The sequence below is a fragment of the Bacillota bacterium genome (genome assembly GCA_033549065.1).
Classification (GTDB): domain Bacteria; phylum Bacillota; class Dethiobacteria; order DTU022; family DTU022; genus JAWSUE01.
Map to the genome: position 1 here is coordinate 57,672 of JAWSUE010000011.1, position 46,163 is coordinate 103,834.

General features: G+C 44.4%; 50 protein-coding genes (1 of these 50 only partly in view). 9 read left to right on the forward strand and 41 right to left on the reverse strand.

Annotation, left to right across the window (positions count from 1 at the left end):
- The 40 genes from SCJ97_08875 to aroE all read right to left on the reverse strand — a co-directional run.
- Window positions 1-1,877 carry the 5' portion of a bifunctional 4-hydroxy-3-methylbut-2-enyl diphosphate reductase/30S ribosomal protein S1 gene (locus tag SCJ97_08875; protein MDW7740150.1) on the reverse strand. It extends 178 nt beyond the left edge of the window, so 1,877 of the gene's 2,055 nt are visible here — the first part of the coding sequence; the start codon lies at window positions 1,875-1,877; its stop codon lies off the left edge, out of view.
- Window positions 1,878-1,924: 47 nt separating this feature from the next.
- A complete protein-coding gene (locus tag SCJ97_08880; GenBank protein ID MDW7740151.1) occupies window positions 1,925-2,524 on the reverse strand; it encodes a lysophospholipid acyltransferase family protein in 600 nt (199 codons plus the stop codon).
- Between the two features lie 12 nt (window positions 2,525-2,536).
- Window positions 2,537-3,226, reverse strand: coding sequence for a (d)CMP kinase (gene cmk, locus SCJ97_08885; GenBank protein ID MDW7740152.1), 690 nt, complete (start codon window positions 3,224-3,226; stop codon window positions 2,537-2,539).
- 42 nt (window positions 3,227-3,268) lie between these two features.
- Entirely contained in the window at window positions 3,269-3,643 is a 375-nt protein-coding gene (gene aroH / locus SCJ97_08890) for a chorismate mutase (GenBank protein MDW7740153.1), read from the reverse strand.
- 64 nt (window positions 3,644-3,707) lie between these two features.
- The gene (locus SCJ97_08895; GenBank protein MDW7740154.1) at window positions 3,708-4,427 is read right to left on the reverse strand and encodes a pseudouridine synthase; all 720 of its coding nucleotides are present in this window, start codon (window positions 4,425-4,427) and stop codon (window positions 3,708-3,710) included.
- A gap of 10 nt (window positions 4,428-4,437) precedes the next feature.
- Entirely contained in the window at window positions 4,438-5,019 is a 582-nt protein-coding gene (scpB, locus tag SCJ97_08900; protein ID MDW7740155.1) for an SMC-Scp complex subunit ScpB, read from the reverse strand.
- Window positions 4,988-5,797, reverse strand: a complete 810-nt coding sequence (locus tag SCJ97_08905) for a segregation/condensation protein A (protein ID MDW7740156.1) — start codon at window positions 5,795-5,797, stop codon at window positions 4,988-4,990. The genes scpB and SCJ97_08905 overlap by 32 nt, the downstream gene beginning before the upstream one ends.
- 27 nt (window positions 5,798-5,824) lie before the next feature.
- A complete protein-coding gene (gene trpS, locus SCJ97_08910; protein ID MDW7740157.1) occupies window positions 5,825-6,811 on the reverse strand; it encodes a tryptophan--tRNA ligase in 987 nt (328 codons plus the stop codon).
- Window positions 6,812-6,872: 61 nt separating this feature from the next.
- Window positions 6,873-7,502 (reverse strand): site-2 protease family protein, encoded by a 630-nt coding sequence (locus tag SCJ97_08915; GenBank protein ID MDW7740158.1) that lies wholly within the window; start codon window positions 7,500-7,502, stop codon window positions 6,873-6,875.
- Window positions 7,503-7,592: 90 nt separating this feature from the next.
- Window positions 7,593-8,336: a hypothetical protein gene (locus SCJ97_08920; GenBank protein MDW7740159.1), complete on the reverse strand. Its 744-nt coding sequence runs from the start codon at window positions 8,334-8,336 to the stop codon at window positions 7,593-7,595.
- Window positions 8,337-8,387: 51 nt separating this feature from the next.
- Window positions 8,388-9,581, reverse strand: coding sequence for a phosphopentomutase (locus SCJ97_08925; GenBank protein ID MDW7740160.1), 1,194 nt, complete (start codon window positions 9,579-9,581; stop codon window positions 8,388-8,390).
- Window positions 9,556-10,443, reverse strand: a complete 888-nt coding sequence (gene xerD / locus SCJ97_08930; protein MDW7740161.1) for a site-specific tyrosine recombinase XerD — start codon at window positions 10,441-10,443, stop codon at window positions 9,556-9,558. Before xerD ends, SCJ97_08925 begins: the two co-directional genes overlap by 26 nt.
- 106 nt (window positions 10,444-10,549) lie before the next feature.
- Window positions 10,550-11,101: an NUDIX hydrolase gene (locus tag SCJ97_08935; protein MDW7740162.1), complete on the reverse strand. Its 552-nt coding sequence runs from the start codon at window positions 11,099-11,101 to the stop codon at window positions 10,550-10,552.
- A 20-nt stretch (window positions 11,102-11,121) separates the two neighbouring features.
- Window positions 11,122-12,267 (reverse strand): acyl-CoA dehydrogenase family protein, encoded by a 1,146-nt coding sequence (locus tag SCJ97_08940; protein ID MDW7740163.1) that lies wholly within the window; start codon window positions 12,265-12,267, stop codon window positions 11,122-11,124.
- Window positions 12,268-12,314: 47 nt separating this feature from the next.
- Window positions 12,315-14,426 (reverse strand): sigma 54-interacting transcriptional regulator, encoded by a 2,112-nt coding sequence (locus tag SCJ97_08945; protein MDW7740164.1) that lies wholly within the window; start codon window positions 14,424-14,426, stop codon window positions 12,315-12,317.
- Between the two features lie 18 nt (window positions 14,427-14,444).
- Window positions 14,445-16,157 (reverse strand): DNA repair protein RecN, encoded by a 1,713-nt coding sequence (gene recN / locus SCJ97_08950; protein ID MDW7740165.1) that lies wholly within the window; start codon window positions 16,155-16,157, stop codon window positions 14,445-14,447.
- A gap of 46 nt (window positions 16,158-16,203) precedes the next feature.
- Complete coding sequence (locus SCJ97_08955) at window positions 16,204-17,055, reverse strand: NAD(+)/NADH kinase (protein ID MDW7740166.1); 852 nt, start codon at window positions 17,053-17,055, stop codon at window positions 16,204-16,206.
- A 68-nt stretch (window positions 17,056-17,123) separates the two neighbouring features.
- A complete protein-coding gene (locus tag SCJ97_08960; protein ID MDW7740167.1) occupies window positions 17,124-17,954 on the reverse strand; it encodes a TlyA family RNA methyltransferase in 831 nt (276 codons plus the stop codon).
- Window positions 17,951-19,840 carry a 1-deoxy-D-xylulose-5-phosphate synthase gene (gene dxs / locus SCJ97_08965; protein ID MDW7740168.1) on the reverse strand — a complete coding sequence of 630 codons (1,890 nt, stop codon included), beginning with the start codon at window positions 19,838-19,840 and terminating at the stop codon, window positions 17,951-17,953. The genes SCJ97_08960 and dxs overlap by 4 nt, the downstream gene beginning before the upstream one ends.
- 10 nt (window positions 19,841-19,850) lie before the next feature.
- Window positions 19,851-20,435 (reverse strand): hypothetical protein, encoded by a 585-nt coding sequence (locus SCJ97_08970; protein ID MDW7740169.1) that lies wholly within the window; start codon window positions 20,433-20,435, stop codon window positions 19,851-19,853.
- A gap of 322 nt (window positions 20,436-20,757) precedes the next feature.
- Entirely contained in the window at window positions 20,758-20,895 is a 138-nt protein-coding gene (locus SCJ97_08975) for a hypothetical protein (protein ID MDW7740170.1), read from the reverse strand.
- Between the two features lie 188 nt (window positions 20,896-21,083).
- Window positions 21,084-22,022 (reverse strand): tetrahydrofolate dehydrogenase/cyclohydrolase catalytic domain-containing protein, encoded by a 939-nt coding sequence (locus tag SCJ97_08980; protein ID MDW7740171.1) that lies wholly within the window; start codon window positions 22,020-22,022, stop codon window positions 21,084-21,086.
- A 69-nt stretch (window positions 22,023-22,091) separates the two neighbouring features.
- Complete coding sequence (locus SCJ97_08985) at window positions 22,092-22,721, reverse strand: cyclodeaminase/cyclohydrolase family protein (GenBank protein MDW7740172.1); 630 nt, start codon at window positions 22,719-22,721, stop codon at window positions 22,092-22,094.
- A gap of 73 nt (window positions 22,722-22,794) precedes the next feature.
- Window positions 22,795-23,679 carry a polyprenyl synthetase family protein gene (locus tag SCJ97_08990; GenBank protein MDW7740173.1) on the reverse strand — a complete coding sequence of 295 codons (885 nt, stop codon included), beginning with the start codon at window positions 23,677-23,679 and terminating at the stop codon, window positions 22,795-22,797.
- A gap of 2 nt (window positions 23,680-23,681) precedes the next feature.
- On the reverse strand, window positions 23,682-23,939 hold the full coding sequence (gene xseB, locus SCJ97_08995; protein MDW7740174.1) for an exodeoxyribonuclease VII small subunit: 258 nt from the start codon (window positions 23,937-23,939) through the stop codon (window positions 23,682-23,684).
- Window positions 23,929-25,170, reverse strand: coding sequence for an exodeoxyribonuclease VII large subunit (gene xseA, locus SCJ97_09000; GenBank protein MDW7740175.1), 1,242 nt, complete (start codon window positions 25,168-25,170; stop codon window positions 23,929-23,931). Before xseA ends, xseB begins: the two co-directional genes overlap by 11 nt.
- 19 nt (window positions 25,171-25,189) lie before the next feature.
- A complete protein-coding gene (locus tag SCJ97_09005) occupies window positions 25,190-27,220 on the reverse strand; it encodes a molybdopterin-dependent oxidoreductase (protein ID MDW7740176.1) in 2,031 nt (676 codons plus the stop codon).
- Complete coding sequence (locus SCJ97_09010; protein MDW7740177.1) at window positions 27,220-29,199, reverse strand: FAD-dependent oxidoreductase; 1,980 nt, start codon at window positions 29,197-29,199, stop codon at window positions 27,220-27,222. The genes SCJ97_09005 and SCJ97_09010 overlap by 1 nt, the downstream gene beginning before the upstream one ends.
- Window positions 29,200-29,284: 85 nt before the next feature.
- On the reverse strand, window positions 29,285-30,259 hold the full coding sequence (locus SCJ97_09015) for an O-sialoglycoprotein endopeptidase (protein MDW7740178.1): 975 nt from the start codon (window positions 30,257-30,259) through the stop codon (window positions 29,285-29,287).
- Window positions 30,243-30,659 (reverse strand): transcription antitermination factor NusB, encoded by a 417-nt coding sequence (gene nusB, locus SCJ97_09020; protein MDW7740179.1) that lies wholly within the window; start codon window positions 30,657-30,659, stop codon window positions 30,243-30,245. The genes SCJ97_09015 and nusB overlap by 17 nt, the downstream gene beginning before the upstream one ends.
- A gap of 33 nt (window positions 30,660-30,692) precedes the next feature.
- Complete coding sequence (locus SCJ97_09025) at window positions 30,693-30,911, reverse strand: DUF2273 domain-containing protein (protein MDW7740180.1); 219 nt, start codon at window positions 30,909-30,911, stop codon at window positions 30,693-30,695.
- A gap of 32 nt (window positions 30,912-30,943) precedes the next feature.
- Window positions 30,944-31,474 (reverse strand): alkaline shock response membrane anchor protein AmaP, encoded by a 531-nt coding sequence (gene amaP, locus SCJ97_09030; protein ID MDW7740181.1) that lies wholly within the window; start codon window positions 31,472-31,474, stop codon window positions 30,944-30,946.
- A 43-nt stretch (window positions 31,475-31,517) separates the two neighbouring features.
- Window positions 31,518-31,931, reverse strand: coding sequence for an Asp23/Gls24 family envelope stress response protein (locus SCJ97_09035; GenBank protein MDW7740182.1), 414 nt, complete (start codon window positions 31,929-31,931; stop codon window positions 31,518-31,520).
- A gap of 111 nt (window positions 31,932-32,042) precedes the next feature.
- The gene (locus SCJ97_09040; GenBank protein MDW7740183.1) at window positions 32,043-32,492 is read right to left on the reverse strand and encodes an AraC family transcriptional regulator; all 450 of its coding nucleotides are present in this window, start codon (window positions 32,490-32,492) and stop codon (window positions 32,043-32,045) included.
- A gap of 27 nt (window positions 32,493-32,519) precedes the next feature.
- On the reverse strand, window positions 32,520-33,077 hold the full coding sequence (efp, locus tag SCJ97_09045; GenBank protein MDW7740184.1) for an elongation factor P: 558 nt from the start codon (window positions 33,075-33,077) through the stop codon (window positions 32,520-32,522).
- Window positions 33,074-34,171, reverse strand: coding sequence for a Xaa-Pro peptidase family protein (locus SCJ97_09050; protein MDW7740185.1), 1,098 nt, complete (start codon window positions 34,169-34,171; stop codon window positions 33,074-33,076). The genes efp and SCJ97_09050 overlap by 4 nt, the downstream gene beginning before the upstream one ends.
- Window positions 34,171-34,626, reverse strand: a complete 456-nt coding sequence (aroQ, locus tag SCJ97_09055; GenBank protein MDW7740186.1) for a type II 3-dehydroquinate dehydratase — start codon at window positions 34,624-34,626, stop codon at window positions 34,171-34,173. Before aroQ ends, SCJ97_09050 begins: the two co-directional genes overlap by 1 nt.
- Before the next feature lie 143 nt (window positions 34,627-34,769).
- Window positions 34,770-35,195: a prepilin-type cleavage/methylation domain-containing protein gene (locus SCJ97_09060; GenBank protein MDW7740187.1), complete on the reverse strand. Its 426-nt coding sequence runs from the start codon at window positions 35,193-35,195 to the stop codon at window positions 34,770-34,772.
- Window positions 35,196-35,280: 85 nt separating this feature from the next.
- Window positions 35,281-37,011: a GspE/PulE family protein gene (locus SCJ97_09065; GenBank protein ID MDW7740188.1), complete on the reverse strand. Its 1,731-nt coding sequence runs from the start codon at window positions 37,009-37,011 to the stop codon at window positions 35,281-35,283.
- Window positions 37,012-37,013: 2 nt separating this feature from the next.
- On the reverse strand, window positions 37,014-37,907 hold the full coding sequence (gene aroE / locus SCJ97_09070) for a shikimate dehydrogenase (GenBank protein ID MDW7740189.1): 894 nt from the start codon (window positions 37,905-37,907) through the stop codon (window positions 37,014-37,016).
- A gap of 136 nt (window positions 37,908-38,043) precedes the next feature.
- Between aroE and SCJ97_09075 the strand changes: the two genes are divergently transcribed.
- The 8 genes from SCJ97_09075 (at window position 38,044) to SCJ97_09110 (ending at window position 43,716) form a co-directional block, all read left to right on the forward strand.
- Window positions 38,044-38,847 (forward strand): prepilin peptidase, encoded by an 804-nt coding sequence (locus SCJ97_09075; GenBank protein MDW7740190.1) that lies wholly within the window; start codon window positions 38,044-38,046, stop codon window positions 38,845-38,847.
- A gap of 61 nt (window positions 38,848-38,908) precedes the next feature.
- Window positions 38,909-39,334, forward strand: a complete 426-nt coding sequence (locus SCJ97_09080; protein ID MDW7740191.1) for a type II secretion system protein — start codon at window positions 38,909-38,911, stop codon at window positions 39,332-39,334.
- A gap of 69 nt (window positions 39,335-39,403) precedes the next feature.
- A complete protein-coding gene (locus SCJ97_09085; GenBank protein MDW7740192.1) occupies window positions 39,404-39,862 on the forward strand; it encodes a prepilin-type N-terminal cleavage/methylation domain-containing protein in 459 nt (152 codons plus the stop codon).
- A 14-nt stretch (window positions 39,863-39,876) separates the two neighbouring features.
- Window positions 39,877-40,281, forward strand: a complete 405-nt coding sequence (locus SCJ97_09090; protein MDW7740193.1) for a hypothetical protein — start codon at window positions 39,877-39,879, stop codon at window positions 40,279-40,281.
- Window positions 40,282-40,296: 15 nt separating this feature from the next.
- The gene (gene pilM, locus SCJ97_09095; protein MDW7740194.1) at window positions 40,297-41,352 is read left to right on the forward strand and encodes a pilus assembly protein PilM; all 1,056 of its coding nucleotides are present in this window, start codon (window positions 40,297-40,299) and stop codon (window positions 41,350-41,352) included.
- Window positions 41,349-41,879, forward strand: coding sequence for a PilN domain-containing protein (locus SCJ97_09100; protein ID MDW7740195.1), 531 nt, complete (start codon window positions 41,349-41,351; stop codon window positions 41,877-41,879). The genes pilM and SCJ97_09100 overlap by 4 nt, the downstream gene beginning before the upstream one ends.
- 20 nt (window positions 41,880-41,899) lie before the next feature.
- Window positions 41,900-42,484, forward strand: a complete 585-nt coding sequence (locus SCJ97_09105; protein MDW7740196.1) for a hypothetical protein — start codon at window positions 41,900-41,902, stop codon at window positions 42,482-42,484.
- Window positions 42,484-43,716: a type II secretion system F family protein gene (locus SCJ97_09110; GenBank protein ID MDW7740197.1), complete on the forward strand. Its 1,233-nt coding sequence runs from the start codon at window positions 42,484-42,486 to the stop codon at window positions 43,714-43,716. The genes SCJ97_09105 and SCJ97_09110 overlap by 1 nt, the downstream gene beginning before the upstream one ends.
- On the opposite strand, the gene SCJ97_09115 is transcribed toward SCJ97_09110, so the two are convergent.
- Window positions 43,713-44,660 (reverse strand): hypothetical protein, encoded by a 948-nt coding sequence (locus SCJ97_09115; GenBank protein MDW7740198.1) that lies wholly within the window; start codon window positions 44,658-44,660, stop codon window positions 43,713-43,715. The two genes, SCJ97_09110 and SCJ97_09115, sit on opposite strands and share 4 nt — an antisense overlap.
- 221 nt (window positions 44,661-44,881) lie before the next feature.
- Here SCJ97_09115 and SCJ97_09120 point away from each other — a divergent pair, with 221 nt between their 5' ends.
- Window positions 44,882-45,901, forward strand: a complete 1,020-nt coding sequence (locus SCJ97_09120) for an HD domain-containing phosphohydrolase (protein ID MDW7740199.1) — start codon at window positions 44,882-44,884, stop codon at window positions 45,899-45,901.
- Window positions 45,902-46,163: the final 262 nt, after the last annotated feature.

Sequence of the window (46,163 nt, forward strand, 5' to 3'; positions counted from 1 at the left end):
ATGCTGAGACTTATCCGTTTAGATTTCGGTTTTATTTCAAGTATTTTAACCTCAACATTTTCACCTTCAGCCAATACTTCAGCCGGATTGTTTACATGGAAATCAGCAAGCTGCGATATGTGAGCCAAACCTTCCACCCCGGGCATTATTTCTATAAAAGCGCCAAAATTAACAAGTCGGGTTACTTTTCCGGTAACTATCTGACCGTTTTCGAGTTCCTCTACCGCTTTTGTCCACGGATCGGTCTGGGTATGCCTCAGTGAAAGGCTTATGCGATCTTTTTCAGGAATTATTTCAATCACTTTAACTTCTACTTCCTCACCAACCTTCAGAACTTCAGAAGGATGACCGACACGTTCCCAGGATAATTCCGAAATGTGAATCAGTCCGTCAATCCCTCCGATATCGACAAAAGCACCGAAATTGGTCAACCTCTTAATTACCCCTGATATGGTTGAACCGGCTTCCAAAGTATTGAAGATTTCTTCTTTTTTCCTGTTATTCTCTTCCTCAACAACTTTCTTCCTGCTCAGTATCAACTTGCCCTTTTCTTTATCATATTCCTGAACTTTAAACTCAATTTCCCTGTTTTGAAATTCGTTAAAATCGGGAATATAGCGTACATCAACCAGCGAGCCGGGCATAAATCCATCTATCCCGTGACCCAGGTCAATAATCAATCCGGCAGGAATAACCTGCTTAACCCTTCCGGTTATAATTTTTTCATCTGTCATTGCTGCTTCAAGCTCATTCAATCTGGAATCCCGGGCTAATCTCTTGTGCGATACCGTTATCTTCCCTTCCTGGTCATCAACATCAAGGACAGTTACTTCAATACTTTCTTCAGGCACGAACAGATCAGTAAGTGATTTATTATCTTCAAGATATACTTCCTCAGCAGGAAGTATGGCCTCAGTTTTCGATCCAATATCAACAAAAACCTCATCAGCAGTAACCCTGGCAATTTTACCGGTAACCTGTTCACCAACCTGGGCTACCCTTAGTTCACCTTCAAATTCAAAACCCTCTTCGTTGTTAACTTCCAGACTCTCGTTCTCCATTTTCTCCACGACCTCCTTAATCGTCCAGGAAGGAGTTGAAGCTCCCGCTACAACTCCAAATCTGTTGTATCCTTTCAAAAAAGAATTTTTCAACTCCCCTGCATTTGCTATTCGACATGCCGGTTTTAATTGCCGGCATTTATCATAAAGGGCTTTCGTATTCGCGCTCATTTTACTGCCAACAACTATCAGCGCCTCTACCCTTCTTGCCAGTTCTGTTACTTCTTCCTGCCTGAGCCCCGTCTCGGGACATAAAGTATTATAGACAGCCCCTTCAGGAAACTTATTCATAAAACTTTCAATTACTTTTTCAAAGAGTTCCTTGTTTCCCGTAGTCTGTGAGATTAATACTATTCCATTCTGCTTTTCAATGTTTTCGAGATCATCCGGGTGAGTTATCACCTCGGCTGTACCTCCCGACCATCCAACTATTCCAATAACTTCAGGGTGATTTCTGTTACCAAATACTATTATTTTATAGCCTTTCTTATGATAATCTTCCGCCAGCTTTTGAACTTTGCGCACACGTGGACAGGTCAGATCAATCATTCGCGGCGTGGACATCGTTTCGAGTTTTTTTAGGATTTCCGGGGTAACTCCGTGAGTTCTGATAGCGATGAAGGCGCCGTGAGCTTCTTCAGGCAGTTCAACAACATCTACTCCGTGATCGCTTAAATAACTTATAACCTCTTCGTTATGGACCAGAGGCCCCAGTGTCACACCTGCTCCATACTTTTCAGCATTATCTAACAGGAAACTAACAGCCCTGTTAACCCCGGAGCAAAAACCGGCTTTACCGGCTACAATGATTTCCAATATCAAGCCTGCCTTTCTTAAGGACCTGAAAATAATTTATTATTTATTCAGGATTTAAGGTTTTCTATATACTGCATAATTGTATTACTCATTTCTTCAAGCCTGGCTTTCTTTTCTTCCTTATTTTCATAAACCAAAGGCGGAAGGACAAATGGTTTGCCTATATGAATATGCAGCGGTTTAAATAACCTGTAAGGCCCGGGTATTGCAACTGGTAAAACAGGAACACCACTGCGCACGGCAATTAAAGCAGCTCCATTGTAGGCTTTTTGCAGTTGACCATCTTTGCTTCTGGAACCTTCCGGAAAAAGGCCGAGCACTTCACCCTCCTGTAATAATCTATAGGCTGTTTTAATTGCCGAATAGTCAGCTTCCTGGCGATTAACCGGAAAAGCGCCTACTTTTCTTAAAAGATATGCAAATATTGGGTTGCTGAAAACCTCTTTTTTGGCCATAAAGTTAACCCTGATTCTGGAAGGGATTGCCGCTCCGACTGTCATCGGATCCAACCATTTTATATGATTCGAACAGACTATATAAGGTTTACGGGTCGGTAAATTCTCTCTGCCGTGAATTCGCAGACAGTAAAATATTTTGAGATAAAGATAAAATATATTTCTCCCAAATTTGTAAAACAATATACTCACCCGTTCGCCTTATCAGGATGGATCACTGGTAATAATTCCGGTTATTTTTTCAACCACTTCTTCAAAGGAGAGGTTTGTAGTGTCAATAATTATGGCGTCATTTACAATTGTCAGCGGTGAATCTTCCCGGCTGGAATCTATTTTATCACGATTTGTAATTTCTGCGGCAACTTCCTTTTCATTCAGGTTTATACCCTTTGCCTGCTGCTCCTTCATCCGCCGCCTTGCTCGCTCTTCCACCGATGCGTCCAAATAAAACTTGTAATCGGCATCGGGCATCACTATTGAAGCAATATCTCTCCCTTCCATAATTATCCCCACCGATTCCGCAGCAATCTGCTGCTGCATTTTAACCAGCCGCCTGCGTACTTCTGATATGCAGGATACCGGGGAAACCATTTTATTAACGTTAGTATTACGAATTTCTTCCGTTACATCTTCTCCATCCAGGAATACCCTGTTATCATTATTAATCTGAACCAAAGTAGAGGCCAGCATTCGGGCAAGGGCATCAGAATCTGATATATCAACATCCTTACGGATTACTTTTAAAGTTATTGCCCTGTACATTGCCCCGGTATCCAAATACTTTATTTTAAGCCGTTTCGATATTTCTCTGGCCACCGTGCTTTTTCCGGCACCGGCCGGACCATCAATCGCTATTTTCGGTTTTCTATTTTTGGGGGGGTTCTTTATTTCCATGTTATTTCTTTACCCTTTTCTTATAATTCAATGGTTACTGTTCTATGTGTCCCGTAGATTGACTGCTTTTTTAAGATAGACATGTTTAACCTGGGCTTGGGTCAGATCAGTGTTGACCATCAGCATTACCCTGATACATGCGGGTAAGGCTCCGGGCACATTTATCTCAGAAGCACAGAAAAGGGGAACTTCACTCCAACCCATATTTCTGGCTGCTTTAGCTGGAAAGGCAGCATTAAGATCCGGGGTAGCGGAGAAAAAAACTGCAGCAATTGACTTCGAATCCAGTTTATTCTCTTCCACCATTGCCGCTAATAATTCAGCTGTAGCTTCATAAATAGCCGAAGGTTCATTAGCTTCAACGGTTGTAGCGCCTCTTATTCCACGTACATGATAAAATTCAGTCAAAACAACCATCCTTCTTTTTGCAGCATTCCTATTCTCTCATTAATTGCGGCTTTTTGCAAGCAATAGTGCCTGACTAAAGTCCTGTGAGATGTTTTAACACATTGATTTCCTGTTCAGTCAGGTGACGGTATGACCCTTCCAAAAGATTTTCAGTATTAAGACCGGCAAAACTGATCCTGGTCAACTCTATCACAGGGTGATTTATTTCCAAACACATTTTTTTTACCTGTCTCTTTCTGCCTTCGGTTAGTGCTATTTCAAGCAGTGATGTTTTAGAATCCGCGCCTACCTTGACTATATTTACTTTGGCAGGCGCCGTTTTTTCCCCTTCCAGGATTAAACCTTTCTTCATTCTACTCAGTTCTTTCGGCCGTGGCACTCCCTTGACCCAGACCCTGTATATTTTCGGTATGTTGTATTTCGGGTGAGTCAGCCTGTATGCCAGTTCACCATCATTAGTCAGCAGTAGGACACCGGTTGTATCAGCATCCAGCCTGCCAATGGGGAAAATACGCTCGTTAATATCCTCTAAAAGGGCCATTATAGTCGGCCGGCCATGTGTATCTTTAACAGTGCTGATAAATCCCGAAGGTTTATTTAAGATAATATATATTTTCTTCTCAACCAGGCTGATCTGTTTTCCGTCAACGGTAACCAGATCTTCGGGATTAACCTGCTGCTGTGGTAACCCGGCTATTACATTGTTAACCTGCACTTTTCCCTGTCTGATTAACTCTTCAGCTTTTCTGCGGGAAGTTACTCCCGCTTTGGCCAGGTATTTTGCAAGGCGCATCCTGGTTACCTCATTCTGCTTCTATTTGAGCTTCGCTCTGGATTACCGTTTCAGTTTTATGATCATTATCATCGCAGGGTTTATCTATTTCCAGCGGGGGTAGTTCATTTAGTTCTTTCAGGCCAAAATATTTCAGAAAATCTATAGTTGTACAGTATAACAAGGGTCTGCCTGGCCCTTCTTTTCGACCGCTGATCCGGATCAACCTTCTTTTCAAGAGATTTTCCAGGACATGCTCGCTTCTGACACCCCTGATCGATTCAATTTCTATTCGTGTAACCGGCTGCTTGTAAGCAATAATTGCAAGAGCTTCCAGTGCAGCATTTGAAAGGTTACTAGATACATCTTCGCTAAAAGCCTTCTCCATGTAGGGAGCCAGTTCCGGTATAGTACCTAATTGAAATCCTCCGGCTGTCTCGAATATCTGCAGTCCCCGGTTACTTGTTTTTAAATCATTTTTCAGCTCAATTATCAACTGCTCGGCTTCTTCAGCAGATACTGTTAAAATTAATGCAACCTTATCCGTTTTGATCGGTTCCTCGCTCAGAAAAAGGTATGCTTCAATTACTTTTTTCTGCTCTGATTTCTCCACCGTCTTCCTCCTCTTCGGGTTCCCCCGCTTTAAGGGTTACCAGAATTGCACCAAAAGGTTTCTCCTGTAATAGAATTACTCTTCCCTGACGGGCCATCTCCAGCAGCGATATAAAGGTTATTATAACTTCCCATAAACCATCTGTCGTGATAAATTCTTTCATCGGCAGGGGACGGTTTCTGCTTTTAAGCATATTCTGGATATAGCCTGCTTTTTCTGCGAGAATAAAATCCTCAACAGCACTGAAAGTCGGCACGTAATTATCTGTTAAGGTTCCCTGTGCAAAGCGGTGCATAATATCACTCAAATGGTATGCACCTTCCCAGATCGTATAGACAGACTCCTGCGAAGTGAAAACCATAATTTTCTGCCCACCGGTGGAACGAAGAAAAATCTTCTGCTGTTCATCTTCTTTTCTCTGAAGAATACGGGCAGCATCTTTAAAGAATTTATACTCTTCAAGTCGCTGAAACAGTTCTTCTGCGCTGTTAATCTCAAAGAGGGCTTCGTCGTCATCTTCTTCTTCAGGTCTGGTTGGACGGGGCAGCAATAATTTTGATTTAAGACGCAGTAATGTTGCCGCCATAACTAAAAATTCGCTGGCTATATCAAGATTTAACTCTTTCATCGACTGAAGGTAGGCAAGGTATTGTTCAGTGATTTCGGCAATTGAAATTGACCATATATCTACTTCTGCTTTTTTTATTAAATGAAAAAGCAGATCGAATGGCCCCTCAAATGTGGGCAGCTTAATTTTGTATTCAGCCTGCTGTAACATCCCTGGATGCCTTTCATGCCTGAATTTTTAACGCAGACCCATGCTGTTCAGCACTTCCTGATATTTATTACCTGCATGAACACGAGCACGCTCGGCGCCCCTGGCCAACATTTCGTCCAGGTAATTCTCTTCACCGGTAAGTTCTTTATACTTTTCCTGCAGCGGGCGCAACTTTTCAGCTATTACTTCAGCCAGTTCATCTTTCAGGTCTTTATAAGACTTTCCGGCAAAATAGTCTTCAATGTCCAATCTTTCCTTACCTGTCATCAATTGATATATAGTCAGCAGGTTATTAATTCCCGGTCGCTTCTCATCAAATTTAATTTCTCTCAGGGAATCGGTTGTTGCCCGTCGTATCTTTGCTCTTATCTCATCAGGAGAATCGAGAAGAAATATCGCATCCTCTTTTCTCTCTTCACTCTTACTCATTTTTTTCTCAGGATTGAAGAGACCCATTACCCTGCCTCCGACCGGAGGGATATAAACATCCGGCAGCACGAATATATCACCATAGCGATAGTTAAATCTCTGGGCGATATCCCTGCAGAGTTCAACATGCTGTTTTTGATCTTCTCCGACAGGGACGAGATGTGTATCGTACAACAATATATCGGCTGCCTGTAATATAGGGTAATCAAAGAGTCCAACGCTGACCTCTTCTTTCTGTTTTTCCGACTTCTCCTTGAATTGGGTCATTCTCTGAAGCCAGCCCATTGGAGTAATACAGTTCAACAACCAGGCCAGTTCAGCATGTTCGCTTACGTGGGATTGAATAAAGACAACCGAGTGTTCTTCATCAATTCCTGCCGCAAAAAGCAACCCGGCAACTTCCCGGATATTAGCGCGTAAAACTTCCGGATCCTGAGGAACAGTAATCGTATGCAGGTCGACAACACAGTAAAAATTATCATACTCTTCCTGCAGGCTGACCCAGTTTCTGATAGCGCCGAGATAATTACCAAGATGCAGGCTTCCTGTAGCCTGTATCCCGGAGAATATTCTTTTTTTTGCCATAAGATTAACCTAAGCCTCCCGTTATTATCTTCACTATCCTCTCCCGATCACCTTAAACATTTCAAATTCCCGGAATCAAGCGGATAATTGCAGAGAATATATTAAATACCAGGTTGTAGGCGGGCTCAATTATCAACCAAAGAACCCGGAACAGGATCAGTCCAATTAAAATTAATGGTGCATATCTCTCCAACTGGTAGTAATAATTCAGATATGAATCCGGAAGAACCGACATCAGTATTTTTGATCCGTCAAGCGGTGGGATCGGTATAAGGTTGAAAATTCCGAGTAAAATATTAAGCTGCATTAAAACTACAATGAACTGTAAAAATAAACCGCCGGTCAAACCGGCATTAATCAGGATATGCAATATAAGCATGCTGATAAACCCGAGCGTGAAATTCACCATGGGACCGGCAAAAGATACCCAGCGAAGCCCTTTTCTGTAATGATTAAAATTGTACGGATTAATCGGTACCGGCTTTGCCCATCCAAACCCAACCAAGAGAATCATTATCGTTCCCACCGGGTCGAGATGGTTAATGGGATTAAGGTTCATTCTGCCCTGCCTGGCTGCAGTCCTGTCGCCAAAATGATAAGCCATCCTGGCGTGGGCAAATTCATGGAATGTGATCGCTATGAGTAAAGCCGGAATACGCAGTGCTATGACTATGGGGTCCAGTCCTAACAATTCCCCTACCCCCTTTCTATATATCAACAACTTTTTTATTATAGCAGACCGCGGGGTATAATCCAAACTCTGACTGGCTGATAATATCTCTCAGGTCAACTGATCCGGGCTAAATACGCCCAGCGCAACCAGCCGCTCCTTAACTACGGCCGGATCAGGTTCATTATTTATCAAGTGCAGTTCTTTTTTCAGACGTTTGAGGCTAACATTATTAATCAAGCGATTTTGAACAGCAGCAGTCAGCAGTTCATAAGTCTCGCTTTCCATTTTAAATGAATATCGCTGTTCAAAACGGACAGCCCTGATGATTCTGAGCGGGTCATCGGTAAAGCTATTCCTGTGCAAAACTCGAATTCTCTTTTTTGTTAAATCCTGCTGACCCTTATAGTAATCAATGACATGTCCGTAATTTTCCGGATCCAGCGAACAGGCCAGAGCGTTTATCGAAAAATCGCGCCTGCCCAGGTCTTCTTTCAAATTTGAAGGTTCGATTTGCGGAAGTGAACCTGAATAAGGATAATACTCTTTACGGGCGGTCACCAGGTCAATTTTATGTCCTCCTCCGAAATCGATAGTCACCGTTTTAAATTTTTTGTACCGGACCACTTTCCCTCCAAGAATGCCGGTTATTAAATCAGCCAGGACCAGGGCATTTCCGGTAGTTACAAGATCAATATCCTGATCAACAGGAAATCCGAGCAATAAATCTCTGACTACACCCCCTACTAAAAATAAATCAGCATCATAGTCTGCGGCTATCTCGGATATATTTCCAAGCAGTTTCAGAATGTCCGGAGAAAGCTTTTCAATTATCTTTTCCCTAAGATTCGTCATGGTATCCTTTTCCGGCAAGATCAGGATTAGATTTATTAATTGATCGTAATATCAGGGAATAAAAGAAACTCCAGGTCCCGGGTTTGTCAGATCAAGCCAGTCAGCAGCTGATGCGGCAAGATCTGCGTACGTTTTTCGTATTCCCAGATTTTTATTTAGCTGAATTTCTCTATTCCAGGCCAAAAGAGGAACATATTCGCGGGTATGATCTGTAGTCGGAAAGGTGGGATCACACCCGTGATCAGCCGTAATAAATAATAAGTCATCCTTTCCCAGCATTTTCAAGATTATTTCAAGGTGCCGGTCAAACTTTTCCAGGGCAAGGGCAAATCCTTTGCTGTCATTACGGTGGCCATACAAGGTATCGAAATCGCCAAATGTAGTCCAGATAAGTCCACTTTCCACATTTTCAAGGAGGTAGATCAGCTCTTCAGCCAGGGCATCGTTATCCCCTCCGGGTCTTGTGATCGTCATGCCGCGGTGGGCAAATATATCGGCAACTTTTCCGACCACAGCTACAGGATACCCTCTCTCCATGGCTGTATCAAGCAGTGTTTTACCCGGAGGTGAAAGTGAGTAATCATGCCTGCCGGCAGTCCTCTTAAATGAACCGGGTTCTCCGACAAATGGACGGGCAATAACCCTGCCGACCGCATTTTTTCCGGTCAGGAGAGACCTGGCAATTTCTGACCAGTGATATAGAGTTTCCAAGGGAACTATTTTCTCATGCGCCGCGATCTGGAAAACACTATCGGCTGAAGTATATATTATCGGGAAACCGGTTTTAATATGCTTTTCACCCAGTCGCTCAATTATCTCGGTTCCTGAAGCAGCGATATTCCCGAGCACACCCCGGCCGATCTCTTTTGAAAAGCGATCAATTAGTTCCCGAGGGAAACCGTCGGGAAAAACAGGAAAGCTGCTTTCCATGACAATACCGGAGATCTCCCAGTGGCCGCTTGTAGTATCTTTTCCTGGTGAAAGAGGCGCCATCAGACCGTAAAAGACGGGAGAAAATTTTGATATCCTCTTTACAGAAGATAATTTCAGGGCTTCCCCCAAACCGAGGCTATAAAGATTTTTCAGGTCCAGCGGTCCATGTTTTCTGATCACATTACGCAGAGTATCTGAACCTAGATCACCATAGTCATCTGCATCAGGTAAGGCACCCGCACCTGCGCCATCCAGGACAATAATAATTGCTCTCTTCCGGAGTTGGTCAGGCTCGGGGGTGGGTTTTGTCATATACTTCCCGTATCTTCTTTCTGGTTATCTGGGTATATATCTGGGTAGTGGAAATGTCAGAGTGGCCCAACATTTCCTGGACAGATCTGAGGTCTGCGCCATTTTCCAAAAGGTGTGTGGCAAAAGAATGGCGCAGTGTGTGGGGTGTAATTTCACCGTTAATGTTCGATTTCCGTGCATATTTCTTAAGAATTTTCCAAAAACCCTGCCTCGTCATCCTCTTGCCGTGCTGGTTTACAAAGAGGGAAATTTCTCCATTATTTTTCAGCAGTTTTGACCTGGCTCCCTTAATATATTCATTGACAGAATTAATAGCTACAGATCCTATAGGCACAATTCGTTCTTTCATGCCTTTACCACGGCATCGCAGGTAACCGACTTTTGGATCAAAGTCAGTTAGATTCAACGAGACTAATTCAGAAACACGAATACCGGAAGCATAAAGCAGTTCCAACATAGCCTTATCCCGTAAGCCGTTATTTTTTCCGGCAATCGGTTGGCTCAGCAGATCATCAACTTCTTTTGTAGTAAGTACGCGGGGTAGTTTTTTTTCTATACGCGGTGTTTCCAGCTCCAATGCCGGATTACTTTCGATCATTCCCTCGTTAAGTAAAAAAGTGAAAAATGAACGAATAGAAGCAATACAGCGCGAAATTGAAGAAGTAGCGTGGCCATTTTTCTTCAATTCGATGATAAACATGTTTAAATCTGACCGGCTTATATCTACCGGTTTAGTCTTTTCATGTTTATGCATGAAAGTAATAAATTTCTTGAGATCACGCCGGTACGACTCCAGGGTATTTTGTGAAAGTCCTTTTTCGACTGCCAAGTAGTTACTGTAATGTCCTAACTGCGTTTGCATACCTTAAATTTCCTCACTAAACTAAGTTTTAATTATTTCAACGGCAGGTAAATAAATACCTGCATAAAAATATCAATATACTCAATTAATTTAAAATATTTTCAAATCATAATTTGTCTAACAGGGCAAATTGTATAGCAATGATTGTTTTTCCATCCCTGATCCTGCCGTCTGCTATCATTTCTGCAGCATCATTCAGAGAAATTTTCTCAACTGTTATAAATTCTTCGGGATCAGTATTCTGATTTGCTGTTTCGCTTAATTTTCCGGCCTGGAAGAGGTAAATCATTTCATCACAAAAACCTGGCGAGGGATAAAACCTGATCAGCTCCATCCAATCTTCTGCCTCCAGCCCTGTTTCTTCGAGCAGCTCGCGACGGGCGCACTTAAGTGGTTCTTCGCCAATTTCCAGCTTACCGGCCGGTATTTCAAGCAATATTTCCCCGGCCGGCTGACGGTGCTGCCTGACAAAAAATACTTTATTTGATTCATTCACAGCCAATACCGCTACTGCTCCGGGGTGTTCCACAACCTCGCGAAAAGCAACTTTACCGCTCTGAACCTTTACCCTGTCCTGTCGAACATTGATAATCCTGCCGCGATAAAGATAACTCGTTGAAAGGGTTACTTCTCTCATATGATCGCTGATTATTCTCATCCTTTCTGGTAAATTTCGGATTATAATTTGCCGCCGATTATACTGTTTGCAATTACCAATCGTTGGATCTGGTTGGTTCCCTCATAAATCTGCATTATTTTCGCATCACGCATATATTTCTCCATGGGGTATTCCCGGCAATAACCGTAACCCCCCATTACCTGCAGGGCATCAACGGTAACTTTCATAGCCGTATCACCGGCAAACGCTTTTGCCATAGCAGAATAAGGCGACAGGCGTTTCTCGGTCTTCCCGATCATGCCGGCTACCCTCAGTACCAGGGAGCGGGCAGCCTCAATCTCCATCGCCATATCAGCCAGCATAAACTGGATTGCCTGCTGCTGAATGATCGGTTTTCCAAACTGGATTCTTTCCCGGGCATAATCGGCTGCAGCTTCATATGCTGCTCTGGCCACTCCTACAGCCAGTGAAGCAATCATCGGCCTCGATATATCAAATGTCTCCATGGCAACTCTGAAACCACTGCCTTCCTTGCCCAACATATTTACTTCAGGAATACGGACATCTTCGAAGATAACATGCGCCGTATTACTGGCCCTGATGCCCATTTTTTTCTCTTTTCGGGTAGCGTCAATCCCCGGTGTTCCTCTTTCCACAACAAAAGGGGTAAGTGTCCGGGCTCCTCGCTTAGGATCTACGATGGCAAAAACAACATAATAATCGGCATAGGTGCCGTTTGTGATAAAACATTTACAGCCGTTAATTACATAATCTGAGCCATCCTTTATTGCAGTTGTCGAAATCGAACCTACATCCGACCCGGCATTCGGTTCGGTAAGGCAAAATGAGGCAAGCTTTCCGCTGCAGATATCTGTAAGGTATTTTTCTTTCTGTTCTTCATTTCCGGCCAGTTGAATCGGCAGAGAGGCGAGTGAGTTTGCACCTACACCGGTTGCAATACCGGCACAGCCACGTCCCAGCTCTTCGGTAACGATACAGACAGTAACTTCATCCATCCCTGCTCCGCCATACTCTTCAGGTATACTAATTGAAGCAAAACCCTCAGCAACCATCTTGCGAACCAGATCCACAGGCATCTCTTCTTTTTCATCATATTCGGCCGCTATGGGGATAACTTCTTTCTCAACATATTCATGAGCCATTTTCTGCATGGCCAGCTGCTCGGTTGATAATTCAAAATCCATTTTCCTTCCTCCTCTTGATATAATGATTTCCTTTTTATAATTACTTCCTATTTAATTCCAAGTTTATCCATTTTTTCGTAGAGCCACGACCTGCTCATGCCAAGAGTCCTTGCAGCCCTGCTTTTATTACCTCCGGACTGTTGAAGCGCTCTGCTGATCATGTCCCGTTCCTGTTCGTCTCTTTTCCACCGATAATCTGGAATAGGTGGATCTTCCTTGTTATTTAAAGGCTCACTCCTCTGGATTTCAGACCCCGCTCGTATCTGGGGTGGAAGATGCTCAACCCTGATTGTATCCTCTCCTGTAAAGTTCATCGCCCGCTCCACAACGTTTTCAAGTTCACGTATGTTACCCGGCCAACTATATGCACGGAGCACACTTAAAGCATCTTCAGTTATATCACTAACTTGCATACCGAATATGAGGTTATACTTTCTTAAAAAAGCATGGACCAAAGGCAGTATATCTTCAACCCGTTCTCGTAGTGGCGGTATTGGAAGCGGTATCACATTAAGCCTGAAATATAGATCTTTTCTAAAGGTGCCGGCATTGACTTTTTCCTCAAGCCGCTGGTTTGTTGCGGCAATGAATCTGATATCGACCCGGATGGTTGAAGTTCCACCAATTCTTTCGAAAGCCTGATCCTGCAAAACTCTTAAGAGCTTGCCCTGCAAGGTTAGGGGCATATCACCGATTTCGTCGAGAAAAAGTGTTCCGCCATCTGCCAGATCCAATCGGCCTTTTTTACCATTTTTATGAGCCCCGGTAAAAGCTCCGGGAGCATAGCCAAAAAATTCTGTTTCGAGAAGATTCTCAGGTATTGCGGCACAATTAACTTTTATGAATGGAGCGTTCTGGCGTAACCCAGCCTGATGGATAGCCTGTGCTAAAAGTTCTTTTCCTACGCCGCTTTCACCGCTGATCAGCACCGTTGATAAACCCTGTGCCGCCTGTTGTGCTTCTCTTAGCAACCTCTGCATGGCCGGATTAATCGTTATTATATCATCGAATGTATATGGATGTTTCTGAAATCTTTCTTTTTTTAACTCTTCCTGAAAGTGGGTCAACCTGCTGTTCATGGTTTCCAGTTTTCCGGCAAGTTCTCTTAATTCATCTACTCTTCTGAAACTGATTTTTCCCACAGCGCCGATAACCTGCCCGTCCCTGACTATGGGCAGTCGTGATACCACATAGGGTTTACCATCAATAAACTGTATATCATTAATTTCCGGAATGCCGGTTTTACTAACAACATGCAGCCTGCTGTTTTCAAGTATCTCATTGACCGGCCTGGACATAACTGAATTTTCTTCGAGACGTATAAAATCGAGAAATATACGGTTTACAAGAACTATCTTGCCCATTTCATCAACAACAACCAGTGCATCGTAGCCTATATCAAGCACTGTTCTCAGGGTCTGGTTTAACCTTTTGACCGTACTCATTTCTTCTGCGATCAGTTCAAGTTCAGTCAGATCCTGAAAAATGGCTATTGCTCCGATAACCCGTCCGTTATCAATCAGTGGCGTTTTGTTAACAACTGTTTTGGTCTCATGAATTGAATAATTCATACCAATTTCCACAATACCATCTTCCAGAACCCTGCCCATATCGAGACCTGGTAGAATGTCAGTAAGCCGTTTACCTTCTGCTTCCTCATGATCTAAACTAAAAAGCTGCTCAGCCGCACGGTTTATAAAGTTAATCTGACATTTTTCGTCAATTGAAATCAATGCATTGTGCATGGCCTGGTACATAGCATTTAACCTGGTATTAAGCAGTCTCTCTTCCTTAAAAAGAGCGGTAATAAGCTCCACCTTGGTAAAAAGGCCAACCACCTTATCTTCCCTGTCAACTACTACTCCGGTTCCGACAGGAATCCGGCGAACGGCGTCAATCACTTCATCATAGCTTAAGTCTTTTGAAATTTTCACCACATTCGGGTTATAATAACCGCTGATAGTGTCACCCATGTCAATATTTTTCAGTAAAACATCATACAGGTTTGTCTTTGTAAATATTCCGGCGAGAGTTCCGTCACTGTTAAGGATCGGCAATCCGTCTCGCTGACTGTTCCGAAGTAACCGGACAGCTTCCCGGAGGGTACTTTCTGATTGCAATGTCGCGAATTTCCGCGTCATCATATCTTCAAGAAGCATCTGAAAACCCCCGTTAACTTAGCGGACAGATTCTTTTTTAAAGCGTTCAGCCCTCTCGAGAAGGCTGTCGACGTGCATCAGGCCTACCTGATCTATACCCGCACCATCCAGCATACGAGCCAGCTCTTCCCGCCTGCTCTGGTCTACGACAATCTCTGAGCAGGTGATTGTCCTCGCTCCGATCTTTTCCTTAAATAAACGGAAATGCCTGTCTGCCATAACAGCTATCTGTGGACTGTGCGTTACACACATTACCTGGTGGTGTATCGCCAGGCTGGCCAGTTTCTCTGCTACAGCCTGAATCGTAACACCGCCTATACCGGCATCCACCTCATCAAAAACCAGGGTGGGCATAACATCCTGCCTGGCCAGTATCGATTTCAGGGCAAGCATGACACGGGAGACCTCTCCGCCTGAAATAATTTTTGCCAGTGGCTTAACTTCTTCCCCTGGGTTTGCCGAAAAAAGAAATTCAACATGATCCAGTCCTTTTGGGGTGATGTTTTCTTTTTCCTCAATTTTCACTTCAAACCGTGCATTTGGAAGAGCAAGTTCATCAAGGCATTCTTCCAGTTTCGACTCAAGAACTTTTGCAGTATCCACCCGGATACTATGAATTAGCAGGCTTATTTTATACATCTCTTTTTCCAGGTTCCTGATCTCTTCCTCGAGTTCTGCAGCCACCGCCTCACTGTTTTTCAGGCGTTCCATCTCTGACTCACTCTGTTCAGCAAATTTCTGAATGTCCCCGATAGTTGATCCATATTTTCGTTTCAGAGTATTGATCAAATTCAGACGTTCCTGGATACTGTTCAGTTCACCCGGTTCAAACTCAAGTTTTTCCTGGTAATTTCGCAACTCGTGTGCTGCCTCTTCAAGCTGTGTTGAAGCGCTTCCCAGTAGTTCAACCAAAGGATTCAAATCCGGATCAACCTTTGCCGCTTCCGCTAACATCGCTTCAGAGCTTCTCAAGCTGTCGGTAAGTGCCGGTATCATACCCGATTCTTCACCGGCATATATATTTTCATAGACTTTGGCTGTGGCAATACTGATTTTTTCTACATTAGCGAGAAGTCTTTCGCGGTTTAATAGTTCATCATCCTCCCCGTTAATCAGAGCTGCAGCACGGATCTCCTGTATCTGAAAACTATATATATCTAGTTTACGCTCGCGTTCAGCACTGTTTTCACCGAGTAAAGAAAGCTCTTTCCTTTTATCTCTGCTCTTCTTATGGAGTTCTTCAAGTTTCACACGCAAATTACCTATTTCTTCTCCCCCGAACGAGTCAAGCAGTTCTAGGTGTTGTTCCGGGCGCAAAAGTGATTGGTGCTGATGCTGTCCATGCAGGTCAATAAGATATTTGCCAAGCTCTTTCAAAAAAGATACGGGAACTGCTCTCCCATTTACCCTGGCGATACTGCGCCCGCTGCGGTAAACTTCACGGGCCAGAAATAACTCTTCATCACTCTCTATTCCAGCTTCAGATAACAGCCGGTCCGTCTCCTCCCGGATAAAACCGCTGCAGCAGATTATTCCCTCGACATATGCTTCTTCACAGCCCTGTCTGATCTGATCCACCGCTGCCCTGTCACCGAGCAGCAGGTTAATTGCTCCGATGACAATTGACTTACCGGCTCCTGTTTCACCGCTTAAAACATTCAAACCGGAATTAAAGTTAAAGGTAAGATCTTCAATTAGTGCAAAATTATTAACCCTCAACTCTACGAGCATATATTTTCCTCCCGAATAATATTAATAAATAATCATGCGATTGGACTTATGCCTTAAGTTTCTGATGCAGCATTCTGTAGAATGAATAATCATCAAAACAGACCATTTTAACCTTTTGCCCGGCACTGTGAATATAAACCTGATCGTTATCTTCAAGGGCAAATCTGACCTGGCCGTCAACGGTAAGGACAACCTGAACCTGGCGGGAATCAATACGCAGATTCATCTGATCGGTTCCGTTTATAATCACTGACCGGTTATATAAACTATGAGGACAAATCGGGGTAATCACAAATAGTTCCATCGTTGGGTTGACAATAGGACCACCTGCAGAAAGTGAATATCCTGTTGAGCCTGTAGGAGTGGAGACTATCACCCCATCACCGGAATATCGTTCCAGGTAATCCTTGTTAATATAGGTTTCCACATTTATAATTCGGGAAAAAGGTCCCCGTGAGATTACAATATCGTTCAGGGCAAGATAACGGCCCAACTCCTCTTCCTCTCGGACCAGCCAGGCTTCAATCATCATCCTTTCCTGGTAAGAATACTGATCGGTAGCTATATACTGGAGGAAACGCTCCATCTGTTCAACTTCAATTTCAGCCAGAAAACCTGTATGTCCTAAATTTATACCGAGCACGGGTACCTCCCAGCAGGCCAGATCTCTGGCTACACGTAGGATTGTCCCGTCTCCGCCCACCACAATGATCAATTCAACACGATCATGCCATGATTGCAGCTGGTCGGCCAGTGATTTTTCACTGTAAAAATCTGCCTGTTCGCTATCGGTAATCTGTAATTTTATTTTTCTCTGTTTGAAAAAATGGCGTACTTTATCGACCACAAGGCTGCAGTTTTTTTTGTGCCAGTTAGGAATTAGACCAATTTTTTTCACGAAGAACCTCCTGCGGATCTGACTAAAAATAAAATTCTTCGCCGCGCCTTCAGATCCTTCTGTATTAGTTACTTCTTCATCAATATCTTGTGTGCTCTTTGAACAGTTTCAATAATACGTTTTCCCATATCTTCGACATCGTAACATGGTCCTGTTCCGGGATCTTTCAGGAGAATGAAAAATTCAATGTTTCCTTTAGGCCCGGGATGACGGGAAAATGTTATTCCCGCAGGACAGTAACCGATTTTCCCGGCATCACTGATTATATCTTCAATAACCTTTTTATGCAGAGCCGGATCTCTGATGATACCTCCGCCCCTGTCAGCATCTTTTTTCCCCACTTCAAATTGAGGCTTGATCAGGGCCAGAACAGTTGAAATACTTAGTCGATGAAATACAGGCAAAACTTTCCGTAGAGAGATAAACGATACATCGACCACGGCAAGGTCAATTTTGTCAGGCAAATCTCCGGGTTCAACATAGCGTATATTAGTTCGTTCAAATACTTTAACCCTTGGATCGACACGCAAATTATAAGCCAGCTGCCCATAGCCCACATCAAGTGCAAATATTTCTTTTGCTCCTTTTTGCAGGAGACAATCTGTAAAACCACCGGTTGATGCTCCCACATCCAGGATAGACAAGGAAGTAACATTCAAAGAGAAATCATTTAATGCTCCTTCCAGTTTTAATCCGCCCCGGCTAACATAAGGATTTTCTGTTTCCCTGATCATAATCTCTGAAGTAATATCAACCGGCATCCCCGGTTTATCCACGGGTATTCCATTTACAAATACATTGCCGGCCATGATTTCAGCCTGAATACGGTTACGGCTGAAATCAGGCCGGCTTTCTATCAATATCCGGTCCAACCTGTTTTTTTTTGATTTTTGCTTCAATTGATCTCCTTCACTGCCTCTTTACCGCAAAAAGCCAGGGCAGCGTTAAAAATGTTTTCTGCATTCAGTCCGTAGCAGGTAAGAATCTCTGCCCTGGTGCCGTGTTCGACAAAACGATCATCTATAGCCAGACTCTTCACAGGAGCAGCTATTCCTTTTTTTTCAAACATTTCAACAATGCCGCTGCCGAAACCGCCGGCCAGAATATTTTCTTCAATGGTTATAACTTTTCCACACTTAAGCGCCCAACTGGCAATCAGTTCTTCATCCAGCGGTTTAACGAAACGGGCATTAATAACTGCGGCCTTAACACCCTGCCAGATCAGCCTTTCTGCTGCCTGCATCGCTGACTCGACAACGGGCCCGACACCAATGAGTAGAATATCTTCTCCTTGCTGCAGCAGTTCACCTTTACCCCAGGGGACAATTTGTGGCTCCTTAAGATCTGGATCGCTAACCTTATCTCTTGGATAACGAATCGCTACCGGACCCTTTTTGTAATTTGCCGCTGTGTAAAGCATATTCTGCATTTCAGCTGCATTCGAAGGAGCCATGATCGCCATATTCGGCATACTGCGCAGATAGGTCAAATCAAAGAGACCCTGGTGCGTTTCACCATCTTCACCGACGATGCCAGCCCGGTCAATGGCAAATATAACCGGGAGTTTTTGCATACATGTATCGTGCAGCATCTGATCAAAAGCCCTCTGCAAAAAAGTACTGTATACAGCAACTACCGGACGCATTCCTCCAGATGCCAGTGCTGCTGCCATGGTAACAGCATGCTGTTCAGCTATGCCAACATCGTAGAATCGATCAGGATATCGCTTTGAAAATTTATTCAATCCTGTTCCGGCTGTCATTGCAGCTGTAATAGCCACCAGGTTTTCATTTTCTTCAGCTAATTTCAGCATTGTCTTACCGAATACTTCTGTGTAGGTCGGGCTCTTCTTCTTGAGTGGCAGGCCATTGGACAGGTTGAAAGGTCCCACGCCGTGAAATATATCCGGTGATTCCTCGGCGAAACTGTAACCTTTTCCTTTTTCCGTTACAACATGAACCAGCACAGGTCCTTTCAATTTATCAGCCTGCCTGAGCACATTCCTGATCGCTTTTATGTTGTGCCCGTCAACAGGTCCGAAATAGGTAAATCCAAGCTCTTCAAAAAGCATACCGGGCATGATCAAATATTTAAGTCCGCCTTTAATTCGCTCTGCAGTATGCACAATTTTATTTCCAACCAGTGGTATACGTTTAACAAAGTGCTCAAAATCTTCTTTTAACCGCGAATATTTTGGGTCGGAACGAAGCCGCGCCAGGTAAGCGGACATGCTTCCCACGTTTGATCCGATCGACATCTTGTTATCATTCAAGATCACCATCAGGTTAGCTTTAATATGCCCGGCATGGTTCAGCGCTTCGTAGGCCATACCACCTGTCAGCGCCCCATCACCGATAACAGCAATCACTTTATACTTATTACCCAAATGATCCCGGGCCTGGGCAAAGCCCAGTGCTGCCGAAATAGATGTGCTGCTGTGGCCGGTTGCAAAAGGATCATGTTCGCTTTCAGATGGTTTTGGAAAACCACATAGACCTTTGTAGCGCCTCAACGATGCAAATTCATCCCATCTTCCCGTGAGCAGTTTGTGAGGATAACTCTGGTGTCCCACATCCCAGATAATTCTGTCCAGAGGGCTGTTATAGTTGCAGTGGAGGGCAATAGAGAGTTCAACAACACCCAGGCTGGCGGCAAGGTGTCCCCCATTGTCCGCTACCGTCCTGATCATATATTCACGCACTTCAGCGGCAACTATTTTCAACTGCTCGTCACTGAGTGTTTTTAAATCCTCAGGTAATTTTAAAGACCCTGTAAAGCTTTTCATGCTTTTCTTTTCACCCCGAATTATTTTCGCGCTGCCTGAACCATCTTAAAGGCTTTTGAAGCCTGGCTATAATCAAACCGGCCAGCATAATAACTTCAGTTGAATTGTTAATGGCAATCACTTTGCCCCAGGCTTTTCCTCCAACTGTAAATGCAGCCACAACTGCTGTTAACAATATGCCCAGGTAAAATTCAGCCTGTTCAAATGTGAATGTCATAGCAATCTTCAATACAATTACTGCAGCAAGTGTACCACTGATTATACCGCTGATATCACCGGCAACATCATTACAGAAATTTGCTACCTGTTCTGCATTTTTGACAAGATAAACTCCGATTTTTGCTCCTTCAACTTTCCTTGCCGCCTTGGCATTTAATGGAGCTACCTTTGCCGCAGCCGCTGCGGTTCCTATTAAATCAAATGATATTCCAAGGATTACAACTATGAATAATATGAAAAAAGAGAAGATAATTGACCTGATTTCATTAACAAAAAACTGCGTGATAAAGCCGAGAATAATTGCCAGAAAAAATGTCCAGATCGATGCAGTAACGATCCAGCGAACACGGCTTCGGTTTTTTCGATTGTTGGTCAAAAAACATCACCTTTGTACAAAGAAACATAAGTGGTAGCAAACCAGGTAAACTTTGCGGCTTAGGTCCAGCAGGATTTCCCGGATAATCACCTGTCGTTACCGACCAGGCAGTTCCCTTTTAAGACTATCCCCACTGTGTCACCACCAGAGGAGCTGGATTACCACTTAGCTCACACTTTAATCCCTTGTTTGCTTCTCTTTCGAGAGCAGTCTAGAAGATTTCCTCACTGGCGTCTGATCTCTCCTAGCCACTTTTGCAGAAGGGGTTTAAGAATTCATTCCCTCCACCCGTTCCACTCAAGGCAGGCTACACTGCACACAGCTATTCACCGCATACAGGTTCATACCCATGCAGTAGCCGCTGCCATAAGCAGCAAACAACCAACATGGGTCTCCGCGAAGGCAGGGTCATCGCCCACATGCCATTGTAGATCGCCCCGTCCTCCTTAACTCCCAGCAACAGCTCCCAACTGGGCGTCGGCAGCCACCACCAGGAACTTCATCGATGTGCCCTTAACGGATTTTTAGGCCCGTTCTCGGAAAGGGACGCCAACTAGAATACTGCACCACTTATGTCAGATTATCGACATATATTATAGCATAACTGTAATTTCTTCTCAACTATACTGAAGCATCCTAATTCATGCTTTAGAGGAGCCCATGACTCATTTTACAGGCTTTAAGGGCATTCTTCATCAGCATCCTGTTTGTAACAGAGCCAACACCGCCCGGAACCGGTGTGATAGCCTTAGTTTTATCTTTAACTGCTTCGAATGAAACGTCACCGACTGTCTTCGATTTCGGTTTACCTTTATCGTTAAGAACGGGCTCTCCTTTTTCATCAAGAACCTTAACCCGGTTAATCCCAACGTCAATCACAATAGCTCCCTCTTTTACCAGATCGGGACCGATTAGATCCGCTTTTCCGGCTGCAACAATCAGAATATCAGCTCCGGTTGTATGCTTCGCCAGGTTGCCTTTCATACTGGTGAATACATGGGTTATTGAGGTTGTTGCATTGCGGTTTACTGCCAGATAAGCAACCGGTTTACCTACAATATTGGAGTGGCCGACTACGACTATTTCTGCTCCTTCAAAGAAATCTTTGGGATCAACTTTTTCTTCTCCACGGGCATACCGTTCCAAAATTTCGATAACCGCTGCCGGAGTAGCGGGCGGGAATGTTACCTCGCCAAGTGCCAGTTTCCCCATGTTAAATGGATGGAAGCAGTCGATATCTTTATTAACATCAATCGTGTTAATTACTGCGCTGTCAGAGATCTGTTCCGGAAAAGGCCTTAAAGGTAAAATACCGCTGACGGCAGGATCATCATTTAGCTTCTTGACGATCTCTATAACTTCTTGCTCTGAAACATCAGCTGCAGGATTCATGTTAACATAGTTAAAACCAGCTTCTTCGCAGAATTTTTCTACCTGGCCGCGGTACATGTTCGCACCGAAATCATCTCCTACCAATAGAGTTGCAATGCCGGGTGTGATACCCTTTGCCTTTAGCTCTCCTGTTTCTTTTACAATCTCTTTCATCAGTTCTTCACCGATAGCTACACAATCAATAACCAAACTCATTATATTTACCCCTTTCGTCTTATAAAGATATTTATCTCATTGCCGTTTTGAGGCAATTAAAGCTACTGCTCAAGTCAATTTCGAGATTACCAGTTCCAACGTCTGATCTGCCACCCTGATGCCATCATCAAGCAGGCGGCTCATTTCATCGGTTGTTTCCTGAACAAATTTTTCATTCTTGATTGAACCAAGATTGATCAACACGTTCAACTGACCGCTGATCAATGCCGCTTTCAGAAATACTACCCCACACCCTACATCGGAAATCGCCAGCTTTGAGCCGATCTGGCCCATTCTTTCATGAATCTTTATCCCGGCATAAGATTTACGCATTATTTCCATTGGAACCGAACAAGCCTCAATTGAACATTCTTCCATTACTCTCTCTTTGTGTGCAACCTGTTCAGGCGTATCTTTCGGTAACCCATAAGCTTTTGCCAAAGGCTCAAATACCTCTGCATCCCTGTCTACCAGTTTTTTCAGCTCTTCAATAATCTTTGTGCCCTTGCCTAAAAGTTCTTTGACTTCTTCCTCAACTTCGGCATACTTCTTTTTCCCAACTGTCAGATTGCCTACCATGTTTGAAAGAGCCATTCCGATTGCACCACCCATCGCGGCAGCACCACCGCCTCCGGGAACCGGCGCCTTGGAAGCAAGAACTTCCAGAAAATGCGCACAGCTATTTTCGGCCATTGCCATTACGATAACCTCCTATTTTTATTTATATATTTTTACCGGAAACTTTTCTTTCCATTCCGACCGGCAAGCGCAGCTACCTGGTCCGGTAAACAAACTTTTTAGCCAGCATTTCAAGTAAAAAAGTCGGTTTATCCAGTTCTTTCAAAGCTCCAAGAGCCTTATTATAATGTGACTCAGCCTTTTGTTTTGCCTCTTCAAGGCCGTAGACTGCCGGATATGTTGCCTTTAGTCGATCCTGATCGGCACCTACGGGCTTCCCCATCATATCCTCAGTAGATTCATAATCGAGAATATCGTCGACAATTTGAAAAGCCGTTCCTATATGCAGGGCATAACGCTCCAAGATTTTTTCCTCTTCGACGGAGGCTCCGGCGGCAATCGCACCGGCAAGAACAGCAGCATTAATCAGGGCGCCGGTCTTTAACCGGGAAATATCATGGATATCTGCTGCTGACAGCTCTTTCCCTTCAGCCTCTAGATCTAGAATCTGACCGCCAACCATACCTTCAACTCCTGCTGCCCGGGCAATTAACCCGATAATTCGCAGGGCATTTATCCCTCTTCCTGTTTCTAATCCGTAATCAGCCAGCAGCTTAAAAGCTAAAGTCAATAGGGCATCTCCGGTCAGGATGGCGACCGCTTCTCCATAGACCTTATGACATGTTTTTACACCCCTCCTGAGATCGCTGTCATCCATTGCAGGTAGATCATCATGAATGAGCGAATAAGTGTGAATCATTTCCAGGGCACATGCTATATTAATCACTGAAGGTTCTTTTGAGCCAAGTGTTTCTGCTGTGGCCAGGACAAGGATCGGCCTCAATCTTTTCCCTCCCGCCTCTACACTGTAATGCATCGCTTTCGAAACAGAGGTTGCCTGTAAGGTTTTGAAAATTTGCAGGAGGGTATGATCGATATTTTGTTTCTGCCTGGTCATGTAAAGCTCAATTTCTTCCATTTTTATTCTCCACTGTCTACATCTTGATCATTACAGAGGGTCGTACCAATGGCCTTCTGCTCTTCTTTAAGCAGATACTCAACCCGGCACTCAATATCCGCCAACTTCTCACGACAATAACGTGACAGTGCTATACCCTCCTGAAAAGCTTTCAGCGATTCTTCAAGCGGTATTTCGGCATTTTCGAGGCTGTTTACAATCTCCTCAAGCCGTTTCACTGCTTCTTCATAACTCATCTTCTCTATTTTGTTATCCTTCACCCAAAACTTCCTCCTCGATCTTTTCTGTACGGCATTCAGCCCGCCCATCTCTGAAGGTAAGCTGGATAAGTTCTCCAATTTCCAGTTCATGTACTGAACGGATAATTTTACCCTTTTCGTCGCGGCAAAAACTGTAACCCCGGTCCATCACACCAAAAGGGCTGTAACTTTCAAGCTTATCAAGAAGATTGGAAAGCTGCATTCCTTTTATCTGCAGCAGTCGGATCATCTCTTTGGGCAGCTTTTCAATAAACTGTCCCAGTTTTTCCCTGCTTATCCGCAAACGTTCCACAGGTATACGGAAAAATCTCTCACCCACCGTATAGTCAAGCAGCTGTTTTTCCTGCTGTAACCTTCTTTGCAGGGTTATTAAAGCCCTGTCTCTCAGGTTATCAAGTGATTCAAGCAGTTCTCTGCGGTCAGGCACCGCTGCCGTCGCTGCTGCGGTCGGAGTCGGAGCCCTGAAATCGGCGGCAAAATCGCTTATCGTAAAATCTGTTTCATGGCCCACGGCAGAAATTACCGGAATTCCTGAGCTATAAATTGCCCTGGCCACAATTTCTTCATTAAAGGGCCAGAGGTCTTCCAGAGAGCCTCCCCCACGGGCAAGGATTATCAGATCAATATCTTTGGTTTTCTGCAGTATATCGAAAGCCCGGACAATATCACGGGCTGCCCCGGCACCCTGGACAAGGCTTTCAACTACTACCACCCCTACTGTTGGCAACCTTTTTTGCAGGATAGCCAGTATATCCTGAAGAGCAGCTCCGGTCGGTGATGTTATGACCCCGATTTTTTTCGGTATCCTGGGAAGCTCTTTTTTATGATCTTCACGGAATAATCCTTCTTCTGCTAACCTTTTCTTCAGCTTCTCGAAAGCAATAAAAAGCGAACCCAATCCTGCCGGTTCCATTTCGGCAACGTAGAGCTGATAAACGCCGTCAGGTTCATATACTCCTATGTTACCGTGCAAGATAACTTCCATGCCGTCTTCGGGTTTAAAAGAGCACAGGGAGTTTTCACGACGGAAAAACACGCAGCGCAGCGAAGAAACCGCATCCTTTACTGTAAAGTACATATGCCCTGAACGATGATGCTTAAAGTTTGACAGCTCACCGGAGATCCATACATCCCTTAAACGGGGATCGCCCTGGATCAGGTTTTTCAGATAACGATTAATCTCAGATACTTTTAAAATCAGTATATCTTTTTGCATTTGGTTGTTATTCAATACCTGGTAATCCGCGGAGTTAGCCTGCGGAAACGAGGTTCTCCATCTCCTCCCGAACATCTTTTAACGAGTTATAGGACCATTTAACTCCCATGGCCCGGGCAAGATCAGCTATAATCTTCCATCCTTCAACGATAACGCTTTCCGGTTCCCAGGCAGCTTCATTAAATCTGACCTGGTTTGATGCGTTGACGAAGAAACCGTCTTTTTCAATAATCAACCTGCCGGGAATTATATAATCGGCATATTTTGCATACTCAGCTTCATTGGCAGTTATCACTGCCAGAAATCCGGGGTTTAAGTCATTTGCTAATTTGAACTCTTCCCCTAATAGCAGCAGGCCGGCAATTTTACCATCTTTAATTTCTTCTTCAAGTGTTTGAGTTGATATGACCCGGCTTTCAACTTTTTCTGTTTTTTCTTTTTTACCCACCGGAAGTAGTCCGGTTTCAAAAATGCCAATTGCATTGACGGCTGAAGAAAGGAGCAGCAAGTTGCTTCTGCCCTTTTCAATCTGCCTGCCAGATTCTGCGAGATCTAACAGTGCATTAACAGCAAGGCTGTCAGCGGATTTGAAAAAAGATGGTGTGGCAATAATGACAGATTTTTTATTTTTCATAAGTTCCAGTGCTGTTATCAGATATGATTCCGCTATTCCGGCCCTTTCAGCAGCTTTAGAAATCTCTTCTCCCTTTAAAACTGCAGACATAGCAACCAGAATATCTGTTTCATGTCCCTGATCGACCGCAATCACATTTTTATTCCAGGCACTGAATTTTTCAGGCTCCGAAGTGATGCATACAATACCGGCATTACCATATCGCGCAGCCTGTCTGACAGCCATATCGGCCACCGGATGGCTATCTTCCAGGCCGCTTCCGATAATCATAACAGCTTCTGCATTTCTGATATTGAAGGGAGTAGGATTGTTAACTCCGATACCGGCAATTTCTCTCAATTTTGTATAGGCTTCAACCCAGGCCGGCTCGAGTCCGGGGAATATATATTCTGTTTCCAAGACATTGCGCGAAAACCGGTGCAGAAGATAATATTCTTCACAGCTGAGCCGTCCGTCAGTATATACAGCTATCTTACCGTTATTATTAGTCTCTTTAAGAGCAGATAACCTGTCAGCAATCGCTCTTATCGCTTCATCGTAGCTTATTTCAATTTTTTTACCGTCATCTATTTTAATCGGAACGGTAGCTTTTTTTTCGTTCTGATGGTCCACTAGACCGAATTTTCCTTTTTTGCAGAGCCAGCTTACTTTATCTCCTTCAGCGGGGACAGTCACTTTGATCAGGTTCCCGTCAGAAAGCTGTCTTTCAAGGTAACAACCCAGGGAACATTCCACACAGATACCCGGAACATTTTTCAACTCCCACTCACGGCCACCTGCAAACCGCTCTTTTTCCGTAATAGCCGCTACAGGACAAACTTCTATACACTGACCGCAAAAAATACAACCGGCATCTTCAAGGCTTGATTCCACACCGTTATTGGTAGGAACAACCCTCGTATTTACACCGTTTCCGATCATTTCATAAACAAAACGCCCTGTGTTAGTCCTGCAGACCTGTATACAACGGCCGCAGAGAATACACTTTTCTTCATCTTTTACAATATAGGGGTTGTCGGCAGTTTTTTCAACGGGAACCTTCCGGGAAATCTGTTCGGGCAGCTTTGACTGAAAACAGTAAGCCTTTTCCTGCAGCTCGCAGGTTCCGGTCCGTACACAGGTCAGGCAGTCTTTATAGGGGTGAGTAGCCAGGGCAAACTCCAATATCTGGTTACGCATTTCTCGTATTTTCGGAGTGTCTGTTGTTACTGACATTCCTTCAAAAATTGGGTTATCGCATGACGTCATCGGGCGCTCGAACCCTTCCACCTGAACGATACAAATCCGGCAGTGGCCCATTGGTTCAAGACGGGGATGATAGCAGAGGGTCGGGATTTCAATTCCCTTTGATTTAGCTGCTTCAAGAATTGTAGTTCCCTCTTCGGCAAAAATATTTATACCGTCGATTGTTATATTCAGTGTTTTTTTCATTATTCTGTCCCTCCCTGCTCCAGAACAACCATACCAAGCCTTAGGCATTTAACACAGCGGGCAGCTTCTGCCGTAACTTCAGCGGGCCTCTGGAAACCGAGCTCAGCTTCATCGAAACCTTTTTTCCTGATTTCTGCCGGACAGACAGCCTCTTCGAGGCGGGTTCTGTTTCCGATCATTTCGGGAACATTTGATTCGCTGTAAACGCCCATACTTTCCAGTTGTCTCTCCATCGGCCTACCATATCCGACCCGAACCTTACCCTTTTTCAGGTAACTATCGATGGCCTCGGCTGCCCTGTTGGCTGTAGCTATGGCCTCAATAACTGTCCGTGCTCCCAGGACAGCGTCACCTCCGGCAAATATTCCGGGCTCGTTAGAAGCAAAGGTATCTTTATCCACTTCCAGCGTTCCCCGGTCGGTTACAGTCATTCCGCAGTCTTTATTTAGAAAACAGAAATCAGCAACCTGGCCGATGGCGGGAATGATATTATCAACCGCCAGGATAAATTCCGAGCCTTTGAGCGGAACCGGCCTGCGCCGTCCACTTGCGTCCGGTTCGCCCAACTCCATTTTGATGCACTCCATACCGCTGACACAGCCGCTTTTTTCGAGAATAACCGTTGGGTTGGCCAGCATATGGAAGATTACGCCTTCTTCCTCGGCGGCATCTATTTCTGCTTTATTGGCAGGCATCTCATTCCTGCTGCGGCGGTATACCAGATGGACTTCTTTTACTCCCATCCTGACTGCAGAGCGGGCACAATCCATGGCAACATTACCGCCTCCGATAACGGCAACTTTATCACCCAGGTCAACTTTCTGTCCCAGGTTAATCTTTCTTAAAAATTCAACACCCGGCATATAACCGTAGTAGCACTCCTCTTCGCCTTCACAGCCCATAACTGCGCTGTCATGCAGCCCGGTAGCAATAAAAATTGCTTTAAAACCTTCCTCGCGTATCTGGTCAAGTGATATATCAACTCCAACCTTTACATTCAACCTGATTTCTACTCCCAGGCTTTTTACAAAGTCAATTTCTGCGTTGAGTATGTCCCGGGGAAGGCGATAGCTGGGAATACCGACCGCAAGCATTCCGCCCGCTATGGGTAACGCTTCAAAAATTGTAACCCTGTATCCTTTAAGTGCAAGCTGGTAAGCAGCATTGATTCCGGCCGGACCGGCGCCTATTACTGCAACCTGGTTAGAATTCTGATCGATAGTCGGTTTATTTAAAGTAGCATCATAGCCGTTTTTACGCCCAAAATCAGCTACAAACCTTTTGAGCAATCTGATCGAAAGAGCCTGATCTACCGGCTGGCGGTTACAGTTTGACTCACAGGGATGGACACATACCCGGCCTAATGTACCAACCAGCGGTGTCTTTTCACGGTTGACAGCTAGTGCTTCTTCGTAGTTGCCCTCTTTAATGCATTCGATATATTTTGGAATATTGATATGTGCCGGGCAGCCATTACGGCATGGCGCAGAAAGGATGGAACGGTATTCCTCTGTTTTATCCGGTTCCGTTTTATCCGGATGCAAGAACGTTTTGAAGTTTTCCTCAAAGTACTCCAGGGCATGGAGAAGGGGAACAGGCGATGATATGCCCAGTTCACAGAGTGAACCTTCCCGCACCAGGGTCGCGATTTCTTTTAGATAGCCCAGATCGCCTTCTGTGCCTTCACCGTTAACCAGCCTATTTAAACGGTCGGCTATTACCCTGCTTCCCACCCTGCAGGGAATACAGCGTCCACAGGATTCATCCTGCATTTTGTAATAATATTCTTTAAGTGCCCGAACCGGATCGTACTGTGGATCGATTATGACCAATCCGGCCCAACCGATAAATGCTTTTATCTCCTTGTTTTCAACCTTTTTGGGAATACCTATTTCAGTTAACTCAGTCCGTTCCTCTTCTTTTTTATTTCGTTCGTCAACAATCCGGCTATTCCAGCTGCTAAAAAATACTTTGGTCATTTATTAGATCTCACCCCACTATATATCGCAAGCAGTACATATTATTTTTACTTTCTTCATCTCTTGTTGAATTCCTCTCAATGGATTATTCTGAACTTTTTTCCAACCTGGCAGCCTGAACGGCCAGTCCGACCGCATTATCTGATGAAAATCGAGGTTCGGCAAAATATATTTTCCATCCGGCCAATTTGCTCTGGAGACGCTGCCTGATAAAACGGTTGGCCGCTACCCCGCCCACAGCAAGTAATCCATTGTATGCATCCGGACTGTTTTTCAGATTATTAACTGCTGTTGAAAGAGAATCGGCGATACAGATCTCAACGGCCCTGGCCAATGCTTCCTTGTTGCAGCCGTTTTCAAGAAGGCGTTCGGCCTGGCTGGCCGGACCGGAAAAGCTGATTTTATTACCCCTGACCGCTACCGGAAGTGTAATGGAGGTTTTTTCACAGAGAGAAGCCACTTTCTCGAGTTCCGGGCCGGCGGGAAATTTTAGATTCAGCAGGCGGCCAATCCTGTCGATGAACTGCCCGGCTTTCAAATCCTCGCTGCCGCCGAGCAGTTTTATTTTAAGAACACCCGGAGAGGTTTCTTCAGCATCTATAATTTCTGTAGTTCCGCCTGACAGGTGAACGACCAGGTAACGACCACCTCCTAACCCGGCAGACCAGAGTCCGGAAAATATATGGCCCTCCTGGTGCGTTGAGGAGAAATAATTAAAGCCTGCAGCTTGAGTGAGCATCAAACCAAAGGCTTCTCCTACCTTGAACACCGGCATATAAGAACCTTCCACCGGTCTGGGTCGTGCTGCCGATGCAACCGCGTGGATAATTCCGTGCTTTAATACTTTCTGCGCTCTCTCTGCCTTAAATAAGGTGGGCATATTTTGAATATGGGCAAATACCGCCTCAGACTGGCGCAGTCCAAGATTTCCTTCTTTTACTGCCAGCGCAAATCGCCCGTCATAGAGAAGCTTTTCATTTTGATCTGCTATTGCAAGTGAAGATGTGTAAGCCGAAGTGTCAATACCGAGGTAAAGAGACTGTTTATGATTCTTTTCCAAGAGTTTCTCCTACTGCACGGTCGAGCACACCGTTGATAAACCCTACCGCTTCTCCGGTACTGCCGTATTTTTTGGCCAGTTCCAGCGCTTCATTAATGGAGACCGCAAATGGGATATCCGGGCGATAGAGTATTTCAAAGAGGGCTATTCGAAGTAAGTTGCGATCAACTGCAGAGAGACGCTCCAAATCCCATTTAACGAGATGCTTCTTGATCAATTGATCAAGAAGAGGCTGGCTATCAATAGTACCGATAACCAGCTCCTCAATAAACTGTTCTTCATCAATGTCAAAGGTGAACCCTTCCAGAGCGCGGACCAAGGCCTGCTTCGGCCTGCATTTACCGATATCTACCTGAAATAGCGCTCGGAAAACCACCTCTCGTGCCAGGCGACGGGACAATTGAGCAGTACCTCCATCATTCCTGTATTCAGATTAATACTCGTCTTTTGATGAAAAGAGGCGTTTAAAGAATCTGCTGATATCTTTTATTCGCCAGCCGATTAACAACCCAACTCCGATACAGAAGAATATAAAAACGCTGGACCAAAAACCATATTTAATTACAAGCAGGGCGAAGAACAGACCGAGCAATCCTCCAAGTATTTTGCCCCAATGTTTGCTAAGCACCACCCACCAATTCAGCTCGGACAACACATACTCCTCCCTTTTAATCTTTATTCGATCTACCTTTTTGAAACCGCCTGATCAACTATAATGTTTTCAACCGTAACCTTCACTTCATGGACCGTAACTCCGGTTATCTCTTCAAGATACTCCTTGATCCTTGACTGCAGGTCTGTTGTCAGACCGGGGATAGCCACATCGGGCATCACCCTGATTTTAACCCGGACGATCATTCCGTCCGGTGTATAAGTGACCTGTCTGCTTACATCTTTAATTCCCTGGGTCTGCTGAATGACCCGCAGAACCATATTTTCCACGGCAGTAATCGAAATCTGTACTTCTCCGAATTCACTGCCCTTCAAAATAGCACTGCTTTCCTTTTTCGAGGACTTAAAACCAATTGCTGTAAATACCAGTCCAATCAGAACCAAACCTGCGGTAATGGCGAACAGGATAGTCTGGTCTGCCCACCCGGGCATGATTACCCGCAGGTTCGGTAACCAGGCGCAACTGAGCGCCAGCAGAAACAGTGCCGCACCGATAAAAAGAAGTCCGATAAATACCATCAGTATGCGGGCAGCTGTTTTCATTGTGAATTCCCCCTTTCAGTCTCAAATAAAAGGTGAAGTAAATTTACTCTTCGGCCTTTTCTTCTTCCACAGCCACTTCCTCTTCATTTTCCTGTTGGGGGAACTGGATACCCTGCACATGCACATTCACCTGGGTAACTCTTAAGCCAGTCATCGTTTCGACTGCGTTTTTAACGCTTTCCTGAATATCCCAGGCTACATCCGGAATACGGACTCCGTAATCAACGATCAGGAAAATATCGATTTTGGCCTCTTCTGTGCCAACTTCAACCTTAACTCCTTTTGAGAGGTTCCGGCGACCCAACACTTCAGCAATCCCACCGGCTATTCCGCCGCTCATAGAGGCAACTCCTTCAATATCAGCAGCAGCCAATCCAGCAATGATGGAGACTACTTCATCGGCAATTCTCACCACACCGAGTTCAGTCGGTAGAGTCTTAATATCTTCGTTTGCCATTTTCATTACCTCCCTTTATAAATATTTTTTAGTAGAAATACTTACTTTCCACCTGTTTTCATTATATCAAACACAATCGGGCAGTTCAATTTTTACGGGCTTTTGATGTGGCTAGTCTTCCTTATCTTCGTCTTCTTCCATTAATTCTTCAAGATCTTCTTCCCATTCTTCATCATCGACCAGGACTACTTCACCACAACCCGGACAGGTTATCTCGATCGCTGAGTCCTGGTCAAGGATATCATCATCGACCACAACTATTTCCCGGCAGTTGGGACACTCGATGGAAAACCCCTCATCAAAATCATCATACTCGTCTTCGTACTCTTCATCATCTTCATAGAAATCGTCTTCCAGATCAGTCAGATCATCGTCGATTGCTTCTGTATATTCGAAAAGCTCTTCGTAATCAATTCTTAATTGTTCCATTTCATCGGAAATATCTTCCAGTAGGTCGATCACTTTTTGGAGTACCTTCTGTTCTTTGCTTTCTTCACCCAGGTCCAATCCTTCGGCATAACCTCTCAGGTACGAAACCCTTACTCTCAGTTCCTCAGTCATTTGCTTTCCCTCCTTTTATTTTCCTACTTATGCTCTTTCAATGTATCCACCGGTTCGGGTATCTATTTTAACAGAATCCCCGTTATTAATAAACAGGGGAACCTGAACAACCACTCCGGTTTCCAGTGTAGCAGGCTTGGTTGCCCCCGTTGCAGTATCACCTTTTACTCCCGGTTCAGTTTCCGTTACCTTTAGAATAACCGTAATCGGGATGTCAACCCCGACTACCTTTTCACCGTAAAAGACAACGAATATTTTATCGTTTTCTTTCAGGTACTTAACACCCTCTCCGATCTGTTCTTCCGTAAGGGTTATCTGCTCGTATGACTCCGTATCCATCAGGTTAAAATGATCATCATCGCGGTAGAGGTATTCCATCTCTTTCTTCTCCAGATGAGCCCTGGCAACCTTTTCTCCTGCCCTGAAAGTTTTATCAACAATCGAACCTGTCCGCAGATTTTTAAGTTTTGAGCGGACAAAAGCCGCTCCCTTGCCCGGTTTAACATGCTGGAATTCAAGGACAGTGAAAATATCACCATCATATTCGATAGTTATACCGGTGTGAAAATCATTTGTAGAAATCATTGTAGGATCCGCCCTTCTCTATTTTCTGTCTGGATAACCGTCAATTCCCGCGGACTTTTAGTCAGCACTGACATGCCCTCTTTTGTAACAACAACCATGTCTTCTATACGCACTCCGCCCCAGCCGGGGATATAGATACCCGGTTCCACGGTTACAACCATTCCCGCCTTGAGAATAGTTTTACTTTTTGGATTCAGTACCGGTTGTTCATGAGTTTCCAGACCTACACCATGACCCAACCCGTGGCCAAATTGTTCTCCATAACCGGCTTCAGTAATAATATCCCGTGCCACGGTATCGATTTCAAACCCCTTCAGGCCCGGTCTAATCGCTTCTGCTGCATTTTTTTGAGCCCGGTATACAATATCATATACTTCTCTCTGTTTCTCGTCTGGTTCACCCAGCGACACGGTACGGGTCATATCAGTGGCATATCCGTCAAAAACAGCTCCGAAATCGATGGTGACCAGTTCACCATCCTGCATCACCTTGGATGACGCCGTTCCGTGAGGCATTGCACCCCTGATTCCGGAAGCAACAATATAATTAAAAGCTCTCTTCTCGGCACCCGACTTCAGCAGGTATATTTCAAGCTCCAGCGCAAGTTCCTGCTCTGTCATCCCCGGCCTGATTATCTCCAGCAGGTAACCGAAAGCCCTGTCCAGCAATTCGGCAGCCCGGCTGAGCAGTTCCAGTTCTTTTTCATCCTTCACCATTCTTAACTCTTCCGCACTTGTCTCAACCGCTACAAGTTCTCCCGGAAGCTTATCCTGCATTTCCCTGTATGTTGAAAATACCACGTTTTTTGCTTCAAAGCCAATCTTTTCCCAGCCATATTCCCGGACAATTACGGCCAGGTTCTGGTACAGATCTTCCTTCCACAGTTTTACTTCGAACTGGTCAGCCTGAGCAGCTGCCTGTTCGGTATACCTGAAATCGGTAACCAGGAGCGCTTTATCGACACTGATCAGAAGTACCCCGCCGGTCCCGGTAAACCCACTCAGATATCGACGGTTCTGCGGATTTGTAACCAGCAGGACGTCCAGATTATTTTTTTTTATCAATTTCCTGATACCTTTTAGTTTATCGGACATCAGCGGGCATTTGCCTCTGAAATAATATCGACCAGCGCCTCCAGCCCCAAAAGGTAGCTCTGGGAGCCAAAACCGCAGATTACTCCTCTAGACACTGCAGATATAACGGATCTGTGTCTGAAATCTTCGCGGGAGTATGTATTGCTCAGGTGGACCTCAACTGTCGTTAGCGCCGATGAAACAAGGGCGTCCCTGATAGCGTAGCTGTAATGGGTAAAGGCTCCGGGGTTGATCAGTATCCCATGGCAGGTACCAACTGCTCCCTGGATCCGGTCGATGATCTCTCCTTCATGATTTGACTGAAAAGTATTCAAATCTACACCGAGCTTTTTTGCTCTTTCCAACAGTAAATTATTGATTTCTTCCAGTGTCGTTTTCCCATAGATCTCCGGTTCCCTCGAACCGAGCAGGTTCAAGTTTGGCCCGTGAATCACCAGTACCTTTAGAGCGTCCAATCCGGTCTCCTCCCTGAAAATAACCTAATTTTAAAATATTATCCTTATGATATAAAAAATCCTGCTCTCGACGAAAATTATCGTCTTTCTCAACGGATATATTCGATAATTTCCTGAACAATCTCCTCAACTTCTTCTCCTGATTACCAGTTATCGGGCGGTTGTTCCGATACCCTGACTCTCCCAGTCGCCGGGGTGAGGATAATATATAAAATTTTCCCGGTACTATTTTCCAGGGCTAGAGTACCACCCTGATTCGGTGCACCACTGCGGGTAAAACTGAGGGTTCGCAGGCTGCCTGTCCCTGGAAAATTATTGGCGCAGACATAAATTCCCTCCGGATAATCGACTTTGATATAATCACCGGTCTTACCGTCTTTCAGCCTGTATTCATTCAGATGGTCCCGGAATTCGATAGTCTGCGTCCAGCCGGCAGTAATCGCCTTCTGCTGTGATTTTCGCATATCGAAAGCCAAATTGCGAGCGGCAATTTCGAGAGTTTGATTTTTACCCATTTCCGCAACCGCCGGGGCAGCAATCAGGACAACCATTCCCAGCAGGGCAACCACGCAGAGCAGCTCGATCAGGGTGAAAGCTTTTTCATTGCGGTATATGAAGTTTTCTATCCCAACTCTTTATCCCTCTTTTCTGTTTCTAGTCTTTTTGCAGGTCGTGGTAAAGTTTTGCCAGATAAATCAGGCTCTCCTCGCTACCGGAAATCCTTGAGTCGAAAATACTGCTGAATGTGCTGCGGATAATCTCTGACACAGTTGTAATTCCCGATTCGACAGCCCGTTGTCCGTCATCGACGAGCGATTTCATTCCCTTTTCAAAGGCCTTCCTGTGCAATATCTCCGCTGTTGCTCCTTTCAGGATGAGATCCTGCAATTCCTGGTCGAGAACCAGTATTTCCTGGATCGAAGTCCGGTTGCGGTAACCAGTATTATTGCATGACCTGCATTTTCCACCCCTGATTAGACTGGGGGGAGGGTCTTTACGGAAAAAACGGTTGTAGAATATTTTCTCCTGATCACTTAATCTATATTCCTCCCTGCATTCCGAACAGATTTTTCGAACCAGGCGTTGGGCGATTACTCCTAAAAGTGAAGCGGTTACAAGATAATCTTCCAGGCCCATATCGATCAGGCGCGTCACCGCCCCTGCAGCATTATTAGTGTGGAGGGTACTCAGGACCAGGTGGCCGGTCAGGGCAGCCTGGGTGGTTATTTTTGCCGTCTCCAGATCTCTTATCTCTCCGACCATGATGATGTTCGGGTCCTGGCGAAGAATTGAGCGCAGGGAACCGGCAAATGTCCTGTTGATCCGTCTATTCACCTGGACCTGATTTATCCTGTCCAACCTGTATTCGACAGGATCTTCAACGGTCACAATATTGTCTTCAGGCCGGTTTAAGTAATTCAGGGCGGAATACAGGGTGGTGGTTTTGCCGCACCCGGTTGGTCCGGTCACCAACAGTAAGCCATGCTGGTTCAACAGGAGCCTCATCAACACCCGGAAATTTTCCGGAGCAAAACCGAGGTTCTCCAGTGGTAAAACGATCTTCTCTTTTTCGAGCAACCTGATCACTACTTTTTCACCGTAAATGGTCGGCAGGGTAGATATACGAAGGTTTATACCCTCCTTTTCACCTTTCCAATCGATATTTCCATCCTGGGGCAGCCTCTTTTCGGCGATGTCGAGCCCGGACATTATCTTAACCCTCGATATAATGTTTGCCTGGGCCTGTTTCGGCGGTGACGAAAGATCGTGCAGTATCCCATCCAGGCGCATTCTGATTCGCAGGGTTTCCCTGTTCGGCTCAAGATGTATATCACTGGCCCCTTCCTCTATGGCTTTTTCGATCAATGAATTCACCATCCTGACCACCGGTGACTGCTCAGAATAGATATTTCCGTTATCAGCGGGTTCATCCAAATCATCATAATCTCTGAAACCATAATGATGGGCAATCAGGTGTTTTATGGCGCTCTCCCTGGCCAAAACCGGATTGACTTCACAACCGGTAATCATGGAGACTTCATCGATGGCCTCCAGATCAAAAGGATCTGACATGGCCAGAGTCAGCTTTTTATTCTGTTTATCAATGGGGATCACATTATGACGGTGGGCTATTTCCGGCGGAACTGAAGAGACAGTCCCCCCTTCAATTCTGATCTGGTTAAGATTAACCTGGGGGATTTGAAGTTCTCTTTCCAAAATGTTCAGTAATTTTTCTTCGTTGAGCAAACCCTTTTCTACAATCAAACGCAGTTTCTTCTTACCCGTATTTCTTGACTCCAATTCAACTTCATCCAATTTGCTGCTGCTGACCAGACCCGAATCGAGCAATACTGACACGATCCGCTGCATGCTTAATACAGTCAATATTAATCTCCCTTCTCCAGTGCTTTATTATAAGCCTGGCGCATGGCTTCAACCGGCGCAGATAAACCGGTAAAAAGTTCAAAGGCATAAAGTGCCTGTCCGAAAAGCATTTCGGAACCGTTAAAAGCCCTGCCCCCTGCTTTGATAAACTGTTTCATAACTTCTGTAACCGAAGGACTATAACGAAGATCAATCATAATTGTTCTATCCGCTGGCGCTTTCTGAGGATATCTGTTTTGAAGCGCACTAATAAATTCCAAAGAATCTGTTGGCAAAGTATAAACGATGAGGCTACTTTTATTAATAAGAGAATCGAGTCCAGGTGATTCAAGGCTATGTACTGAGCATTCCAGTGAGAAGTTATCGATGAGCAGTTTGTGCAGGAGATCAGCTCTCGCCCTGCTGCGATTAATCAGGTTAAACTCCTCTACACCCTTCTCAGCCAGGGCATAAGCGACTGCACGGGCAGCTCCACCGGCTCCGACTATGGTAGCTGGTGAATTAAAATCATAGTCCGGAGCTAAATGTTCAAGGGCGGAAATAAAGCCGGCCCCATCGGTACTGTAGCCTACCAACCGGCCGTTGCTGTTAACTATTGTATTTACCGACCTGAGCATTTCTGCAACATCAGTTATTGAATCGAGATAAGGGATTACAGCTTCCTTGAACGGGCTGGTAATATTTGCTCCTGCAATTCCGAGCACTTTTAACCCCTCAATTGCCTCTGCGATTTGTTCTTCAGAAACCTCACTGGCCAGGTAAAGAGAATTCACCTTGAGAGCTTCAAATCCGGCATTATGAATAACCGGTGATAATGAATGTCTTACCGGATTACCCAGAACAAGATATAGATTGGTTTCTGCGTTAATCGACGACAACCGTTCCTCAACTCTCACTAACTAAATTTCCCATATTATAGCACAGCATCTTTACTGATCATAGCAGGAATTGAGCTTTTTATGTAGAAAGGGGATAATCTGTAAAAACAATTTACCTCTTAATATTTATTTATCAAAGGTACCGGTAAAATCTATGACACTCGACAGCGCATACTTGTACACTTTAATTTTTATCGTCGGGCTCTGCTTCGGCAGTTTTCTAAATGTAGTGGTTTACCGTCTTCCCTTGAAAAAATCTCTGGTAACTCCCCCTTCAAGCTGTCCGGGCTGCAGCACACAGCTCGGTTTTGTTGAGTTAATTCCCCTGATCGGTTATCTGATCCTTAAAGGAAAATGCCGAAACTGCGGGATGCGGATAAGCCCCCGTTATCCCCTGGTTGAGTTTTTAACAGGCATTCTTTTTTTCGCCATATTCTATAAATTCGGCTTCAACATGAGTGCGCTCTTCTACCTTGTCCTGCTCTATATTTTATTCGGTGTAACCCTTATCGATCTGGATCACCGGATCGTTCCGAACACCCTGGTTGCTGCCGGATTGATTGCCGCAGCGGCAATGTTCATCCCGGCTTTTTTAAATATCTGGTTAAATGTTCCTGAATATATTATGCCTGACAGGCCGCTTTCTGATGCCTTTTTCGGCTTATTGGTCGGCGGAGTGATCATGCTGCTGATCATCCTTGTCAGTCGCGGTGGGATGGGGGCAGGAGATATGAAACTGATGCTGATGATCGGCTGTTACGTGGGGCTGAGGGGAACGGCAGTAGTCCTGATGCTCGGCTTTGTATTTGGTGCCCTGGTGGGGGTTGCCTTCATGATTATGAAAAAGCTGACCCGTAAGGATGCCTTGCCCTTTGCGCCATATTTATCGCTGGCCTCCCTGATCAATGTATTCTGGGGTGAACAGATCTGGAGTTGGTATATAAACCTGATGCGTTAAATAAAATTTTACCAGTGAACACGTAAACCTTCGTAAACAATTCAGACAAGGAGTTATACAAGTGGCTAACATTTTGCTTCAGGATAATCGGGGCTATACTTTTACCGAGATTTTGGTGGCGATCACCATTTTGGGTCTGGTTATCACTCCCATATTAACCCTTTTCATATCTTCATTTCAATCTATTAATCATGCCGGTAAGAGAACTACCGCAGTTAACCTTTGTCGCGAGCAGCTTGAGCAGGTTAAAGCAGCCGGTTACAGCGATGTTTACCGGGATTATCTTGAAGAAGGTTCAGAATTATATTTTGAAAGTGAAATTGAAGGCTTCACCGGGTTCTCCAGGGAGACCAGGGTGGAGCCTTATATTTTGACTGTCAGTGAAGATACATCTCTGGAACTGCTTCAAATCACCGTTACTGTCAAGTGGCAGCAGAGAAATATCGAAAGAGTCCAAAGGCTAATTTCCTTTAGCGGTCATTACTGATGAGCTGAGAAGATTAACTTCATAGTATAGATGAAATTAGAAACTAAAAAATGACTCCAGGAGGATTCAGTGCAGAAGGATAAGGGCTTTACTTTAATTGAACTGGTTATTACTCTGGGCATGATCAGCCTGATCATTGCCGCCGCTTATTCCTTTTATCTGACCAGCCTCAACAGCTGGCAGCATAGTGTGGATCACATGGAATATCAGCAGAATGCCCGCATTGCCCTGGACAAGATCATCCGGGAACTGCAATATGCTTCCGAAGTGCAAACCCGCAGCGGTGGCCGTGAACTAAGATTCAAAGTGCCCGGCGACAGCCGAACTTTCCGCTTCCGGCTCTTCAGGCCGCAGTTGATCTATGATGCCTACCTGACCCAATTCTATACTGTTGTTGCTCTGAATATCACTAACCTTCATTTTCGAATTACTGAATCCGGGCTGGTTGAAATTGAAATTGGCGCCGGCGAGGGCACTGAAGATATTGTCACTTTAAGAAGCAGCGTACGACCACGCAACCTTCCATAAGGAGCTTTGATAATTTGCGATTAAATCATTTTAAATTCAATAATCAAACCGGGATGGCGCTGGTACTTGTCCTTGTTTTCACCTCTCTCCTACTTGTTCTTGGTGCAGCTGTCCTTAATTACGCTGCAACCGAAACCCTCATTGCCCGTTACCAGGTCCAGGATATTGAGAAATTTTATATCGCCGATGCTGGCATTGAAGCCGGTCTTACAGCGCTGGCCAATGATTATTATATCGGACAGACCATAACGGGAAATATTATGGACGGTATTTATCATGTTACATTTATTAATTTGAGCGGTGACAGGAGAAAAGTAGTTTCTACCGGAACGATTGATGAATTCAGCCTGACCATTGAAGTATCGGTCAGCCTGTGTCCTGAAGAAGGTCTGATTATCGAAAACTGGGCCGCTCAATAAAATTTTGAAGGGAAGGTGAACGATTTCATCACAAAAAGCAATTATCGTTTCTCACCAATCGGAATTGATCTGGGTAGTGCGAATGTCAAGGCTGTCCAGCTCAGAAAAAAAAGAAACAGCATAACCGTCCAGAACACTATACTGCCCACTCCCGGAGGGACTATAACCGAGGGGATTATCGTCAAACCCGACCTCCTGGTTGAGCGATTAAAGAAACTGAGAATTGACAATAACTGGCACAAGGCCAGGGTAAATCTATGTCTGCCACCCCAGGTTCTCTATATCCGCCGCGTATCGCTGCCCCGAATAAAAGATAAAGAAATTACCCGGGCGATGCAGCTTGAATTGGAGAGGAATTTCTCAATTAACCCTGCTGAAGCGGTTTATGATTACTGTCGGCTCGAACCCGTTGATCCTGATGATAACCAGCAGGAATTTATACTGGCTGCGGCAGAAAAAAGAATTGCCCGATCCTATATCCGGGTAGTGAAAGAGGCCGGTTTTTCTGCGAATATTCTCGAGATACAACCTTTCTCACTGCTCCGCTCAATGATGCCTTGCATTAAAACTTCAAAAGCTGAAGATTACTCCGGTATCCTTGTCGATATAGGATATCAAACGACTTCGATCATCATTGCAGCAGGCAGCAGTTACCGGTTTTTTCGTTACCTGCGAACCGGATCCGCCGATTTCATTGAAACCCTGGCTGATATATCAGGTACAGATATAAATCAGGCCGGAATATTACTCTATAAAAGAAAATTTACCGCTGAGAAAAAGCTGATGGAAAAGGCAGAATCCCTTGCCGAACAGCTGCAGAGAACGGTTACCTACTGGCTTGAACAAAATGGCAATGAAAATATAACACCTAATGATTTACGGATCTGCGGTGGCGGTGCATTTATACCCGGTTTGGCTGCTGTTATCGGACGGCGTCTTGCAATCCGCCCAAAGCTTCACAATTCATTTAGATCCGATCTCTACAGCACTAGTAATGAAAAAACCACGGCACAAATATCTGCTTTTTTTGCCACTGCGCACGGTTTGGCACTAAGGGGGTGGTCTGCTTGAACTACGAACTAAACCTTCACGTTAAAGGCTCAAAGTTAAAGACACTGTTCTTTAAATCGCAAATCGGCAAATTGCTGCTCATGATTCTACTATTCTTATTTGTGTCCACCCTTTACGGCGGTTCTTTGACCTACCGTAACTATCTAAAAAAAGATCTGGAATACATGCAAAGAGAAATCAGCCATCTTTCAGAAACAGTTGAGCCCTTACAACAGATGTTAAACGAAATTGAAACTGCCGGCATACTGATGCAGCTGGAAGAACAGATACTTGCCGAATCAAATTCCTGGGCTCTTTACCTGGATAAACTTACAACTAATGTTCCGGAGAGCCTGTTTATCGAAAATATCAACTGCACCAGTGATAAAACTATCTCTATCCGGGGTTACAGTTCTAATATGCACACTGCAGCTTCTTTTCAACAGAAAATCGAAGAATTGGAGTTTATCTATTCGGCCGTATTAAGTGCTGTAAATCTTAATGATACCGGTGTATATAACTACTCAATATATGCGGTTCTTGATTAATAACGGGGGTCATCAAAAAATTGAAAATCGAAAAGAGAAAACCTTCCAAAAGAGAAAAATACATGTTGACTATTCTGCTTATTACCTCGTTCCTGATAATCTGGTATCTGGTCGGGGCAAAAGTTTACTCTGAAATTCAAGGATTAAAAGAAGAAAAAGCTCAACTTCAGAAAGAAATGGATATCTTAAACGACCTGGTTGGGCAGAAAAAACAGATTGAATCATCCTGGATAGATACACAGCCGGAAATGATTCGCCTGGGCAAAGCAATACCGCCTTTAAGCAGCTTACCCAGGGTTTTATCAGCCCTTGAATCACTCCTCGACAATTACAAAAATAACCTCTACTCTTTCAAGGTCGGGGAGTTGGCTCATGAAAAGGAAATCTCCATTCTGCATCTACAGCTGTCTGCTGTAGGTCCAGCGGAGATAATTCATCGATTACTGAAGGAATTCGAACTTTTTCCGCACCTGTTAACGATCTGGCAGCTTGAATGGTCTGCTTTAAACGATGATGAGATTAAACTTGATCTTGAATTTAACCTGTACTTTGTCCCTTCAGATCAGGAAGCGTATACCACGTCAAAGGCAGGGAGTAAAAGCTGATGGAGATAAAATACATTTATAAGGCAAGAGATATTGAGGGGAAAAAGATAAAAGGTGAATTATACGCACCGGACAGGAAATCAGCGTTGGGAAAACTCCAGGCAGGTGGATTGGTTGTAACCAAGCTTACAGAAAGCTCCATATTTTCTCTATCTCAAAAGCTGAAACGCCTGGGACTACTTAAAAGGTTTGGTTTCAGTCGTTACTCCGGCAGGGAATTGATGTTGTTCACCCGCCAGTTTTCAACCATGCTCTCGGCAGGCGTGCCTATACTGCGAATCCTGCATATCCTCTCCGGGAAGATGGAAAAACATTCTTTCAGAAAAAGACTTATTACTGTCGCTGCTGCGGTCGAGGAAGGCAGCAGCCTTTCTGATGCCATGCGCAGAGAATTGGACTACTTCCCCCTACTGCTGGTCAATATGGTTGAAGCAGGGGAAACCAGTGGAAAACTTGATGAAGTGATGGATAAAATGGCCGATCATTTTGAAAAACAGCATGATCTAGAAGAGAAAATTCGCACTGCGACTGCTTACCCGGTTGTCATAACTGTCATATCGATCGTGGTAGTTGCAGTGATGCTCCTTTTTGTCCTCCCCCGCTTTGCCGGGATATTTGAATCCTATGGCATGGATATGCCGCTAGTCAGCGCACTTTTTCTTTCTTTAGGTCAGATAATAATCGGTTACTGGCCGTTTATCCTTACGATGGTCCTATTATTACCAATAGCCCTGATTTACACGGCTAATACTGTAAAAGGAAAATCTATAAACGACAATTTGAAATTTAGACTGCCTTTTTATGGCACTATATACCGGCAGATCGTGGCTGCCCGTTTTGCCCGTACCTTCAGTACTCTTCTTTCCAGTGGTACTTCCCTGCACAGATCCTTGATGTTGGTAGACAGGGTAATCGATAACCGGGAAGTCTCCGAGGCGATTAAAGATTTGAGCGATGCACTCTACGCTGGAGATTCAATATATAAACCGATGCGAACATCTCGGGTTTTTCCACCCTTGCTCGTTGAGATGATTCGCATCGGTGAGGAAACGGGGGCCCTGGATCAGACCCTCGATAAAACCGCAGATTATTATGAAAGAGAAATATCTTACCTGGTCGGGAGATTAAGCACTATACTTGAACCGGCTCTTCTCCTTTTAGTCGGTACGTTCATCGGAATGATCGTCTATTCTGTTTTATCACCCATGTACCGGGTCTTTGAATTGATCTAGTCTTCGGTATCAATTGATTCATCCGGAAATAGAAAACTGTTTAAGTCTATGTTTTCTGTCTCTGCAGGTTCTTCAATATTAACTGTAAAGATGGTAAACACCTTACCCTCAAATATTACATTTTCCGGGAGCAGGAGCTGGCCGATAAATAAATATCGACCTGGTTCATCTGGGTTATAGACCGGATCCGACTCATCGCTCCACTCGATGGGAATACCGGTTAAAATGAACTCATCAAAAACCAGGTCGATTATTTCCGGAAATTCTACTTCTTCGAAAACGGTTCCGGGAAAAACAGTTATTACAAATCCCTCATCCTGATTTACTACAAATATTACCTCTTCCTCGATACCGGTATTCAGCTGATCGACAATGCTGGCATACCCTACAATCTTGGTATCTTCAAAAATTCTGGCATCGGGGTCAAGAAAGGCAAGGTCAATATAACGTTTAACCGTACCGTCAGAGGTTTCTGCATGCTGATAGATCGCCAGCGAATTGCTCTCACCGGATTCTGCTGAGATGTTCTGGGTAAGTTGGCCGGATTCACCTCGATCAGCCTTTACGCTAACTGCGAATACCTGTGGGTAATTGCTGTCCAGGTATTCTGATTCAGGGTTTAAGCCAAAGGTTGAAGCCACTTCCAGGCCGCGCAGCGAGTCGGGATCTGCTATCCAGCTGCTTTCACTGCTGACAGCCAGGGTTCCGTCACCAACTGTTCCTGCTTCAACTCTCTGGAGGTTGCCCACACCCTTAACAAGTGTTTTGTGAAAGCCTGCTCCACTGTACTCATCACCACTGAGAATTTTGATAAGAATAATCCCATCAAGATCATAAGATTTTTGGTAGCTGATTGTTCCATATGAGGCAAAAACAGGTGCAGCAGAAGTCAGGAATAATAGAAAAGCAAGAAGAATAGAAATAAAACATTTAGTCCGCAACATAAGTTATCTTCCTCCCTGAAAGTAATTAGCGGTATCTTTTATATCTCTTTATTTTGCTCTTTATCTATATTCAAACTTCACTGTATTATATTTCAAGTTTTTAGTTTTGTCAAATTTTTCTTTAAATGGTTGTCCCTTATTTCTTTTTATGAAATTGCAGGATTTTATTCCTGGATGTCGTAACTTATCAGCAAGTCTTAATCTATAAGGATATATTATTTATGGAAACTGCTTTTTCTGGAATGCAGGACATCCTCAGAAAAGCAACTGAAGAAAACCATCTTTTTTTAAGTATCCTAAATTTCCTCCCCGACCCCTCCTTTGCCATCGATACCGAGGGTAAAATTACCATCTGGAATAAAGCGATCGAAGATTTAACCGGCCGGAGCGCAGAAAGTATCCTGGGCAAGAATGACTATGAACATTCATACTGCCTCTGTGGTGAGCGAAAACCCTTTATTGTCGATAATCTGATTGCAAACCTGCTAAATATTCCGGAAAAAAATGTTGAATTTTACTCGATCAATAAATGTGCAAATGGCGATGTTTACTGCGAAACTGAATGTAGTGATCTAAATGGAGTGAGAAACAGCTACCAGATTAAAGCTTCACCCCTATATACAAAAACCGGGGAACTTATGGGTGCCATCGCAATTCTGAAAGTATCCTCCGATGATAAATACAAATATACCAAAATTTATCAGGATAAAATTGTTATTTCTTTGCAGAAAATGCTGGATGAAAAAACTGAAGAAACGGTTACCCATGCCTTCAGGATCAATGATTATGCCACACAGATCGGAAAAGCCCTTAACCTCACGGCTAACGAGCTTCATAAACTTGCCCTGCTCTCTGCCCTGCACGATTTAGGTAAAATCGCTATCCCCGACAGCATAATCCTCAAAACGAAAAAACTGACGCCCGAGGAATGGGAAATCATGAAGAAGCACTCCGAAATCGGCTATAACATAACCAATTCCATCCCCGGCCTGTCGCATATTTCAAAGATGATCCTTCACCACCATGAATGGTGGAACGGCAAGGGTTATCCTGACGGGCTCTCCGGTGAGGAGATCCCCCTTCTTTCCCGGATCATTGCCGTTGTCGACGCCTACGACGTGATGGTCACCGGCCGCTCATACAAAAAGTCCCTTACGCCACATGAAGCCCTCAAAGAGCTTCAGGATTACGCAGGGACCCATTTTGAACCAAGGTTGGTAAAAATATTCACCGCCTTGTAAGCCAGGCTACTAACTTATTAACTTACTGACTGCCGCATCTGAAATATTAATATAATCAGCAATTTCTCTAAAGGAGTAACCTTCACTTTTCGCCATTGATGCATATTTCTTTTTATATTCTCTCAAATGCCTTTTTCTTGATCCGCTGCGTATTAATAATATATCTGCTCTTTCTTTAGCTTTTTAACCAGTTCGAGAAAGTATTTTTTATTGCCATCATGACCCATTATCTTCTCCCGATTATTGCTTCGCTGGGTTACAT

Coding starts and splice junctions, on each gene's coding strand:
- trpS (MDW7740157.1), bottom strand. CDS start 6,811: ATGGCAAAAAAAAGAATATTCTCCGGGATACAGGCTACAGGAAGCCTG.
- efp (MDW7740184.1), bottom strand. CDS start 33,077: ATGATTTCTACAAATGATTTTCACACCGGTATAACTATCGAATATGAT.
- SCJ97_09120 (MDW7740199.1), top strand. CDS start 44,882: ATGGAAACTGCTTTTTCTGGAATGCAGGACATCCTCAGAAAAGCAACT.
- SCJ97_08935 (MDW7740162.1), bottom strand. CDS start 11,101: ATGAGAATAATCAGCGATCATATGAGAGAAGTAACCCTTTCAACGAGT.
- SCJ97_09010 (MDW7740177.1), bottom strand. CDS start 29,199: ATGACCAAAGTATTTTTTAGCAGCTGGAATAGCCGGATTGTTGACGAA.
- recN (MDW7740165.1), bottom strand. CDS start 16,157: ATGCTCGTAGAGTTGAGGGTTAATAATTTTGCACTAATTGAAGATCTT.
- aroH (MDW7740153.1), bottom strand. CDS start 3,643: ATGGTTGTTTTGACTGAATTTTATCATGTACGTGGAATAAGAGGCGCT.
- amaP (MDW7740181.1), bottom strand. CDS start 31,474: ATGAAAACAGCTGCCCGCATACTGATGGTATTTATCGGACTTCTTTTT.
- SCJ97_08905 (MDW7740156.1), bottom strand. CDS start 5,797: ATGTTACAGCAGGCTGAATACAAAATTAAGCTGCCCACATTTGAGGGG.
- SCJ97_08895 (MDW7740154.1), bottom strand. CDS start 4,427: ATGCGCCTTGCAAAATACCTGGCCAAAGCGGGAGTAACTTCCCGCAGA.
- SCJ97_09115 (MDW7740198.1), bottom strand. CDS start 44,660: ATGTTGCGGACTAAATGTTTTATTTCTATTCTTCTTGCTTTTCTATTA.
- cmk (MDW7740152.1), bottom strand. CDS start 3,226: ATGGAAATAAAGAACCCCCCCAAAAATAGAAAACCGAAAATAGCGATT.
- SCJ97_08985 (MDW7740172.1), bottom strand. CDS start 22,721: ATGGCAATGGCCGAAAATAGCTGTGCGCATTTTCTGGAAGTTCTTGCT.
- SCJ97_09040 (MDW7740183.1), bottom strand. CDS start 32,492: ATGACTGAGGAACTGAGAGTAAGGGTTTCGTACCTGAGAGGTTATGCC.
- SCJ97_08920 (MDW7740159.1), bottom strand. CDS start 8,336: ATGACGAATCTTAGGGAAAAGATAATTGAAAAGCTTTCTCCGGACATT.
- SCJ97_08945 (MDW7740164.1), bottom strand. CDS start 14,426: ATGCTTCTTGAAGATATGATGACGCGGAAATTCGCGACATTGCAATCA.
- SCJ97_08925 (MDW7740160.1), bottom strand. CDS start 9,581: ATGACAAAACCCACCCCCGAGCCTGACCAACTCCGGAAGAGAGCAATT.
- SCJ97_09075 (MDW7740190.1), top strand. CDS start 38,044: ATGACACTCGACAGCGCATACTTGTACACTTTAATTTTTATCGTCGGG.
- xerD (MDW7740161.1), bottom strand. CDS start 10,443: ATGCAAACGCAGTTAGGACATTACAGTAACTACTTGGCAGTCGAAAAA.
- SCJ97_09005 (MDW7740176.1), bottom strand. CDS start 27,220: ATGAAAAAAACACTGAATATAACAATCGACGGTATAAATATTTTTGCC.
- SCJ97_08940 (MDW7740163.1), bottom strand. CDS start 12,267: ATGGATTTTGAATTATCAACCGAGCAGCTGGCCATGCAGAAAATGGCT.
- SCJ97_09035 (MDW7740182.1), bottom strand. CDS start 31,931: ATGGCAAACGAAGATATTAAGACTCTACCGACTGAACTCGGTGTGGTG.
- SCJ97_08990 (MDW7740173.1), bottom strand. CDS start 23,679: ATGGAAGAAATTGAGCTTTACATGACCAGGCAGAAACAAAATATCGAT.
- SCJ97_09050 (MDW7740185.1), bottom strand. CDS start 34,171: ATGTCCGATAAACTAAAAGGTATCAGGAAATTGATAAAAAAAAATAAT.
- SCJ97_08980 (MDW7740171.1), bottom strand. CDS start 22,022: ATGAGTTTGGTTATTGATTGTGTAGCTATCGGTGAAGAACTGATGAAA.
- dxs (MDW7740168.1), bottom strand. CDS start 19,840: ATGAAAAGCTTTACAGGGTCTTTAAAATTACCTGAGGATTTAAAAACA.
- SCJ97_09110 (MDW7740197.1), top strand. CDS start 42,484: ATGGAGATAAAATACATTTATAAGGCAAGAGATATTGAGGGGAAAAAG.